The 57671-nt window shown below is 58.2% G+C and carries 50 protein-coding genes (1 of these 50 running past the window's edge); 27 read left to right on the forward strand and 23 right to left on the reverse strand.

From position 1 onward, the window contains the following. Positions 1-454: 454 nt before the first annotated feature. Positions 455-1654 (reverse strand): tyrosine--tRNA ligase, encoded by a 1200-nt coding sequence (tyrS, locus tag MEB48_RS12875; RefSeq protein ID WP_237884607.1) that lies wholly within the window; start codon positions 1652-1654, stop codon positions 455-457. Positions 1655-1863: 209 nt separating this feature from the next. Between tyrS and MEB48_RS12880 the strand changes: the two genes are divergently transcribed. Continuing rightward, positions 1864-3294 carry a peptidoglycan DD-metalloendopeptidase family protein gene (locus MEB48_RS12880; protein WP_030130033.1) on the forward strand — a complete coding sequence of 477 codons (1431 nt, stop codon included), beginning with the start codon at positions 1864-1866 and terminating at the stop codon, positions 3292-3294. Positions 3295-3297: 3 nt separating this feature from the next. Beyond that, entirely contained in the window at positions 3298-4389 is a 1092-nt protein-coding gene (locus tag MEB48_RS12885) for an anhydro-N-acetylmuramic acid kinase (protein ID WP_237884608.1), read from the forward strand. A gap of 74 nt (positions 4390-4463) precedes the next feature. Here MEB48_RS12885 and erpA read toward each other — a convergent pair whose 3' ends face one another. Next, positions 4464-4814 carry an iron-sulfur cluster insertion protein ErpA gene (gene erpA / locus MEB48_RS12890; protein WP_007906865.1) on the reverse strand — a complete coding sequence of 117 codons (351 nt, stop codon included), beginning with the start codon at positions 4812-4814 and terminating at the stop codon, positions 4464-4466. A 168-nt stretch (positions 4815-4982) separates the two neighbouring features. Next, positions 4983-6017 (reverse strand): N-acetyl-gamma-glutamyl-phosphate reductase, encoded by a 1035-nt coding sequence (argC, locus tag MEB48_RS12895; RefSeq protein ID WP_048397847.1) that lies wholly within the window; start codon positions 6015-6017, stop codon positions 4983-4985. A 134-nt stretch (positions 6018-6151) separates the two neighbouring features. On the opposite strand from argC, the gene hemJ reads away from it, so the two are divergent. From hemJ to coq7, 6 genes are all read left to right on the forward strand, one after another. Continuing rightward, positions 6152-6583, forward strand: a complete 432-nt coding sequence (hemJ, locus tag MEB48_RS12900) for a protoporphyrinogen oxidase HemJ (protein ID WP_095052695.1) — start codon at positions 6152-6154, stop codon at positions 6581-6583. 33 nt (positions 6584-6616) lie between these two features. Further along, on the forward strand, positions 6617-7585 hold the full coding sequence (locus tag MEB48_RS12905) for an NAD(P)H-dependent flavin oxidoreductase (protein WP_237884609.1): 969 nt from the start codon (positions 6617-6619) through the stop codon (positions 7583-7585). 84 nt (positions 7586-7669) lie between these two features. Continuing rightward, on the forward strand, positions 7670-8647 hold the full coding sequence (locus tag MEB48_RS12910; protein WP_237884610.1) for a DUF805 domain-containing protein: 978 nt from the start codon (positions 7670-7672) through the stop codon (positions 8645-8647). A gap of 62 nt (positions 8648-8709) precedes the next feature. Beyond that, positions 8710-9498: an SDR family NAD(P)-dependent oxidoreductase gene (locus tag MEB48_RS12915; protein WP_237884611.1), complete on the forward strand. Its 789-nt coding sequence runs from the start codon at positions 8710-8712 to the stop codon at positions 9496-9498. Between the two features lie 82 nt (positions 9499-9580). Continuing rightward, complete coding sequence (locus tag MEB48_RS12920) at positions 9581-9919, forward strand: histidine triad nucleotide-binding protein (protein WP_007906873.1); 339 nt, start codon at positions 9581-9583, stop codon at positions 9917-9919. 199 nt (positions 9920-10118) lie between these two features. Next, entirely contained in the window at positions 10119-10766 is a 648-nt protein-coding gene (gene coq7 / locus MEB48_RS12925; protein WP_237884612.1) for a 2-polyprenyl-3-methyl-6-methoxy-1,4-benzoquinone monooxygenase, read from the forward strand. 165 nt (positions 10767-10931) lie between these two features. Here the strand turns inward: coq7 and MEB48_RS12930 are convergent, their stop codons facing one another. Beyond that, complete coding sequence (locus MEB48_RS12930; RefSeq protein WP_008061600.1) at positions 10932-11354, reverse strand: OsmC family protein; 423 nt, start codon at positions 11352-11354, stop codon at positions 10932-10934. A 246-nt stretch (positions 11355-11600) separates the two neighbouring features. On the opposite strand from MEB48_RS12930, the gene crp reads away from it, so the two are divergent. After that, positions 11601-12245, forward strand: a complete 645-nt coding sequence (gene crp / locus MEB48_RS12935; RefSeq protein ID WP_237884613.1) for a cAMP-activated global transcriptional regulator CRP — start codon at positions 11601-11603, stop codon at positions 12243-12245. 10 nt (positions 12246-12255) lie between these two features. Here crp and MEB48_RS12940 read toward each other — a convergent pair whose 3' ends face one another. The 4 genes from MEB48_RS12940 to MEB48_RS12955 form a co-directional block, all read right to left on the reverse strand. Next, positions 12256-12957 carry a lipoate--protein ligase family protein gene (locus tag MEB48_RS12940; RefSeq protein WP_237884614.1) on the reverse strand — a complete coding sequence of 234 codons (702 nt, stop codon included), beginning with the start codon at positions 12955-12957 and terminating at the stop codon, positions 12256-12258. Between the two features lie 155 nt (positions 12958-13112). Continuing rightward, positions 13113-13949, reverse strand: coding sequence for an indole-3-glycerol phosphate synthase TrpC (gene trpC, locus MEB48_RS12945; protein WP_237884615.1), 837 nt, complete (start codon positions 13947-13949; stop codon positions 13113-13115). Next, complete coding sequence (trpD, locus tag MEB48_RS12950; protein ID WP_237884616.1) at positions 13946-14995, reverse strand: anthranilate phosphoribosyltransferase; 1050 nt, start codon at positions 14993-14995, stop codon at positions 13946-13948. The genes trpC and trpD overlap by 4 nt, the downstream gene beginning before the upstream one ends. Positions 14996-15004: 9 nt before the next feature. After that, positions 15005-15598, reverse strand: a complete 594-nt coding sequence (locus tag MEB48_RS12955; protein ID WP_019650349.1) for an aminodeoxychorismate/anthranilate synthase component II — start codon at positions 15596-15598, stop codon at positions 15005-15007. 411 nt (positions 15599-16009) lie between these two features. Here MEB48_RS12955 and estP point away from each other — a divergent pair, with 411 nt between their 5' ends. Beyond that, entirely contained in the window at positions 16010-17917 is a 1908-nt protein-coding gene (gene estP / locus MEB48_RS12960; RefSeq protein ID WP_237884617.1) for an esterase EstP, read from the forward strand. Positions 17918-18118: 201 nt separating this feature from the next. On the opposite strand, the gene trpE is transcribed toward estP, so the two are convergent. The 9 genes from trpE to MEB48_RS13005 form a co-directional block, all read right to left on the reverse strand. Next, the gene (trpE, locus tag MEB48_RS12965) at positions 18119-19600 is read right to left on the reverse strand and encodes an anthranilate synthase component I (protein WP_237884618.1); all 1482 of its coding nucleotides are present in this window, start codon (positions 19598-19600) and stop codon (positions 18119-18121) included. Positions 19601-19670: 70 nt separating this feature from the next. After that, the gene (locus MEB48_RS12970; protein WP_237884619.1) at positions 19671-20489 is read right to left on the reverse strand and encodes a phosphoglycolate phosphatase; all 819 of its coding nucleotides are present in this window, start codon (positions 20487-20489) and stop codon (positions 19671-19673) included. Further along, positions 20486-21160, reverse strand: coding sequence for a ribulose-phosphate 3-epimerase (gene rpe / locus MEB48_RS12975; protein WP_237884620.1), 675 nt, complete (start codon positions 21158-21160; stop codon positions 20486-20488). Before rpe ends, MEB48_RS12970 begins: the two co-directional genes overlap by 4 nt. 284 nt (positions 21161-21444) lie before the next feature. Further along, positions 21445-22269 (reverse strand): ABC transporter permease, encoded by an 825-nt coding sequence (locus MEB48_RS12980; protein WP_237884621.1) that lies wholly within the window; start codon positions 22267-22269, stop codon positions 21445-21447. 12 nt (positions 22270-22281) lie between these two features. Further along, positions 22282-23529: an ABC transporter permease gene (locus tag MEB48_RS12985; RefSeq protein WP_237884622.1), complete on the reverse strand. Its 1248-nt coding sequence runs from the start codon at positions 23527-23529 to the stop codon at positions 22282-22284. A 200-nt stretch (positions 23530-23729) separates the two neighbouring features. After that, positions 23730-24773 carry an ABC transporter substrate-binding protein gene (locus tag MEB48_RS12990; protein ID WP_237884623.1) on the reverse strand — a complete coding sequence of 348 codons (1044 nt, stop codon included), beginning with the start codon at positions 24771-24773 and terminating at the stop codon, positions 23730-23732. A gap of 46 nt (positions 24774-24819) precedes the next feature. After that, a complete protein-coding gene (locus tag MEB48_RS12995) occupies positions 24820-25944 on the reverse strand; it encodes an ABC transporter ATP-binding protein (RefSeq protein ID WP_237884624.1) in 1125 nt (374 codons plus the stop codon). Positions 25945-26331: 387 nt separating this feature from the next. Then, positions 26332-26961 (reverse strand): response regulator, encoded by a 630-nt coding sequence (locus MEB48_RS13000; RefSeq protein ID WP_007936601.1) that lies wholly within the window; start codon positions 26959-26961, stop codon positions 26332-26334. Positions 26962-27084: 123 nt separating this feature from the next. Further along, positions 27085-29481: a PAS domain-containing sensor histidine kinase gene (locus tag MEB48_RS13005; protein WP_237884625.1), complete on the reverse strand. Its 2397-nt coding sequence runs from the start codon at positions 29479-29481 to the stop codon at positions 27085-27087. Positions 29482-29554: 73 nt separating this feature from the next. On the opposite strand from MEB48_RS13005, the gene MEB48_RS13010 reads away from it, so the two are divergent. After that, positions 29555-30547 carry an alpha/beta hydrolase family protein gene (locus MEB48_RS13010; protein ID WP_237884626.1) on the forward strand — a complete coding sequence of 331 codons (993 nt, stop codon included), beginning with the start codon at positions 29555-29557 and terminating at the stop codon, positions 30545-30547. A 131-nt stretch (positions 30548-30678) separates the two neighbouring features. Here MEB48_RS13010 and MEB48_RS13015 read toward each other — a convergent pair whose 3' ends face one another. From MEB48_RS13015 to MEB48_RS13025, 3 genes are read right to left on the reverse strand one after another with little or no spacing between them, the layout of a single operon-like run. Further along, positions 30679-31446 carry a TerB family tellurite resistance protein gene (locus MEB48_RS13015; RefSeq protein WP_237884627.1) on the reverse strand — a complete coding sequence of 256 codons (768 nt, stop codon included), beginning with the start codon at positions 31444-31446 and terminating at the stop codon, positions 30679-30681. A 1-nt stretch (position 31447) separates the two neighbouring features. After that, a complete protein-coding gene (gene murU / locus MEB48_RS13020; protein ID WP_237884628.1) occupies positions 31448-32119 on the reverse strand; it encodes an N-acetylmuramate alpha-1-phosphate uridylyltransferase MurU in 672 nt (223 codons plus the stop codon). Continuing rightward, positions 32116-33135 (reverse strand): aminoglycoside phosphotransferase family protein, encoded by a 1020-nt coding sequence (locus tag MEB48_RS13025; RefSeq protein WP_237884629.1) that lies wholly within the window; start codon positions 33133-33135, stop codon positions 32116-32118. Before MEB48_RS13025 ends, murU begins: the two co-directional genes overlap by 4 nt. Before the next feature lie 1128 nt (positions 33136-34263). Between MEB48_RS13025 and ltrA the strand changes: the two genes are divergently transcribed. The 12 genes from ltrA to MEB48_RS13085 all read left to right on the forward strand — a co-directional run bounded on the left by ltrA (position 34264) and on the right by MEB48_RS13085 (position 50303). Beyond that, the gene (gene ltrA, locus MEB48_RS13030) at positions 34264-35961 is read left to right on the forward strand and encodes a group II intron reverse transcriptase/maturase (RefSeq protein ID WP_237884630.1); all 1698 of its coding nucleotides are present in this window, start codon (positions 34264-34266) and stop codon (positions 35959-35961) included. A gap of 156 nt (positions 35962-36117) precedes the next feature. Beyond that, positions 36118-38916, forward strand: a complete 2799-nt coding sequence (locus MEB48_RS13035) for an LPS-assembly protein LptD (RefSeq protein WP_237884631.1) — start codon at positions 36118-36120, stop codon at positions 38914-38916. Further along, positions 38897-40213, forward strand: a complete 1317-nt coding sequence (gene surA, locus MEB48_RS13040) for a peptidylprolyl isomerase SurA (RefSeq protein ID WP_237884632.1) — start codon at positions 38897-38899, stop codon at positions 40211-40213. The genes MEB48_RS13035 and surA overlap by 20 nt, the downstream gene beginning before the upstream one ends. Then, a complete protein-coding gene (gene pdxA / locus MEB48_RS13045) occupies positions 40210-41199 on the forward strand; it encodes a 4-hydroxythreonine-4-phosphate dehydrogenase PdxA (RefSeq protein ID WP_237884633.1) in 990 nt (329 codons plus the stop codon). Before surA ends, pdxA begins: the two co-directional genes overlap by 4 nt. Further along, positions 41196-42014, forward strand: coding sequence for a 16S rRNA (adenine(1518)-N(6)/adenine(1519)-N(6))-dimethyltransferase RsmA (rsmA, locus tag MEB48_RS13050; RefSeq protein ID WP_237884634.1), 819 nt, complete (start codon positions 41196-41198; stop codon positions 42012-42014). The genes pdxA and rsmA overlap by 4 nt, the downstream gene beginning before the upstream one ends. A gap of 115 nt (positions 42015-42129) precedes the next feature. After that, complete coding sequence (apaG, locus tag MEB48_RS13055; RefSeq protein WP_237884635.1) at positions 42130-42510, forward strand: Co2+/Mg2+ efflux protein ApaG; 381 nt, start codon at positions 42130-42132, stop codon at positions 42508-42510. Beyond that, positions 42510-43391, forward strand: a complete 882-nt coding sequence (locus tag MEB48_RS13060; RefSeq protein ID WP_237884636.1) for a symmetrical bis(5'-nucleosyl)-tetraphosphatase — start codon at positions 42510-42512, stop codon at positions 43389-43391. The genes apaG and MEB48_RS13060 overlap by 1 nt, the downstream gene beginning before the upstream one ends. Before the next feature lie 33 nt (positions 43392-43424). Then, positions 43425-43754, forward strand: coding sequence for a thiosulfate sulfurtransferase GlpE (gene glpE, locus MEB48_RS13065; protein WP_030130002.1), 330 nt, complete (start codon positions 43425-43427; stop codon positions 43752-43754). Positions 43755-44051: 297 nt separating this feature from the next. After that, positions 44052-45974, forward strand: coding sequence for a PrkA family serine protein kinase (locus MEB48_RS13070; protein WP_237884637.1), 1923 nt, complete (start codon positions 44052-44054; stop codon positions 45972-45974). Between the two features lie 204 nt (positions 45975-46178). Next, positions 46179-47450 (forward strand): YeaH/YhbH family protein, encoded by a 1272-nt coding sequence (locus tag MEB48_RS13075; protein WP_038981246.1) that lies wholly within the window; start codon positions 46179-46181, stop codon positions 47448-47450. Continuing rightward, entirely contained in the window at positions 47447-49009 is a 1563-nt protein-coding gene (locus MEB48_RS13080; RefSeq protein WP_237884638.1) for a SpoVR family protein, read from the forward strand. Before MEB48_RS13075 ends, MEB48_RS13080 begins: the two co-directional genes overlap by 4 nt. Before the next feature lie 64 nt (positions 49010-49073). Continuing rightward, positions 49074-50303, forward strand: coding sequence for a multifunctional CCA addition/repair protein (locus MEB48_RS13085; protein WP_237884639.1), 1230 nt, complete (start codon positions 49074-49076; stop codon positions 50301-50303). Between the two features lie 101 nt (positions 50304-50404). Here the strand turns inward: MEB48_RS13085 and folK are convergent, their stop codons facing one another. Together folK and folB are read right to left on the reverse strand one after the other, a co-directional pair. Beyond that, positions 50405-50923, reverse strand: a complete 519-nt coding sequence (gene folK / locus MEB48_RS13090; protein WP_237884640.1) for a 2-amino-4-hydroxy-6-hydroxymethyldihydropteridine diphosphokinase — start codon at positions 50921-50923, stop codon at positions 50405-50407. Further along, the gene (gene folB, locus MEB48_RS13095) at positions 50914-51270 is read right to left on the reverse strand and encodes a dihydroneopterin aldolase (RefSeq protein ID WP_237884641.1); all 357 of its coding nucleotides are present in this window, start codon (positions 51268-51270) and stop codon (positions 50914-50916) included. The genes folK and folB overlap by 10 nt, the downstream gene beginning before the upstream one ends. 74 nt (positions 51271-51344) lie before the next feature. Here folB and plsY point away from each other — a divergent pair, with 74 nt between their 5' ends. Further along, a complete protein-coding gene (plsY, locus tag MEB48_RS13100) occupies positions 51345-51914 on the forward strand; it encodes a glycerol-3-phosphate 1-O-acyltransferase PlsY (protein WP_237884642.1) in 570 nt (189 codons plus the stop codon). 23 nt (positions 51915-51937) lie between these two features. Here plsY and tsaD read toward each other — a convergent pair whose 3' ends face one another. Beyond that, positions 51938-52963: a tRNA (adenosine(37)-N6)-threonylcarbamoyltransferase complex transferase subunit TsaD gene (tsaD, locus tag MEB48_RS13105; protein ID WP_237884643.1), complete on the reverse strand. Its 1026-nt coding sequence runs from the start codon at positions 52961-52963 to the stop codon at positions 51938-51940. A 199-nt stretch (positions 52964-53162) separates the two neighbouring features. On the opposite strand from tsaD, the gene rpsU reads away from it, so the two are divergent. From rpsU to rpoD, 3 genes are all read left to right on the forward strand, one after another. After that, positions 53163-53378, forward strand: coding sequence for a 30S ribosomal protein S21 (gene rpsU / locus MEB48_RS13110; RefSeq protein WP_002551877.1), 216 nt, complete (start codon positions 53163-53165; stop codon positions 53376-53378). Between the two features lie 481 nt (positions 53379-53859). Continuing rightward, positions 53860-55827 (forward strand): DNA primase, encoded by a 1968-nt coding sequence (dnaG, locus tag MEB48_RS13115; RefSeq protein ID WP_237884644.1) that lies wholly within the window; start codon positions 53860-53862, stop codon positions 55825-55827. 67 nt (positions 55828-55894) lie between these two features. Next, on the forward strand, positions 55895-57671 hold the 5' portion of the coding sequence (gene rpoD / locus MEB48_RS13120; RefSeq protein ID WP_095052662.1) for an RNA polymerase sigma factor RpoD. The gene runs 71 nt beyond the window's last position; only the first 1777 of its 1848 coding nucleotides appear in the window; it begins with the start codon at positions 55895-55897; its stop codon lies beyond the right edge, outside the window.

Here is a 57671-nt window from a genome sequence, read left to right on the forward strand (position 1 = left end):
TTGACTATCAGTCTGACTCCACAAGCACCCACACGAATTGCTTGATTCAGTTGTTAAAGAGCGGTTGGTTAAGATCTTTCGTCTCAACCGAGGCGCGCATTCTACAGCAGCCTCTGTTGCTGTCAAGTGATTATTTTCAGAAGCTTTCGAAGAATTCTTCAACAACTTCAACCACTTGCGCTTTCGATCTCTCGTTAGCGGGAGGCGAATTCTACAGCGTTAGTCGCTGCTGTCAACACCTCTTTTTCTCCGCTTTCGACCGAGAGGATCGAACCGTCAATAAGGCGACAACACACTGCCCCACCAACTCCTTCTGGCTTCGATGAACTGAAGCGCAACCGCTGCCGAAAACTGCATAACTCTTTGTTTACCAAGGAGTTTTCCGTTTCGACTGCGCCGGAAGTGGGGCGAATTATAGGCTTTGAGAATCTGCCGTCAACCCCTGTTTTCAGCTTTATTCGGATTTGAGCGTAATACGCGCAAATGCCTTCTTCCCGGCCTGACAAACATGGGTCGCGCCCACTACGTACATAAAGGTGCGATCGACAATCTCACCATCTATACGCACACCACCAGAACCGAGAAGATCGCGCGCCATAGCGGAGTTCTTCACCAGACCCGCTTTATTAAGGACAGCAGCAATTGGCATATCCTCGACAGCAGTCAATTCGATCTCTGGCAGATCATCTGGCAGCTCACCGTCTTTCATACGGTTGCCCGCCGCACGGTGAGCATTGGCCGCTGCCTCTTCTCCATGGAAGCGCGCAACGATCTCCTCCGCCAGCTTGATCTTGATGTCACGCGGATTCGCACCCGCCTCAGCATCTGCCCGGAATGCATTGATCTCTTCCATGGAGCGGAAGCTGAGCAGTTCGAAGTAACGCCACATCAGCACATCAGGAATAGAAACCAGCTTGCCGTACATGACACCCGGCGCTTCCTGTATACCGACGTAGTTGCCCAGCGACTTGGACATCTTCTTCACGCCATCCAGGCCTTCGAGCAATGGCATAGTCAGAATGCATTGAGCCTCCTGACCATAACCACGCTGCAGTTCGCGCCCCATCAGCAAGTTGAACTTCTGATCGGTACCGCCCAGCTCGACATCCGCACGCAACGCGACCGAGTCGTAACCCTGAACCAGCGGATAAAGGAACTCGTGAATAGCGATTGGCTGATTGGTCGTGTAGCGCTTGTCGAAGTCGTCGCGCTCAAGCATGCGAGCCACGGTGTATTGCGAAGTCAGGCGAATGAAGTCGGCTGGCCCCATCTGATCCATCCAGGTGGAGTTGAACGCCACTTCGGTCCTGGCCGGATCAAGAATCTTGAAGACCTGAGTCTTGTAGGTCTCGGCATTCTCGAGAACCTGCTCACGGGTGAGCGGAGGACGTGTCGCGCTCTTGCCGCTTGGATCACCGATCATCCCGGTGAAGTCACCTATAAGGAAGATCACCTGGTGACCCAGTTCCTGGAACTGGCGCAGCTTATTAATAAGCACGGTGTGACCCAGGTGCAAATCCGGCGCGGTCGGATCGAAGCCTGCCTTAATACGCAGCGGCTGGCCGCGCTTGAGCTTCTCGATCAGCTCAGACTCGACCAACAGTTCTTCTGCACCACGTTTGATCAGCGCTAGCTGCTCTTCAACCGACTTCATAACAGACCCGCAGGCTCAGATTCAAAGGGGAACAACCATACAAGATCGCGCACCAAATACAAGTTTTGCCCGGCGCACGGACGCCAATCCACGGACAGAGCGTTCGCAGACTTGCTTCAGAGATGATTTGGTTATATTTTATACAGTTATTTCGTCTTCATCATGTCATTCATCTTTTCCAATTCATCTTTTCAAAGTCAAAACTACTTATGACCACAGAACCGTCTAAAGCGCCGCCGCTTTACCCGAAGACCCACCTGCTCGCAGCAAGTGGCATCGCTGCTCTTCTCAGCCTGGCGCTTCTGGTATTCCCTTCCAGTGATGTTGAAGCCAAAAAGACGACCCTGAGTCTTGAACTGGAAAGCCCTGCAGAACAACTGACACAAGACCAAGACGCCGCCGACGTCGTCCAAGCCACAAATGAGCCGGCAGCCTCCCCCTTCGCGCAGATCGAAAACAGCGCCGAAGACACTCAGCAAGCAGCCCAGGAAACCGCCCAGCCCGCCCCTGCGCCAGCCGTCGAAGAAAAGAAAGCTCCAGGCCATAAGGAAGTGATCGTTGCCAAAGGCGACACTCTCTCAACCTTGTTCGAGAAAGTCGGCCTTCCGGCCACTTCGGTGCATGAAGTACTGGCCAGCGACAAACAGGCCAAGCAATTCAGCCAACTCAAACATGGCCAGAAGCTTGAATTCGAACTGAGCCCGGATGGCCAACTGACCAATTTGCACAGCAAAGTCAGCGACACAGAAAGCATCAGCCTGACCAAGAACGACAAGGGTTTTGTATTCAACCGCATTACCGCCAAGCCCACTGTCCGCTCCGCCTACGTTCATGGCGTGATCAACAGTTCGCTGTCGCAATCCGCCGCCCGAGCCGGTTTGTCCCACAGCCTGACCATGGATATGGCCAGTGTGTTTGGCTATGACGTCGACTTCGCCCAGGATATTCGCCAAGGTGACGAGTTCGATGTCATCTATGAACAGAAGGTCGTCAACGGCAAAGCGGTCGGTAACGGCCCGATCCTCTCCGCACGCTTCACCAACCGCGGCAAGACGTACACCGCAGTGCGCTACACCAACAAACAAGGCAACAGCAGCTACTACACGGCTGACGGCAATAGCATGCGCAAGGCGTTTATCCGGACCCCGGTAGACTTCGCCCGCATCAGCTCGAAATTCTCCATGGGCCGCAAGCACCCGATCCTGAACAAGATTCGCGCCCACAAGGGTGTCGATTACGCAGCACCGCGCGGCACGCCGATCAAGGCTGCCGGTGACGGCAAAGTATTGTTGGCGGGGCGTCGCGGCGGTTACGGCAACACCGTGATCATCCAGCACGGTAATACCTACCGTACGCTATACGGTCATATGCAGGGCTTCGCCAAAGGCGTCAAGACCGGCGGCAGCGTCAAGCAAGGTCAGGTGATCGGCTACATCGGTACCACCGGTCTCTCCACCGGCCCGCACTTGCACTATGAGTTCCAGGTCAATGGCGTGCACGTTGACCCGCTGGGGCAGAAAGTCGCGATGGCCGATCCGATCTCCAAAGCCGAACGCTCACGTTTCCTCGCGCAAAGCCAACCGCTGATGGCGCGCATGGATCAAGAGAAAACCACCCAGTTGGCTTCGAGTAAACGCTAAGCCATGGCGCTCTATATAGGTGTAATGTCCGGGACCAGCCTTGATGGCCTGGACATTGCTTTGATCGAGCAAGCCCCGGCAATCAAGCTGATCGCCACCCATTACATCCCTATGCCTGATTCCCTGCGCGCCGAGCTGCTTGGCTTGTGCGCCAGCGGCCCGGACGAGATTGCCCGCTCCGCCATCGCCCAGCAGAACTGGGTGCAACTGGCCGCACAGGGCATTCACACCCTCCTCGACCAACAAAACCTTAAGCCTGACGACATTCGCGCGATTGGCAGCCACGGCCAGACCATTCGCCACGAGCCGGCGCGCGGGTTCACAGTGCAAATCGGCAACCCTGCCTTGCTCACCGAGCTGACCGGCATCACCGTCGTCAGCGATTTCCGCAGCCGCGATGTAGCCGCTGGCGGACAAGGCGCGCCACTGGTTCCAGCCTTTCACGAAGCCCTGTTTGAAGAACGGCCTGGCAACCGCGCGGTATTGAATGTCGGCGGGTTCAGCAACCTCAGCCTGATCGAACCCGGCAAGCCTGTTGCCGGATTCGACTGCGGTCCCGGGAATGTCCTGCTGGATGCATGGATTCACCAGCAACGCGGCGACAACTTTGATCGTGACGGCCATTGGGCTGCCAGCGGCAAAGTTAAACCTGTTCTGTTGAATGAGCTGCTCAGTGATCCGTTCTTTATGACTCAAGGCCCGAAAAGCACTGGCCGCGAAGTGTTCAATCTGCCGTGGCTGATGCAGCATCTATCACAGCTACAGAGCTTCGCTGCCGAAGACGTACAGGCCACGCTGCTTGAACTGACTGCGCTGACCATTGTCGAGTCATTGCAAAGCGCCCAATCGGATACTGAGGAGCTGCTTGTCTGTGGTGGCGGCGCACACAACGCCACGCTGATGAAGCGCCTGGCCAGCCTGTTGCCGAACGCGAAAGTCAGCAGCACCGCTGCGTATGGTGTAGACCCGGACTGGGTCGAAGCCATGGCTTTCGCCTGGCTGGCCCATTGCTGCCTGGAAGGTATCGCGGCCAACCGCCCGAGTGTCACCGGTGCCCGCGGCTTACGCATTCTCGGCGCCATCTACCCCGCCTGAACCTGAACCCCAAACAGCAAAACGCCGCAGAGTCCTGAGACTCTGCGGCGTTTGGTAATGCGGTGAGGGTGCGATCAGATCGAGAACGAAGAGCCGCAGCCACACGTGGTGGTAGCGTTCGGGTTCTTGATCACGAAACGCGAACCTTCCAAACCTTCCTGGTAATCCACTTCGGCACCTGCCAGGTACTGGAAGCTCATCGGATCGACCACCAGACTGACGCCTTCGCGCTCGACGATGGTGTCGTCATCGGCCACTTCTTCATCGAAGGTGAAGCCGTACTGAAACCCTGAACAACCGCCGCCCGTAACGAATACGCGCAGCTTCAAGCGATCATTCCCCTCTTCATCGACCAGGCTCTTCACCTTGTGCGCGGCACCGTGGGTGAATTGCAAAGCCGTGGGGGTGAAGGATTCGACGCTCATGCTGACTATCTCCCGGCGTTACGCCGCCATAATGCGTGATGACGCGCATTATCCGCTTCTCCCAGAAAATCGGTCAACTATTGTTACGGTATATCAATCAACCCAATTGCCAGACCACAATGCAAAAAGGCCCGTTCGACGGGCCTTTTTGCTGAGCGGGATAAAGCCTTACGGCAGCATGCCGGCATGGGACAGGCCCAGACGCTCATCCAGACCGAACAGGATATTCAGGTTCTGCACCGCCTGACCCGACGCGCCTTTGACCAGGTTGTCGATCACCGACAATACCACCACCAGATCACCATCCTGTGGACGATGCACGGCAATACGGCAAACGTTGGCACCGCGCACACTGCGGGTTTCCGGATGGCTGCCGGCAGGCATCACATCGACGAACGGTTCATTGGCATAGCGCTTTTCGAACAACGCTTGCAGATCCACCGAGCGATCCACGACAGTCGCATAGAGCGTCGAGTGAATACCGCGAATCATTGGCGTCAGGTGCGGAACGAAGGTCAGCCCCACGTCCTTGCCCGCTGCACGACGCAGGCCCTGGCGGATTTCCGGCAAGTGACGGTGCCCTTTGACGGCGTAAGCCTTCATGCTTTCCGACGTCTCGGCGTACAGCGAACCTACAGAAGCACCACGACCGGCGCCGCTGACACCGGATTTGCAGTCTGCGATCAAACGAGTGGTATCGGCCAGACCGGCTTCAAGCAATGGCAGGAATCCCAATTGCGTGGCCGTCGGGTAGCAACCCGGCACAGCAATCAGGCGCGCTTGTTTGATTTGCTCACGATTGACTTCCGGCAAGCCGTAGACAGCCTCCTCCAGCAGTTCCGGTGCGCCGTGCGGTTGGCCGTACCATTTTGCCCACTCATCGGCGTCTTGCAGACGGAAGTCTGCCGACAAGTCGATGACCTTCGTCCCGGCAGCCAGCAACTCACCCGCCAGCGCATGCGCAACACCGTGCGGCGTGGCGAAGAACACCACGTCGCAGGCCCCGAGGGTCTTGATGTCCGGAACGCTGAAAGCCAAGCCGTCGTAATGGCCTCGCAGGTTCGGGTACATATCGGCCACGGCCAGGCCGGCCTCGGATCGGGAAGTGATCACCACCACTTCAGCTTGCGGATGCTGTGCCAACAGACGCAGCAGTTCGACACCGGTGTAACCCGTGCCGCCGACGATACCGACCTTGACCATAAACCTGCCCTCAACGAACCCACTGGAAAGCCGTCGATAATAGGGCGCGCGCGGCCCTGCGACAACCGCCAAGGTGACGTGCGGACGCTCAAACCTCTACTATCCGGCTACCGTGAATTGGGGAATACCTGAAAATGCTTTATCTGTGGCTCAAAGCGCTTCATATCGTCAGCATGGTCTGCTGGTTTGCCGGCCTGTTTTACCTGCCGCGCCTGTTCGTCTATCACGCCCAAAGCGAAGACACCGTCAGCAAGGAACGCTTCAGTATCATGGAGCGCAAGCTGTACCGGGGCATCATGGGCCCGGCGATGATCGCCACCCTGGTGTTCGGCATCTGGCTGATCAGCCTCAACCCAAGCGCCTACTTCACCCAAGGTGCATGGATGCATGCCAAATTGACCCTGGTGGTGATCCTGATCGGCTACCACCACATGTGTGGCGCACAGGTAAAACGTTTTGCCCGTGGCGAAAACACCCGCAGCCATGTCTTTTATCGCTGGTTCAATGAGGTGCCGGTTCTGCTATTGCTGGCTATCGTAATTCTGGTCGTCGTTCGGCCGTTTTAATCCAACAGGCATCATTCACCCGGGGTACTTCCAATGTCGCTGCCCGCTTTGCTCGAACAACGCTTGCGTCTGCCCGTGGTGGTGGCGCCGATGTTCCTGATTTCCAACCCTGAACTGGTGCTCGCTTGCTGCCGCAATGGCGTGGTGGGCAGCTTTCCTGCGCTGAACCAGCGTGAGAGCAGCGGTTTCAAGGCCTGGCTGGAAGAAATCGAAGCAGGACTGGCGATACTGGAAAACCCCGCGCCTTACGCGGTGAATCTGATTGTCCACAACAGCAATCCGCGATTGCAGGCGGATCTGGCGATCTGCATCGAGCACAAAGTGCCGATCGTAATCACCAGCCTCGGCGCCGTGAAAGAACTGGTCGACGCGGTGCAGGGTTACGGAGGCCTGGTATTTCATGACGTGACGACGCGTCGTCATGCGGAAAAAGCGGCTGAAGCCGGCGTGGACGGTTTGATTGCCGTGGCTGCGGGCGCCGGTGGTCACGCCGGGACCTGGAGCCCGTTTTCGCTGATCGCCGAGATTCGCCAGTTTTTCGACAAGACTCTGCTGCTGGCCGGCTGCCTGAACCATGGCCATGAGATTCTTGCCGCGCAATTGCTCGGCGCGGATCTGGCCTACTTTGGTACGCGATTTATCGGCACCACGGAAAGTCATGCGCCTGACGCGTATAAGGAGATGCTCCTGACTTCCAAAGCCGCAGACATCGTCCATACTCCAGCGGTGTCGGGCGTACCGGCAAGCTTCATGCGTCGGAGCCTGGAAGCTGCCGGTTTCGACATGGCAGCCCTGCAAGGCAAGGGCGAGGTGAACTTCGGCTCCAAACTAAAGCCGTTGAGCGATGAAGCCAAAGCCTGGAAAACCGTATGGTCCGCAGGCCAGGGCGTCGGAGAGATCGAAGACCTGCCGAGTGTCGAACAATTGGTCGCACGTCTCGATGCCGAATATCGAAAAGCGCTGAAACTGGCGGCGACACTGCCCAAGCGCTGGCCGCGCTGACAGGAAAACTTGGCCAGCCCACCCCTACACTCCAAACTTGCAATAACGTCTATTACAAACTCTCGCGACAAGGATGCCTCGGCCATGAGCGAAAACCGTTTCAAGATCGTCTTCGAAGGGGCTCTGCTGCCAGGTGTTGACGCCACCACCGCGAAGCTCAATCTCGCCGAGCTGTTCAAAAGCGATGTCGCGGCCATCGAGCGCCTGTTCAGTGGACGCAAGGTTGCGCTCAAACGCGATCTGTCACACGCCGATGCGCAGACTTACCTTCAAGCGCTGACGAAAACCGGCATCGATGCGCGAATCGAACCCGAGCCCTCCATTGAACTGAACCTGTCCGACGTTCACGAACACGCTCCTGCCAACAATCAACCTGTCATCGCAGACCCCGATTCTCCCTATGCACCGCCCCGAGCCTCTGTCGGCGAAGCATTGCCGGAGTTTTCTGCACTCAAGGCATTCAGTTTCGTTGGTCGCATCGGTCGCTTGCGCTTTTTGGCCTGGACGATGGCGCTTACGCTGGTGACGCTTGCCGTCGGCGCCGTGCTGGCAATTTTCGGTTTCGCACTCATCAGCACGGACTCGACTGCTGGTTTGATTCTCGCTGGTCTGCTGGCCTTTATCCTGGTCGTGGTGCTTGCCTTCATCAGCATCCAGTTCAGTGTGCAGCGCCTGCACGATATCGGCTGGTCGGGCTGGCTCTGGCTGTTGAACCTTGTGCCGGTCGTGGGCAGCATTTTTCCGTTCGTGATAATGATCGTGCCGGGTAACAACACTGCCAATCGGTATGGCGCACCACCGCCGCCCAACAGCAACGCGGTCAGGGTGCTGGCTTCGCTATGGCTGGTGTTTATCGCACTCATGTTTGTCGGCGGGCTGACTGGAGGCCTCACCGCGATCCAGGATGAGTACGAAAGCGCCATCGATAGCACCTATCAAAGTAGCGCGGTGATCATCGACGAAATTGAAGTCGAGCCGGCCGAAGAGACCGAACAAGTGCCAAATTCAGCCGATGATGCAGCCGAAGCTGCCGAGCCCCCTGTAGACTCTGCAAAAGAATGAACAGCGCTCCCCGCCCGTGACACCTGCGTCGTCGGCGCGGAGCTGTTGCGATGGAGAACTGCATGACCCGTTACGCTCTGATCACTGGCGCTTCCAGCGGCATCGGCCTGGCAATGGCCGAAGCGCTGGCCCGGCGCGGCCGCAGCCTGATTCTGGTGGCCCGACAGCGTGATCAGCTGGAAAGCATTGCGATTGAACTGACTCAACGTTTTGGTGTGGAAGTGCTGTTTCGCGCCTGTGACCTGGGCGAGCCACTAAGGCTGTCCGGATTTTTGCTGGAGCTGGAGGAAGGCGAGCGGCAGATAGATTTGCTGGTCAACTGTGCCGGTATCGGTACCTGCGGCCCATTCCTGGCCCAGGACTGGATGACCGAGCAGGATCTGATCGAAGTGAATATCCTGGCCCTCACTCGGTTGTGTCATGCCATTGGCAACAGCATGGCTTTGCAGGGTGGCGGGCAGATTCTGAACGTTGCCTCGGTGGCGGCGTTCCATCCCGGTCCCTGGATGAGCACTTACTACGCCAGCAAGGCTTACGTACTGCATTTTTCCGAAGGTTTACGCGTCGAGCTGAAGAAATGCGCGGTCAAGGTGTCGGTGCTCTGCCCCGGCCCGACACGCACGGCGTTTTTTCGCACTGCGCAACTGGACACCGACAAACTGGTCGAGAGCAAACTGCTGATGAGCCCAGAAGAGGTCGCGCTCTATACCGTGCGCGCCCTGGAGAAAAATCGCGCCATTATCATCCCCGGCCGCCTGAATCGCTGGTTCGCATTCCTGCCGCGGCTCGGCTCGCGCTGGCTGACCCGGACAATCGCGGGCATGGTCAACAAAGCCTATTGCCCGCGCTGATCAAATCCTCAAGGCAAAAGACTGGGCTCTGACATCACCCATGGTTACACTCAGGCCAGCCCAAACAACGGAGAAAACAGCTGTGGATACTCTGTTCACCAAGATCATCAACCGGGAAATCCCGGCGAAGATCATTTACGAGGACGACCAGGTACTGGCCTTCCACGACATCGCGCCACAGGCCCCCGTGCACTTTTTGGTAGTCCCGAAGAAACCGGTGCGCACCCTTAACGACCTCACCGAGGACGACAAGGCTTTGGCCGGGCATATTCTGTTCACCGCACAGCGCTTGGCTCTGGAATTAGGTTGTGAAGAAGGTTTCCGGGTGGTCATGAACTGCAATGAATTGGGCGGGCAGACCGTTTATCACATTCATATGCATGTGCTGGGTCAGCGGCAGATGCACTGGCCGCCGGGCTGATTCACCATCCTTCCCCTGTAGGAGCGAGCGGTGCGGCGATCCGACTTGCCCGCGAAGCTTTTAGCGCACTTGAGGACGCCTTCGCGGGCAAGCCTCGCTCCTACAGAATTGGTGTCGTCCCACCGGAAATGACCCAACGCAAACCCTCCCCCGGCCGATTGGGTTAAACTGGCCGCCGAGATTCTTCCCGGAGGTCAGCATGACTACCCAACGTCACTACTCGCCGATTGACCGTCTTCTGCTGCAAGCCGATGCCGCGATGCGTACCTTGTTGCCCTTCAGTGGTCAGCCCTACCGTCCGTCGCCTGCCATCGTGCAGCCGGATGCGCAATTGAGCGACGAGGACACCCGACACGTCGCCGGTTTGATGCGCATCAACCATACCGGCGAAGTCTGCGCCCAGGCGCTGTATCAAGGTCAGGCCCTGACCGCCAAGCTGCCGAAAGTGCGCGCCGCCATGGAGCACGCCGCCGAAGAAGAAATCGACCATCTGGTCTGGTGCGAACAACGCATTCATCAGTTGGGCAGCCATACCAGCATCCTTAATCCGTTGTTCTACGGCATGTCATTCGGGATTGGCGCGGTCGCCGGGCTGATCAGCGACAAAGTCAGCCTGGGTTTCGTTGCTGCCACCGAGCATCAGGTCTGCAAACACCTGAACGAACACCTTGAGCAACTGCCCGCCGAGGACGAAAAATCCCGGGCGATTCTTGAGCAGATGCGCATCGATGAAGAGCATCATGCTGAAAGTGCGCTGGATGCGGGTGGATTTCGTTTTCCGGCACCGGTGAAGTTCGGGATGAGTTTGTTGGCCAAGGTGATGACCAAGAGTACTTATCGGATCTGAGGATCAGGTTGTTGAATAGGGCCTCTTCGCGGGCAAGTCGGATCGCCGCACCGCTCGCTCCTGCAAGGGTTCTGTATTCCAACAAATAAAAAAGGCGATTACCGCAAGGTAGTCGCCTTTTTTTGTACTCAAAAATTTAGCTCGGCATATTCCGCGAATGTCGATTCAACCGAGTTCGATGATTTCGTAGTCGTGGGTAATCTCCACGCCAGCCGCGCCGAGCATGATCGAGGCCGAGCAATACTTCTCGGCCGACAGCTCGATGGCGCGCTTGACCTGGGCTTCTTTCAGACCTCGGCCTTTGACCACGAAGTGCATATGGATCTTGGTGAAAACCTTCGGATCTTCGGTCGCACGCTCGGCTTCGAGGAAGGCTTCGCAGCTTTCGACGGCCTGACGGGATTTCTTGAGGATGCTGACCACATCGAAATTGCTGCAGCCGCCAACACCCAGCAAGAGCATTTCCATCGGCCGGACACCCAGGTTACGACCGCCGGCATCGGGCGGACCGTCCATGACCACAACATGACCGCTGCCGGATTCACCGAGGAACATGGCTTCGCCAGCCCATTGGATGCGTGCCTTCATCACCAAGACTCCACTGTATAAAAAAGGGTCGCCAGCTTAGCACGAGCCCTTGATTGGCAGCGCTCCGCTTTCCTAGGACATAAGCATCTGCGCCTGTAGGCAAATTCTCGAATCTTCCAGGAATGTGTCTGTTAAGCTGACGCCAATTCGATGGCGCATAGCCAGCTTTGTAGCGAATAAAAGATCGCAGGCTTCGCCAGCTCCTACGAAAAACAAACACACGTGCAGTCTTTTCGGGATACAACCATGGTTGCTATTGCCCCCACTCCCAAAATCAACAACCTCGACAAGCTATTGATGCACTGTCAGCGCCGTCGCTATGCCACCAAGAGCAACATCATTTGTGCTGGCGACCGCTCGGATACGCTGTTCTTCATCATCAAAGGTTCGGTAACCATCCTGATCGAGGATGACGACGGCCGTGAAATGATCATTGCCTACCTCAACTCCGGCGACTTTTTCGGCGAGCTGGGTCTGTTTGAGCAAGCCGGCCTGGAACAGGAACGCAGTGCCTGGGTACGTGCCAAGGTCGAATGTGAAGTCGCAGAAATCGGCTACGTGAAATTCCGCGAGCTGTCCCAACAAGATTCAGACATTCTTTACGTACTCAGCGGACAAATCGCACAACGCCTGCGCAATACCACGCGCAAGGTCGGCGACCTGGCGTTCTTCGACGTGACCGGTCGCGTTGCGCGCTGCCTGCTGGAGCTGTGCAAGCAGCCAGACGCCATGACCCACCCGGATGGCATGCAGATCAAGGTGACCCGTCAGGAGATCGGCCGGATTGTCGGTTGTTCCCGTGAGATGGTCGGCCGCGTGCTCAAGGATCTGGAAGAGCGCAACCTGGTCGACGTCAAAGGCAAGACCATGGTGGTCTTCGGTACGCGTTAAGTTCGAAAACTCAAGCCCCGAGCATCTGCGCCAGCATCTGTCGATACAGTTGATCGAGACGAGTCAGGGCATCCGGCGCCGCGAACTTCTCATGCAGGGCGATGTGGCTTTCAGCGCGAACCCGTTGCTCCAGGCCACAGGCTTCATTGAAGCGATTGACTGCCGCGACCATCGACTCTCGTTCGTTATCGATCAACATCGCCCCGTGTACCAGGCCGACCGGACGCTGACCGCCCTTGCTCTGGCGCCAACGCTGAGCGGTGCCGACCATCTTTCGACCATCGAGGTTGACGTTGAAACGACCATCGCAGAACGCACCCTCGATTTCGCCCAGGGACGAAGTGCCGCCCAGCTCGTCCAGTAACTGACAGATCGGATCGCACAGGCGCCGGTAGCCAGTTTCGATGCGGTTCAGATCACCTTCGCTGCGCGGTGGGGCATAAACCAGTGCGATGTTGATCGTCGAGGCCGATTGCGGCACTGGCTCGCCGCCGGTTTCGCGCAGCAGTACTGGCCAGCCGGCGGCAGCGGATATTTCGCACGCTACGTCGAACTGCGGCAGACGATTCAAGCGGCGGGGCATGACCAATGCCCGATCGCTTGGCTGCCAGAACAGCAGACCAGACTCCGAGTCACCGGCACAAACCGAGGCCAACAGATCCTGTTCGGCTTGCAGACCGGCTTCGATGGTCAGAGAGGTAGGTGAGGTCATAAGGTATCCATAGGACGGTCAGTCTGTGGTGCATCTTATGCCGCCTTCGCGAGCAAGCCCGCTCCCACACTTGATCACGTTGCCTGGATGAACGCGGATTAAGTGTGGGAGCGGGCTTGCTCGCGAAGGGAGCGCCACGATTTGTCTGCGTGTAATCAGTCGAGCGTAGAACCGCTCACTGGAACGCCGCGCTCGGGAAAGAACAGGCGCTGCAGTTCGGTACCCGGGCTTTCGGCGCGCATGAACGCTTCGCCAATCAGGAACGCATACACATCGCTGATTTCCATCAGCTCGACATCGGCCCGGTTGAGGATGCCACTCTCGGTGATCACCAGACGATCACGCGGAATACGCGGTAACAGGTCGAGGGTGGTTTCCAGATTGACCTCGAAGGTGTGCAGATTGCGGTTGTTCACGCCCACCAGCGGCGTGTCGAGGGTTTTCAAGGCCCGCTCCAACTCGTCGCCGTCGTGGACTTCCACCAGCACATCGAGACCGACGCTTTTCGCCACGGCCGCCAGCTCGGCCATTTTCACATCGTCCAGTGCGGAGACGATCAACAGCACGCAGTCAGCGCCCAGGGCACGGGATTCGACAATCTGGTACGGATCGATCATGAAGTCCTTGCGGATCACCGGCAATTGGCACGCCGCCCGGGCCTGTTGCAAATAAGCATCCGCTCCCTGGAAGTAGTCGATATCGGTGAGCACCGACAGGCAAGTCGCCCCGCCCTTTTCGTAACTCCTGGCAATGTCCGCAGGCACGAAGTTCTCGCGAATCACGCCTTTGCTCGGCGAAGCCTTCTTGATTTCAGCAATCACCGCCGGCTGTTTCTTCTTGGCCTGATCGATCAATGCCTTGGCAAAACCGCGGGGTGCATCGGCCGCCTTGGCCAGATTTTCCAGCTCTGCCAGGCTCACACGAGCGCTACGCTCGGCGACTTCCTGGACTTTGCGGGCCAGAATATTTTCCAGAACCGTCGGTACACTCATCCCTCATTCTCCACTTTGAATACCGCGGTAAATGCACCCAACTCCTCAAGTTTTTCCCGAGCGAGGCCTGTGTGCAGCGCATCGTGCGCCAGGGCAACGCCTTCTTTCAAACTGCTGGCATGGTCGGCGGCGTACAGCGCGGCACCGGCATTAAGCACGATCATCTCGGCGGCTTTCTGGCCGTTCTCAGTCTTGCGCTTGCCCAAGGCATCGCGAATCAGCTCAAGGGAGGCCGCCGGGCTTTCCACCGCCAGACCGTGCAGGCTCTGACTCTTCATCCCCAGGTCTTCGGGTTCGACCCAATACTCGGTGATCTGATCATTCTTAAGCTCAGCCACAAAGGTCGGCGCCGCCAGACTGAACTCATCCAGGCCATCCTTCGAATGCACCACCAGCACGTGTTTGCTGCCCAGACGTTGCAAAACTTCGGCCAATGGCCGGCACAACGCCTGACTGAACACACCCACCACCTGATGTTTCACACCGGCCGGATTCGTAAGCGGGCCGAGCATGTTGAACAAGGTGCGCAAGCCCAGCTCGCGGCGCGGGCCAGCGGCGTGCTTCATGGCACTGTGGTGGGTCTGGGCAAACATGAAACCGATGCCAACGTTGTCGATGCAGCGCGCCACTTGAACCGGCGTCAGGTTCAGGTAGATACCCGCCGCCTCAAGCAGATCAGCGCTGCCGCTTTTTCCCGACACTGCACGGTTACCGTGCTTGGCCACGGTGCAACCGGCCGCCGCGACCACGAACGAGGAGGCGGTCGAAACGTTGAAGATATTCGCGCCATCACCGCCGGTGCCGACCACATCGACCACGCCGTCGAGGGTGTTGAGTTCGACCTTGTCCGCCAACTCGCGCATTGCCGTCACGGCGCCGACGATCTCATCGATGCTTTCGCTCTTCATGCGCATGGCCATCATGAACGCGCCGATCTGCGCATCCGTGCATTGCCCGGTCATGATTTCGCGCATGACATCGCGCATCTCATCGGAACTGAGGTCGAGGTGGCCGACGATACGGCTCAGGGCTGTCTTGATATCCATGGAAAGTCCTTAGCGCGTGCCGCCGGTTTGTTTGAGGAAGTTGGCGAACAGCTCATGGCCCTGTTCGGTGAGGATAGACTCAGGGTGAAATTGCACACCCTCAATGTTCAGCGTCTTGTGGCGCAGGCCCATGATCTCGTCGACCGAGCCGTCTTCGAGCTGGGTCCAGGCCGTCAGTTCGAGGCAATCAGGCAGGGTTTCGCGCTTGACGATCAGCGAATGGTAGCGGGTGACCGTCAGCGGACGATTCAGGCCTTCGAACACGCCCTTGTCCTCGTGGAATACCGGACTAGTCTTACCATGCATGACCTGACGGGCACGGACCACATCGCCACCAAAGGCTTGGCCGATGGACTGGTGACCCAGGCAAACGCCGAGAATCGGCAGTTTGCCTGCGAAGTGCTTGATGGCCTCGATGGAAATACCGGCTTCGGTCGGGGTGCAAGGACCGGGAGACACGACAATGCGCTCAGGCTTGAGAGCTTCGATTTCGGCAATAGTGAGCTCATCGTTGCGCACGACTTTGACCTCGGAGCCCAGCTCGCCGAGGTATTGCACAACGTTGTAAGTAAAAGAGTCGTAGTTATCGATCATCAGCAACATGGCATTAAGAACCTCTTGAATTCACTGACTTTTAATACGGCCTTCAAATGATTTACCCGCAGTGCGCTGCGCTTTGACAGGTGCTGGAGTGGCGCCAGCAAAGCGGCATTTCATACAGGTAAAGAAGGCAAAGCGGTACAGGTCCGGCCAGGCCGGCAGAAAAGATTCAGGCGCGCCAACGCCAACGGGCATGTGCCTTGATGACTTGATCCAGAAGTTTGCTGACGATCAACACGGGGAAGGTCTCATTCATACGTCTCGGCACAGTAACTTAGCTGGGCGGAGCGTGCAATATGGCCGGGGCGACAGCTCAAGAAACAAGCGAAAGGGTTCGCGATAGATGGCAAAGGGCCGGAAGTTTTTGGTACTGTCGTTTCGTTTACAACAACAATAAATAAAACGGACTTGCTCATGATCAAACAAACATTGTTTGTACCGCTCGCCGGATGCTTGCTCGCCGCTGCCTGTGCCCAGGCGATTGCCGCGCCCAATCCTTATTCGAATTTCGTCGTCTTCGGCGACAGTCTCAACGATGCCGGACAGTTTACCGACACGGGTGGCCCTGCCGGCGCGACAGAGCGTTTTACCAACCGGACCGGGCCGGTCTACCTGGATGGCAGTGGTGAATTACGCTCATTGAACTCCACGCAATTGTTGGGTGGACGTCTCGGGTTTTCGCCTGATCAGACCGCCGCCTCGACCTCGGCCGTGCGCGCCAATCAAGGGCTGGCGGATGGCAATAACTGGGCTGTCGGCGGTTACCGTACCGACCAGATTCTGGAGTCGATCACCACCGAATCCGCCACGGGCGAACGCACCCGGGCAGGTTATCTGCCGACGAACAACTTCCGCGCCGATCCTAATGCGCTGTATTACATTTCCGGAGGCGGCAACGACTTCCTCCAGGGCCTCGTGCTTAATACCACCCAGGCCAACGCCGCGGCGGATCGCCTGGCCGACAGCGTGCAAACCCTGCAAAGCGCCGGCGCCAAATATATCGTGGTCTGGCTGCTACCGGACCTGGGCCTGGCGCCAGCCATTAACGGCAGCCCATTGCAGTCAGCGATTTCGCAACTGAGTACGGACTTCAACCAGCAGTTGGTCACCCGACTCGCGGGGATCAATGCCGAAATCATCCCGCTGAATATTCCATTGCTGTTGCAGGAAACCTTCGCCGACCCGGCGCGCTTCGGCCTCGCCACCGGTCAGAACCTGACGGCTACCTGCTTCAGCGGCAACGGTTGCACGGAAAATGCCGTGTATGGCATCAACAGCGCCACCCCGGACCCGAGCAAACTGATCTACAACGACTCGGTTCACCCCACTGAAGCCGGACAAAAACTGATAGCCGATTACGCCTATTCCTTGCTGGCGGCACCTTGGGAACTGACGCTGCTGCCGGAAATGGCCCACGCCACCTTACGCGCTCATCAGGATGAACTACGAAGCCAGTGGCAATCCGACTGGGAGAACTGGCAAGCCGTCGGCCAATGGCGCGCGATTGTCGCCGGCGGTGGTCAGCATCTGGATATCGACAACCAAAGCAGCGCCGCCAGTGCCGACGGCAGCGGCTACAACCTGAATATCGGCGGCAGCTATCGTCTCAATGAAGCCTGGCGCGTCGGTGTGGCAGCAGGCTTCTATCGTCAGAACCTGGACGCCGGGAGTAACGATTCGGACTACAAACTCAATAGCTATCTGGCGACGGCCTTCGCCCAGTTCCAACAGAATCGCTGGTGGGCCGATGCCGCATTGACCGGTGGCAAACTGGATTACGACAATCTCGAACGCAAATTCGACCAGGGTGTCAGCGAAGGCGCGGAAAAGGGTGATACCGATGGCTATCTCTGGGCCTTCAGCACTCGCCTTGGCTATGACATTGCTCAACCGGGCAGCGAATGGCACCTGTCACCGTTCATCAGCGCCGATTACGCCAAAGTGGAAGTCGACGGCTACTCGGAAAACAGCAACCGCGCCACGGCGCTGACTTTTGATGATCAAACCCGAGACTCGAAACGCCTGGGTGTCGGCTTACAAGGCAAATACAACTTCACCCGCCAGACCCAGGTGTTTGGGGAATATGCCTACGAGCGTGAATACGAAGATGACGTTCAGAAGGTAAATATCGCCCTTAACAGCCTGCCAGCGAACGACTTCACGCTGGAAGGTTATACGCCGCAGAGTCACTTGAACCGTGTGAGTCTGGGAGTCAGCCATAAATTGACCGCCGACTTGGCGTTGCGTGGTGGTTACACCTTCCGCAAGGATGATGACTTTACCCAGCAGGGCATCAATGTCGGGGTGACGCTGGATTTCTAAACCGCAGGCAATAAAAAACGCGGCGCCCTTACACAGGCGCCGCGTTTTTTATGGTGTATGCAAAATCCATGTGGGAGTGGCGGTGCGGCGATCCGACTTGCTCGCGAAGACGGCAGCACAGTCAACATTAATGTCGCCTGATACACCGCTTTCGCGAGCAAGTCAGATCGCCGGATCGCCGCTCCCACAGGTTTTGCGTACTTAGTTGTCCGGCGTCTGTTCGGCCAGGGCCACCGCGCGGAACATGGCGCGGCGCTTGTTCAGGGTTTCTTCCCATTCCAGCGCCGGCACCGAGTCGGCGACGATGCCGCCACCGGCCTGCACGTGCAGTTCGCCGTTCTTGATCACTGCGGTGCGGATCGCAATCGCGGTGTCCATGTTGCCGTTCCAGGCAAAATAACCGACCGCGCCGCCGTAGACGCCACGCTTGACCGGTTCCAGTTCGTCGATGATTTCCATCGCGCGAATCTTCGGCGCACCGGACAAGGTGCCCGCCGGCAGGATCGCCCGCAGTGCATCCATGGCCGTCAGCCCAGCCTTCAATTGACCGGTGACGTTGGACACGATGTGCATCACGTTGGAGTAACGCTCGATAACCATCTTCTCGGTGAGTTTCACCGAACCGATCTCCGAAACGCGACCGGTGTCATTGCGACCCAGATCGATCAGCATCAAGTGCTCGGCGATTTCCTTGTCGTCCGACAGCAGGTCTTTTTCCAGGGCCACGTCAGCCTCTTCATTGGCACCTCGCGGACGGGTGCCGGCGATCGGGCGCACGGTGATCAGGTTGTCTTCGACCCGTACCAGTACTTCCGGCGAACTACCGACGACGTGGAAGTCACCGAAGTTGAAAAAATACATATAAGGCGTCGGGTTGAAGCAGCGCAGCGCCCGGTACAGATCGATAGGCGCAGCCTTGAAGTCGATCGACATACGCTGGGACGGCACAACCTGCATGCAGTCACCGGCCAGGATGTACTCCTTGATGGTGTCGACGGCTTTTTCGTAATCGTTCTGGGTGAAGCTCGAGCGGAACACCGGATCAGCCGATTGCTGCTTGCTGAAATCCAGGCCACGGCGCGGGGTGATCGGCTGACGGAGTTGTTCCAGCAGCGCTTGCAAGCGCGCCTGACCTTGCTCGAAAGCGTCTTCCTGCGACGGATCAGCCAGGACGATCGCGTGCATTTTGCCGGCGAGGTTATCGAACACCACCACCGCGTCGGACACCATCAGCAGAATGTCTGGCACGCCCAATGGATCGGGGTTCGGGCATTTGCCCAGACGCTTCTCCACATAACGCACGCAGTCATAACCGAAGTAGCCCACCAGACCGCCATTGAAGCGCGGCAGACCGGCGATCGTCGGCACGTTGTAGCGCGCCTTGAAGGCTTCGACAAAGGCCAGCGGGTCTTCAACGTCGTGGGTTTCGATCTCGACGCCGTCATGGGTCACGCTGACGTGGTGATCATGAACCCGCAGCACGGTGCGGCACGGCAGGCCGATGATCGAATAACGGCCCCATTTCTCGCCGCCCTGCACCGACTCCAGCAGATAGGAGTTCGGCTCGTCGGCCAGCTTCAGGTAGATCGACAGCGGCGTGTCGAAGTCGGCCAGGGTTTCGCAGGCCAGGGGGATGCGGTTGTAGCCGGCAGCGGCCAAACGCAGGAATTCTTCGCGGATCATGAGGTGCCTCGTGGCTTGAGGGTCTAACGGTCAGGTGTGCAAACGCGCCGGTACGCCGGCCAGGAACAAGTCAGGCGCGCCAACGCCAGCGGGCCAGGGCCTTGATGACTTTCATCCAGAGTTTGCGAGTGACCACCACGATGGCGTTTCCAGGAGGGGGTTGAACAGCGTCGGGCAACGTTATCTCAGCGGCCGGATCCAGGCAACCGGGAATTAATTTGCGCAGATCATCGATCACCAGCGCCGGCGATTCTTCGGCAATCGGCCGACCGTGGTTATAGCCATAACTGAGGGCCACGCATTTGACCCCCGCCGCTTTCGCCGCCAGCACATCGCTGCGCGAGTCGCCGACGAACAACGATTGCGACGCCGGAATGTTGGCCATTTTCATCACGAAAAACAGCGCAGCCGGGTCAGGCTTTTTCTTCGGCAAAGTGTCGCCACCGATGATCCATTTGAAGTAGCGGCCGATCTTCATCTGATCCAGCAGCGGCGCGACGAAGCGCTCCGGCTTGTTGGTGATCAGCGCCATTTCGACGCCTTGTTTGTTCAGCCACTTGAGGGTGTCACGCACGCCGGGGTACACCACCGTCAGCTCGTGACCGTCCTCATAAAAGCCGTTGAACAACTCCAGGGCATGCTCGGCCTCGACCTCATCGACACCCTCGCCGTCGATGTGGTTGGCCAAGGCCCGGCGCACCAGCATGTGCACGCCGTTGCCAACCCACTCTCGCACCGGTTCGATACCGGCAGGTTGACGCCCGAGTTTGAGCAGCATGTTATCCACAGCCGCCGCGAGATCAGGGACCGAATCGACCAGCGTGCCATCCAGATCGAACATCACCAGCCGCGGCAGACGCCCGGGGAACAGCTGCTCAAAACCACTCATGGGCGAGCCAGCGCCAGTTCGGAGCGCATTTTTTCAATCACTTCCTGGTAGTTCGGCGCATTGAAGATCGCCGAGCCGGCCACGAAGGTATCGGCGCCAGCAGCAGCGATTTCGCGAATATTGTTCACGTTCACGCCACCATCGATTTCCAGGCGAATGTCACGTCCGGAAGCATCGATCAGCGCCCGCGCTTCACGCAGCTTGTCGAGGGTACCGGGAATGAACTTCTGCCCGCCGAAGCCTGGGTTGACGCTCATCAGCAACACCATGTCGACCTTGTCCATCACGTACTTGAGCACGTCCAGCGGGGTCGCCGGGTTGAACACCAGGCCGGCCTTGCAGCCGCCTTCGCGGATCAGTTGCAGGGAGCGGTCGACGTGCTGCGTGGCTTCCGGGTGGAAAGTAATGTAGGTCGCACCGGCCTCGATGAAGTCGCCGACGATGCGATCCACCGGGCTGACCATCAGGTGCGCGTCGATCGGCGCGGTCACGCCATACTTGCGCAGCGCAGAGCACACCATCGGGCCGATGGTCAGGTTGGGTACGTAGTGGTTGTCCATGACATCGAAGTGCACGAAGTCGGCGCCGGCGGCCAGGACGTTGTCCACTTCCTCGCCCAGGCGGGCGAAATCGGCGGAGAGAATCGACGGAGCAATGACGAAGGGCTGCATGACGCACCTTTTCTGAGCAGAATCACGATGGCGCGCATTGTATACCTCATGCTTTGACCCGCGCACCGTGCTGCGATGATTGGGACCGATCCTGATAGGCCGCTCGGTAGATCTTCTCGATATCGACGGCGCTCAGCAAGAATGACCGCCGATCCTGAAAACCACACAAAACACCTGTGGGAGCGGGCTTGCTCGCGAAAGCGGTGTGTCAGCCGACGTGTATGTCGAATGTTCCACCGCCTTCGCGAGCAAGCCCGCTCCCACATTTTGAGCGGTGTGTAATTTCAGACCTGCGCGGTACGCAGTTTTTCGCTGCGCCCGCGCAGCCATTCCAGGGTCAGCAACAGGATCACCGAGAACGCGATCAGCAGCGTCGCGGCAGCGGCGATCGTCGGGCTGAGGTTTTCGCGGATGCCGCTGAACATCTGCCGAGGCAAGGTCGCTTGTTCCGGACCTGCAAGGAACAGCGTCACTACTACTTCATCAAATGAGGTGGCAAAGGCAAACAGCGCACCGGAAATCACACCCGGCGCAATCAATGGCAATGTCACCCGACGAAACGCGGTCAGCGGCGAAGCCCCCAGGCTTGCAGCGGCCCGCACCAGATTCTGGTTAAAACCCTGCAAGGTCGCCGATACCGTGATGATCACAAACGGCACACCCAATACCGCATGCACCACGATCAGCGAGAAAAAGCTGTTGCCCAATCCCAATGGTGCAAAAAACAGATAACTGGCCACACCAATGATCACCACCGGCACCACCATCGGCGAAATCACCAGCGCCATGACTAGCGCCTTGCCCGGGAAATCGCCCCGGGTCAGGCCGATCGCCGCCAGCGTGCCGAAAATCATTGCCAACACGGTCGCTGCCGGGGCGACGATGAGGCTGTTCTTCAATGAACGCATCCATTCTGCCGAGGCAAAGAAATCCTGGTACCAGTGCAGCGAGAAACCTTGCAACGGATAGACCAAAAAACTCCCCGAATTGAACGACAGCGGAATGATCACCAGCACCGGCAGGATCAGGAACAACAGAATCAAGCCGCAGAGAATCCGCAAGCTGTAGAACCACACCCGTTCGATGGGCGACATATAAGGACTTAGCATTTCATTCTCCCCTTAGCTCAGGCGCAGGCGACTGGCGCCCACCAGCCAGCTGTAAATCAGATAAAGCACCACGGTCGCCAGCAGCAACAGCCCACCGAGTGCGGTCGCCATACCCCAGTTGATGCTGGTGTTGGTGTAGAAGGCGACGAAATAACTGACCATCTGATCGTTCGGACTGCCCAGCAACGCCGGGGTGATGTAGTAGCCGATGGCGAGGATGAACACCAACAGGCAACCGGCGCCGACACCGGCATAGGTTTGCGGGAAGTACACCCGCCAGAAACTGGCGAACGGGTGGCAGCCAAGGGAAATCGCTGCCCGCATGTAGGTCGGCGAAATGCCTTTCATCACGCTGTAGATCGGCAGAATCATGAACGGCAGCAGGATGTGCACCATCGAGATGTAGACCCCGGTGCGGTTGAACACCAGCTCCAGCGGCTTATCGATAATGCCCATGGCCATCAGGCCGCTGTTGATCAAGCCACCCGATTGCAGCAACACGATCCACGCGGCGACCCGCACCAGAATCGAGGTCCAGAACGGCAACAGCACCAGAATCATCAGCAGGTTGCTTTGCCGCGATGGCAGGTTCGCCAGCAGGTAGGCCAACGGATAAGCCAGTACCAGGCAGATCACGGTAATGATCAGGCCCATCCAGAAAGTCCGGGCGAAGATGTCGAGGTAAATCGCCTGATCGGGGGTGGCCGGAGCGATTTCGCCGAGGTCGTCAATGCGATGATCGACGGCCGCCAGCAGGTAATAAGGCGTCACGTTGCTGGTATTGCGGCGCACGACCTGCCAATAGGCCGGATCGCCCCAACGCTCGTCCAGCGCTTCCAGTGCTTCTTTATAAGAAGTCGGTTCAGTCGCGAACGGCAAGGCGCGGGCGGTTTTGGTCAGCAGGCTGCGGTAGCCGGCCAACTCCATGTTCAAGCGTTTGGACAAATCGCCCAAGGTCTGATTCTTGCGGGCTTCGGCGAGGTCTTCGCTGGCGGCCTTGTACACAGGCTCTGCCGGCAGGCCGCGGCCATCCCAACTGGCAATGGCCGCCACGGTGCGCGGCATCGCGCCGACCACTTCCGGGTTACCGACGCTTTTGTAGAGCAGCGCCACGATCGGCACCAGAAACACCAGCAACAGAAACAGCACCAATGGCGCGATCAAGGCTTGTGCTTTCCAGCGGTTGACCCGCTCGGCATGCTTGAGCCGCTGCTTCAGGGTGGGGTCGGTGCCCGCATTCACGGGAATGGCGATGGCCATGGCGTACTCCGGAAATCTTTGGTCATTGCAAAGGTGGCAAACGCCGCCTCGAACTTTTGGTGCTGATCGTTCCCACGCTCTGCGTGGGAACGCATCCAGTGACGCTCTGCGTCACAGGGACGCGGAGCGTCCCGGGCGGCATTCCCACGCAGAGCGTGGGAACGATCATCCGGTGAACCATCGTCCCGTGTGGCGTGGTCTTATTTTGCAGCCCAGGAATTGAAGCGCTGCTCCAGTTGCTCGCCGTTGTCAGCCCAGAAGCTGACGTCGATCTGCACCTGGTTGGCGATGTTTTCCGGGGTAGTCGGCATATCCTTCAGAACATCCTTGGACAGCAATGGCACGGCTTGGGTGTTGGCCGGGCCGTAGGCGATGTTTTCCGAGTAGGTCTTCTGCTGTTGTGGTTGCACAGTAAAGGCGATGAACTTTTTCGCCGCTTCGGCACGGGTCTTATCCAGACCTTTTGGTATCGCCCATGCGTCGAAGTCGTAGATACCGCCGTTCCACACCACTTTCAGGTTGCTTTCTTTCTGTACCGCCGCGATCCGGCCGTTGTAGGCCGAGCTCATGACCACGTCGCCGGAGGCGAGGTATTGCGGCGGTTGTGCGCCGGCTTCCCACCATTGGATGCTTGGTTTGAGCTCATCGAGTTTCTTGAACGCACGGTCCTGACCATCCTTGCCGGCCAGTACTTTGTAGACGTCTTTGGGCGCAACGCCGTCAGCCATCAGTGCGAATTCCAGGGTGTACTTGGCGCCTTTACGCAGGCCGCGCTTGCCCGGGAATTTCTTGGTGTCCCAGAAATCCACCCAGCTGGTCGGAGCGGAAGCCAGTTTGTCGGCGTTGTAGGCCAACACCGTCGACCACACGAAGAAGCCTACGCCGCACGGCTGGATAGCACCTTTGACGTAATCTTCGGTCTTGCCGAACAGCGCAGGATCGAGCTGCTCGAACATGTCTTCGTCGCAACCACGGGACAGCTCTGGCGATTCAACTTCCACCAGATCCCAAGACACACTCTTGGTGTCGACCATGGCTTTGACCTTGGCCATCTCGCCGTTGTATTCGCCAGCGATGATTTTGCCGTTGCCCGCCGCTTCCCACGGTGCGTAGAAGGCTTTGACCTGCGCCGCCTTGTTTGCCCCGCCAAAGGACACCACGGTCAGGTCCGGGCCCGCCGCCATCGCGTGCGCCGCACCCATCATGCCTACGACCAGGGCTGTGAATTTCAGGGATCTCAACATTTATTGTTCTCCAACTGCAGGGTTAGTGTTGGTGAAGCGGGGGCGATCAATGCGCCTCTAGAAGTGGGTCGAGCGCGCGAACGTGTTCGACCTGCCAGCCAAGCGGTACCACGTCGCCAACCGCCAGCGCGGGATCGAGCTCGGCAATCGGTTGTTTCACAAAGAAGTCGGTCTTGCCGCAGACTTCCAGGCGAACCCGGACGTGGTCGCCCAGATAGATGAATTCCGCCACCCGCCCTGAGAAGCGGTTGACGCAGGACTCGCTCGAGCCATTGAGGCTCACGCGCTCCGGACGAATCGACAGCGTGACGGGTTCGCCGGTCTTGCCGACGTTGACCGCCAGGGCTTCAACCTTTTCACCGCGACCGAGCTCAACCACGCAGCGATCGCCGGTGTGACTGTGCAAACGACCGTTGAGGCGATTGTTCTCGCCGATAAAGTTGGCGACGAAGGTGTTTTTCGGTTCTTCATAGAGGGAGCGCGGCGGCGCGATCTGCTGAATCTCACCCTGGTGGAACACCGCCACACGATCGGACATGGTCAGGGCTTCGCCCTGGTCGTGGGTCACGTAGACCACAGTCACGCCGAGGCGCTGGTGCAGGTGTTTGATTTCCATCTGCATGTGTTCGCGCAGTTGTTTGTCCAGTGCGCCGAGGGGTTCGTCCATCAGCACCAGCTGCGGTTCGAACACCAACGCACGGGCCAGGGCCACACGCTGCTGCTGACCGCCGGACAGTTGCGCCGGATAGCGCTGGGCGAAGGCGTCGAGCTGAACCATGCTCAAAACACGTTTGACCCGGTCACTGACATCACTCTTGTTCAAACCACGCACGGTCAGCGGGAACGCCAGGTTCTCGGCCACGGTCATGTGCGGGAACAACGCATAGTTCTGGAACACCATGCCGATGTCACGTTTATGCGGCGGCACGTTGTTGATGGAACGCCCAGCCAGTTGAATCTCCCCGGCAGTCGGCGTTTCGAAACCGGCGAGCATCATAAGACTGGTGGTCTTGCCGGAGCCGGACGGCCCGAGCAAGGTGAGGAATTCGCCTTTGCGAATATCCAGGTTGAGGTCTTTGACGATCAGGTTCTCGCCGTCGTAGCTCTTTTGCACTCCACGAAAGCTGACCAGAATATCGCTGGCCCCTGCGCTTGAATCAACCTGGCTCATACCCACACCTTTGTTATTGATGACTGCTGTGGACTAAGCCTAGTGGACGCTGGGAGCCACGCAAATCGGGGCACAGGAGAGAATCGCCTCAGCCGGATGGAAGGTTGTGGGTAGGGATTGCCCTACAAGGATGGCGGGGATGGATATGTAGACTCGGGATCGCGACAGGCGGTGAGCTGCAAGCCGCAAAAACAGGCAAAAAGCTATGCGTAAGGGGTGTCGTTATTGGATATGCCCACGATTGGATGTTCAAAGGAGATTCCCTGTGGGAGCGGGCTTGCTCGCGAAGGCGGTGTGTCATTCAACGCATGTATCGACAGGTAGCCCGCCTTCGCGAGCAAGCCCGCTCCCACATTGGATTGCAGTGAATCAGTGGGATTGGGTGTGTCAGAGGAGTTTGTGTTCCATCGCGTACTTCACCAGTTCGGCCAGGGAGGTGATGTTGAGTTTTTGCATCAGCCGTGCCTTGTGGGTACTGATGGTTTTGCTGCTCAGGGCCAGTTGCTGGGCGATGTCGTTGACGTTGGCGCCTTGGGCCAGCCGTTCAAACACTGAGAATTCACGCTCCGACAGCAACGAGTGCAACGGTCGCGCATCGGTCAGGCCAACCTCGAAGACCATGCGGTCGGCCAGGTCCGGATCGATGTATCGCCCGCCCGCCGCGACTTTGCGGATTGCCGTCAGCAGCAATGCCGGATCGCTGTCCTTGGTCGCATAGCCTGCAGCGCCGACCTTTAATGCCCGTGCGGCCATTTGCGCTTCGTCGTGCATCGACAACACCAGAATCGCCGGGGGATTGTTCAAGGCGCGAATCCGTGGAATCGCTTCCAGGCCGTTGACCCCGGGCATGGAGATATCCAGCAACACCACTTCGCACGGAACATGGCGCAAGGTGTCGAGTAACTGCTCGCCATTGCTCGCCTCCCCTACCACCAGCAAGTCCTTGGCCAGGCCGATCAATTGCTTGATGCCTTCGCGAACGATGGTGTGGTCTTCGGCTACCAGTACACGGATCACGTTCTTCTCCATTCTTCTTATGTCAGAGCCAAGATCTATCGCGAGCAAGCTCGCTCCATCTATGGTTACCCCTGTAGGAGCGGGCTTGCCCGCGAAGGCGCCAGCTCAAACAACACAAAACCATCAGGCCTCATCCAGCGGCACTCGCACACTCAGGGTCGTCCCCTCCCCCGGCTCACTCTCAAGCGACAACTGCCCGCCCATGATCAACACCCGCTCACGCATGCCAACCACGCCAAAGGATGTCGGCTTGCCAGGGGCAGCGACAAATCCTACGCCATCATCGCTGACAGTCAGACAGAGTTCACCGCCCTCAAGGGCCAGCGTCAGTTCAACAGTATGCGCCTGGGCGTGGCGCATGACATTGGTCAGCGCTTCCTGAAGAATCCGGAACAACCCGATGGCCTTGGCATCGCTGAGCACCGGCAGGTTATCCGGCACCTGCACCAGGCACGGGATCTGCGTGCGCGCCTCGAACCGCCGGGCCTGCCACTCAATGGCCGAAGCGATTCCGGCATCGAGAATCGGCGGCCGTAGCGCCGTGGCCACATCGCGCACCAGTTGAAACAGCTGAGCGATCAAACGCTTCATGCTGTTCAAACGCTCGTGCAGCCCCGGATCGAGCTGGGCATAAGCCAGCTCACACATGGATGTTTCCAGCTTGAGCACAGTCAACATCTGACCCAGTTCGTCATGAACTTCCCTGGCAATCCGGGCCTTTTCCTCTTCCCGCACGCTCTCCAGGTGCGCGGACAACTCACGCAATTGCTCGCGGGAGCTGGCCAGCTCCAGTTCGATGCGCTTGCTCTCGGTGATGTCCCAGACGATCCCGTCCCAGACATAGGCGCCGTCTTCGAGCCGGCGGGTGATGGCTTTGATCTCCGCCCAACGCTGTTCGCCCTGACGAGTCAGAATCCGTCCCTGCCACGACCAGTCACTGTCGGTATCCAGCGCATGATCCTGAGTCTGGTGATAACTGGCCTTGTCGTCCGGATGCACCAGACTGCGCAGGCCTTTGTCCCGATGGGCCAAAGTGGCCGGCGAGTACCCCACCAGGCTCTCGCTGCCTTCACTGATGTAGGCAAAGTCGATCTGCCCGGTCACCGGCGCACGCTCCAGACGAAAAACCAGGCCGGGGACGTTGGCCGCGATCCCTTGCAGCCTCGCCTCGCTTTCCTGCAATGCCGCCAGAGCGCGACGACGCTCGGTGACGTCATTGAGGTAAACCACCAGGTATTCGCCACCGCGAAACCGCAAGAAGCTCAACGAAACATCCGCCGGCAGAATACTGCCATCCGCTCGAACGCAATTGGTTTCGAAACTTTGCGGCCCTTCTTCACTGGCCCGGGCACGTTTCCACAGGCTCAGCCAGCGGTCCATGTGCAAACCGGGCTCGAAATCGATCAACGGCCGATCAATGATCCCGCCCTCCGGGTAGCCGAGCATGGTTTCGGCCGCGCGGTTGGCATAGCGCACATGGCTGTCCCAGTTGACCCAGAGGATGCCGACGGTGCTCTGATCGATGGAAAACTGCGTGAGACGCAAGGCCTCTTCGCTGGCCTCGCGCAGGGCAATGTCTTCGCGCGCCGCCAGCAAACGTTGCTCCAGACTGTGTTGCTGACGACGTTGCCAGAACACAATGGCCATGCTGCTCAGCAGCAACACCACCAAGAGCAGGCAGAGGTTCTGCCAGAAACCCGGCGACTCGGACAGTCGCGGATATTTGGGTTGCACCCATTGGTTGTGCAGTTGCTCCAGATCCTTGGCCGGGATCGCCCGCAGCGCGCTTTCGACGATGCCGGCCAACTCCGGCCAGTCCCGACGCGTGCCTACTCGCAATAATTGCGGGAAACCGATATCGCCTACCACTACCAACCCGGAAAACTCGGGCTCGACAGATAGACGCCCGAACTGCGCTTCATCGACCACGGCATAACCGGCCTGCTGACTCAACAACAGTTGCAGCGCCTGGCGCTCCAGAGGCACGCCTTGCAGGTTCAGATGAGGATAATTGCTGCGCAGATAATCGGCGGTGACACTGGGCATTCGCACGGCGACGCGGATCTGCCTGTCGAGTTTTTCCAGTTCGACCGCGCCGGTGCTCTTCTGGCCGCTGACCACCAGCTGCGGCACCCGCATGTAAGGGTCGGAAAATTGCCAGAGCCGCAAACCCGCGGGGGTTTGCGTCAGCCCCGGCGCAAGATCGATGTCGCCTTCACGTGCGGCGGCTTCCAGTTGCGCAAGATCAGGATAATTGCGCCAGCTCAGCTCGACCTTGAGCGCCTTGGCCAGCCACTTCATCAGCTCGACGTTAACCCCGGACAGGCGCTGCAAACGACGATCGTATTGAGCATAGGGTGTTTGCAAGACCACCCCGACCCGCAACTCGCCATGCTGCGCCAGCCATTGCTGTTGCACTGGCGACAGGTGCACGACGTGTGCCGGTGGCGCGGGCGCCGCCCAGCCCATCAAGGGAAACCACAAACAGCCGATAACCCACAGGCAGCGAAAACGTATCATCGAAAATCTCACACACTGACAAATACTGACCAACCCATTAGGCTGCCGGAAATCTTCTGGCCTGGAATATCCGATGCCCCCTGTCTACCGCCTGGCACTGCCAGCATTGTGCCTGTCGCTGATCCTGCCGTGCGCCTTTTCCGTCGAGGCGGCTGACCCGGCACCTGCCGCTGCGGAAAAAACCGCAGAAGAAAAACCGGCTGAACGTCAGCCGTTGCTTGAGCGTAGTCAGGAAGAAGCGGCAGCACTTGAGCGAAAAATCCCTGCGCAGGAACAGCAACGGCTGCAAGCGGGTGCCGACAGTTTTCTCGCCTTGTGGAAACCGGCCAATACCGCCGAAGCCAAAGGCGCGGTGATTATCATCCCCGGCGCCGGCGAAACCGCTGACTGGCCGCAAGCAATCGGCCCATTGCGCCACAAATTGCCAGACGCCGAGTGGAGCAGCCTGAGTATCACCTTGCCGGACCTGCAAAGCGAAGCCATTGCGCCACGGATCGTCGAAGTGGCGCCAGCGCCCAAAGCGCCTGATGCCGGCAGCAAAGACTCAACCACCGCTGCGCCCATCGAACAGGCGGCCGGCGGCGAAGCGGAAGTGACCGACAAGGCCATCGTCGAAACCACCGAAGAACAGGCTAAAGCCGATGCCGAACGAATCTTCGCCCGCATCGACGCCGCCATCGCCTACGCCGAACTGCAAAGCGTTCGCCGTATTGTCGTGCTGGGTCATGGTACCGGCGCTTACTGGGCCGCGCGTTATCTGAGTGAGAAGCAGCCATCGCAAGTCGAGAAGTTGGTGATGGTCGCCGCCCAGACGCCCGTTACGGCGAAGCCGGGGTTGGCTGAGCTCACATCCACCTTGAAGCTGCCTACCGCAGATATCTTCTATATGGATAAGCCGGCGGATCGTAACGCGGCGCTGGAACGTTTGCAGGCCAGCAAACGCTTGAAAACGTCGGGATTCAGTCAGGTTTCGCTCAAGGCGCTGCCGGGGAATGCCAAGGCGGAACAAGAGCAATTGGTCCGTCGGGTGCGGGGTTGGTTGAATCCTCAACCAGTGGCGGACTGATAGACCGAGTCGCCCCATTCGCGGGCAAGCCTCGCTCCTACGGATTTTGTGTCGTGTGCGGCGATCACATAATCTGTAGGAGCGAGGCTTGCCCGCGAAGGCGATAGCACTGGCGACACAAATCTTGCTTGTTAACGAAAATCCCGCCGTTCGCGAATCAACGTATAGGCAGTGTGCAACTCACGTGTCTTATCCGTGGCCTCACGAACCTGCAATGCCGTCGCACCGCTGCCGGCAATCTTGTCCGGGTGATGGCGACTGAGCAGCCGTCGATAGGCGCGCTTGATTTGCGCCGGCTCACTGGTCGCCGACACACCCAATAAGCGCAGTGCGTCCTGATAAGTCACGGCAACGCTGACCAATGGGCGTTTCTGCGGCTCATAGTCAGCCGCCAGGGCCTGCACCTGTTGCCGCGTCCATCCTAACCATTTGCCCCATTGGGTAAGCAGCTCGCGCTCACTGCGACCGGCGCGGCCGTCGGCCCAGACCATCCGCCAACAGGCACGCAACACACCTTCCGCCGCATGGGGTTGAGCACTCAGGCGTCGCAGATAACCGCGCAACCGGTCATGTCCCGACTTACCGCGATTGAACGCCGCAATCGCCCGACGTTGCGCCGATTCGTTCATCTCCAGCGAGCGCATTTCCTGCCGCGCCTGCTGGATGTGGCCATCCACTACCCGTCCATCACTCTTGGCCAAACGGCCCAGCAGCACGAACAGCAGTTCATCGTTGCGCAGCACCGAGCGACCACCGAATTTTTCCCATAAATGCGCCCAGCTTTGCAGGTGCAAGCGCCGGTCCAGCGCCTGTCCTAACAAAGCGCCGAGCATGGCCCCCGGAATGCTGGCTATGGCAAAGCCCGCTCCGGCTCCAATCAGAGTCCCTGGCCACAACATGTCAGCGTCTCGCTTCTATCAAAGTTTCTACTTCCGCCAGGCGCTCATGGGTACCGACATCCACCCAATGCCCATTCAGGCGTTCGCCGGTCACTAGCCCGTCGGCCATGGCTTTGCGCAACAGCGGCGCAAGCTTGAAGGCACCGGCCGAGCAACCGTCGAACAGCTGCGGGTGCAGCACAGCGATGCCGCTGTAGGTCAGGGTTGATGTATCCGGCCGGCCGTCCTGCACATGGCCATCGACCAACGTGAAATCTCCACTCGGGTGATGCGCCGGGTTGTCCGCCAGCACCAAATGAGCGAGCCCGGCGATGGGCTGATGCAACACGCTGAAGTCGTAGTCGGTCCAGATGTCACCGTTGACCACCACAAAAGCCTCGTCCCCCAGCAACGGCAACGCGCGGAAAATACCACCACCTGTTTCCAGCGGCTCACCTTCCGCCGAATACTGGATGCTCACGCCATACCGCGAGCCATCGCCCAGAAAATCTTCGATCTGCTGACCGAGCCAGGCATGGTTGATCACAATGTCGGTGAACCCTGCAGCCGCCAGGGCGCGCAGGTGATACTCGATCAAGGGCACTCCGCCGGCGCGAACCAGTGGTTTTGGCGTGGTCAGGGTCAGCGGACGCATGCGCTCGCCTTTACCCGCCGCCAGAATCATTGCCTTCATTCATTCGCTCCGGCACGCAGACTGGCCAGCAATTCACCCAGCTCCGCCAATTCAGGGCGACGGGCGATGACCGCGTCTATATAAGCAAAGAAGCGTGGCACATCGCCGAGGTAGCGTGGCTTGCCATCGCGATGGCAGATGCGGGCGAAAATACCGATGACTTTCAGGTGTCGCTGCACGCCCATCAGGTCGCTGGCACGCAGGAAGTCTTCAAAGTCTGGCTGAACCGGAATGTCGAGCGCGCCGGCTTGCTGCCAGTAATCCTCCAGCCAGCCACGCACGCGTTCTTCAGGCCAACTGAGGAAGGCGTCCTTGAACAGGCAGGTCACGTCGTAGGTCACAGGGCCGTAGACCGCGTCCTGGAAATCCAGCACACCGGGATTCGGTTCGCTGAGCATCAGGTTGCGCGGCATGTAGTCGCGATGCACCAGGACCTGAGGCTGAGCCAGAGCGCTATCGATCAGCAAGTCGCTGACCTGCTGCCAGAGCGTTTGCTGCGCCGAATCGAACTCAATGCCCAATTCGCGCTTCACGTACCACTCGGGAAACAATTCCAGCTCGCGACGCAGCAGAGCCACGTCATAACTCGGCAGCGGCGCCACCATCGGTAACTGTTGGAAAGCCAGCAGCGCTTGCAGGGCATCTTTGAACAAGTCATCGGCATTTTCGCTGTCGATCACGTCCAGATAAGTCTTGTTGCCCAGGTCATTGAGCAAAAGAAAACCACGATCGAGGTCTTCGGCATAAATTTTCGGCACGTTTATTCCGGATTTCGCCAGCAGAAACGCAATATCCACGAAGGGTTTGCAGTTTTCCTGGGGCGGTGGCGCGTCCATTACGATGAAGCTTCGGCCTGCGCCTTCCCAGCGAAAATAACGTCGAAAACTCGCGTCGCTACTGGCCGCGGTCAACGTGGCCGCGGGCACGGAGCCCCAGCCTTGTTCTGCAAAGAGGATAGCCAACTGTTCATCGAGCCAAACTTTCAGGTGTTGCAAGCGTACATCTTGATCAGGCATTGCAAGGGTCTCCGACGGCGCTAGCCGTCAAGCGGGTCATGCTTTATTATCCGACATCTTGTGCGACACGCGTGGCGTGTCTCCATACTTCGAGGTGTAAGGTCATCTTGAAGGGTTTTCGATGAAAACCGACAGCTTGGGTACCCAATCCCAAGAATCAAAACCGTCCCAGAAGTCCAATGTCTTCAAGGACTTGCCGCAGCGGCGGTGACATAATCCCAAGGTCGCTCAGCACGGTAGTGCGACCGCCGAATCGGTTCTCCCGGTTCTGGAGTGCACCTTATACATAAGCCCCCTGAGGGCTCAACCCACGCGGAAGACAATCCCCGCTGGGGTTATCTCCTGCACTAGAAACAGGAGGTAACAATCTCACAGAGCATGCTGCCCCGACAGTCCTTGCTCTCATCTCATCGGAGACATGAGCGAAAGCTCTGTCTGTCATTGTCCATCTATCTTGCTTGCAGGGTAGCAGCGGACTCGTTGTGCGACCAACGATAGCCTAGGAAGACATGCGTCACTGGTAACGGTGGGGTATGAAGCTCTTCCGACAACGTAGCCCCCAATTTTTGGGCGCATTTTCGCTGCGAAGCGTGATGTGGACACTCGGAGCAGAACCGGGTCGAGGCGCTAGGCTGGCTGGTAAGGGTAACGTAAGTGAATTGCTGATAAACACCGTAAGGATAACCATGCCAAAACTGCTGATAGGCATGAACCAAAAGGTATGGGGTCGGATATTCCTGTGGGATGTGGGAATACGTCGCTGCAACGCCCCCGGTGGAAAGGCAGACCCTAACCCAGTCGTGTGACAGGCAGGGAACGTGGTAAGCCCGTATGGCTGCCTTCGGGCAGGTGAACCGCAAGGGGAGCTGTTGGCTGTGCGGGTATGGGATCGCAGAGAAAGCGAACGCCGGGCTGTAATGGTCCGGATAGGGGTTGAGACATTACTCCACGGGAAACCGGGCAGACTTCTGCGTGGTCTTTCGTCGCATGAACTCTGACTGAACCTGTCTCAATGATCTTAGAGGCCAGCAGTATTGGCCTCCTATTAATCCAACCCTGACGGGAACGTCCATCCCCGTCAGGGGATGCGTACGTCTTCTGTTCGGGGAAACTTGAGAGGACGGCAGCATGATAGAACACAGCCTAAAGGCCGTGTCTGCGCCCTCCGACATTCCGCAACAGTGGCATGACATTGATTGGTGTCGTGTTCAGCGGAACGTTCGGGCAATGCAGCTACGGATTGCGAAGGCTTGTCGGGAAGGCCGATGGCGCAGGGTGAAAGCCTTGCAACGGATGCTGACCCGCTCTCGTTCGGCCAGATACTTGGCTGTACGGCGAGTCACTGAAAACCAGGGCAAGCGCACGGCGGGAGTCGACCGCGTGCTTTGGGATACACCCGATGCCAAATGGAAAGCGGCTAATGGGTTGAAGCGCCACGGATACAAGCCACGGCCTTTACGGCGTGTCTTCATTCCGAAGTCAAATGGGACGGAGCGTCCACTGGGCATCCCGACCATGACTGACAGGGCTATGCAGGCGCTTTATCTGCTGGCTCTGGCGCCCATTGCGGAAACCACCGGTGATCCGAACAGCTACGGCTTTCGGATCGAACGCTCAACGGCGGATGCGATGGGTCAGTTGTTCGTCTGTTTATCCAAGAGGGTTTCGGCCCAATGGGTATTGGAGGCGGATATCAAAGGTTGCTTTGATCACATCAACCACGACTGGTTGATCACCCACGTCCCTATGGACAAGGCGATTCTTCAGAAATGGTTAAAGGCTGGCGTGATTCATAAGGGCCAGCTACAGGCAACGGATGCCGGGACGCCACAGGGCGGGATTATTTCGCCCACCTTGGCAAACATGGTGCTGGATGGTCTGGAAACACAGCTCAAGCAACATCTGGGCGTGACGAAGGCCAAGAAGCTGAAGATCAATGTGGTGCGATATGCGGATGATTTTGTGATCACTGGTAGCTCGAAAGAGATATTGGAAAACGAGATCAAACCTTGGGTGGAGCAGTTCCTTTCAGTACGGGGACTGCAGCTTTCACTCGAGAAAACCCGGGTCGTCCACATAGATGAGGGTTTCGACTTTCTGGGATGGAATTTCCGCAAATACAAAGGGAAGCTCCTGATCAAGCCAAGCAAAAAGAACGTGAAAGCGTTCTACCGCAAGGTAAAGGAAGTCATCAGCGCTAATAAGGCGGTGAAACAGGAGAATCTGATTCGCCTGTTGAATCCCGTACTGCGAGGCTGGGCGCTGTATCACCAGCCCGTGGTAGCCAAGAAAGCGTACAGTCGCATGGATTACCAGATATTCAAGGCGCTTTGGCATTGGGCAAAACGGCGACACCCGAATAAAAGTCTCGATTGGATCAAGAAGAAATATTTCAAACCTATCGAAGGGCGAAGCTGGGTGTTCTGTACCACGTCACTGATAGAGGCTGAAGTCAAAGAGGAGATCAGGCTATACACCCTGGAGGCTACGCCGATCGAGAGACACAGAAAAATCAGCGGGGAATACAACCCGTTCGACCCCGCGATGGAGGAAATGGGCGAGAAACTGCGGATGTCCCGGATGCTCGGGAAACTGAAATATCGCAGGCAAGTATCAAGCTTGTTTCAATCACAAAAAGGTCTGTGTCTACTATGCAAAAACCCCATAACTAAGGAGACAGGGTGGCATGACCACCACATCATTTATCGCTCACAAGGCGGTGGTGACTCGCTAAGCAACCGGGTACTATTGCATCCCATTTGCCACCAGCAGCTTCATGCTCGTGGGTTAACAGTGAACAAACCGGCTCCCGATTACGGGGGTTAGGTAAAAGACTTGAGCCGTATGCGCTGAAAGGCGCACGTACGGTTTTTAGGGGGGAGCAGGCCAGAAATGGTCTGTTCCTACCCAACTTTCAGACCATCGAGAGGCGTGCGGCCCACACCGCGGGCAGATGGCACGCAGGAAGCCCGGACTAATAAGATGGCATTGAAATCCCCCGCGTTTCGTAAAAAATTTCCGTTGTTGGTCACCGGCAGTCTGCTGGCCCTGCAACCCCTGGCCACGTCGTTCGTGGTCGCCGCGGAACAGTATGACTGCTCAGTCTCTGCTTCGGGTGCCTGGGACTGTGCGCCAAAGGCGCCGGCTGCGGCATTGCCGCCCCGTCCCGTCCATGACGGCAGCGCAGTTTCCTCCACCGGTGAAGCCCCGGCAGATGCCGGTTCCAGCGCAGACACCGGCGCCAAACCTGTGCTGGTTACCGAGTCCAAGGGCCGCGGCCTGAAGTCGCGTAGTGAAGACTACAGCCACCTCGACTGGGTTCCACGCGAGAAGCTCACCGCAGCGCAGTTGGCAGAAACCGGTCCTTATTGCTCTGGTTCCTATATCGAACCGATTCGTCCTGGCATGAATGACAAGACGAATAAAAGTGACGCTCCGACCTTTCTCGGAGCCAAAGCCTCTCGCTATAAGCAGGATGAGCAGGTCGCTACCCTGGCCGGTGACGTGGTCATGCGTCAGGGCAGCATGCAGGTCGAAGCCGACGAAGCGAACCTGTATCAGGCCGAGAGCCGTGGCGAACTGAGCGGCAACGTCCGTGTTCGCGACAACGGCGCCCTGATCGTGGGCGACCACGCCGACGTGCAGCTCGACACCGGTGAGGCCAAGGTCGACAACGCCGAATACGTGATGCACAAATCGCGTATCCGCGGTAACGCGCTGTACGCCAAACGTGCCGAGAACGCGATCATCCGCCTCAAGGATGGTACGTACACCACGTGCGAACCGGACAGCAATGCCTGGCAGCTCAAGGGCAACAACATCACCTTGAACCCGGCCACCGGTTTCGGTACCGCGACCAACGTGACACTGCGGGTCAAGGACATTCCGGTTCTGTATACGCCGTACATCTATTTCCCGATCGATGACCGTCGCCAGTCCGGCTTCCTGCCGCCGACCATCGGCACCGGCAGCGATACCGGCTTCCTGCTGGTCACCCCGTATTACTTCAACCTGGCACCGAACTACGATGCCACGTTGTACCCGCGCTACATGAGCAAGCGTGGCCTGTTGATGGAAGGCGAATTCCGCTACCTGACCCAGTCCAGCGAAGGTCAGTTCGGCGCCGCGTACCTCAACGACGAGAACGACGATCGCAAGCTGCAGAGTGAATACGAAAAAACCCGCTACATGTACAACTGGCAGCACAAGGGTGGCCTCGACTCACGCGTCTTTACACAAGTTGACTACACCAAGATCAGCGATCCGTATTACTTCCAGGATCTGCAGACCGACCAGATTGGCGTGAAAAGTTCCGACTACGTGAACCAGCAGGGCTCGGTCAGCTATCGTGGCGACAGCTATACCGCTCGTTTGAACGCCCAGGCTTATCAACTGGCGACCGTTTCGAACATCACGCCGTATGATCGTTTACCGCAGATAACCTTCAATGGTCAGCTGCCCTATCATCCGCAAGGGCTGAATTTCGATTACGAGACAGAGCTGGTGCGGTTTGAGCGTGACCTGCTCGATGGGAACTACGTAAACGAAGACGGCACGGTCGAACCGCGTCTTGATAACAACATACAAGGCTTGGCACGAGCCAACGGCAACCGCTTGAACCTCAAGCCGGGTGTCAGCCTGCCGCTGGACTGGACTTATGGTTTCTTGAAACCATCCTTGAAGTACCAGTACACACAATACGATCTGGATCTGGATGGCACCGGCAAGAGCCAGATTGCTGCGCAAAATGCAGAGGCGGACCGACTCAACGGCACCTACAGTCGTAACCAGAACCGTGGGGTGCCAATCGCGAGCATCGACAGCGGCCTGTACTTCGATCGCAACACTCAATGGTTCGGCAAAAACTATCGCCAAACCCTCGAGCCGCGCTTGTTCTATCTCTACGTCCCAGAGACTGATCAGGAAGACATTCCGGTATTCGACACCAGCGAATACACCTTCAACTACGCCTCGCTATTCCGCGACAACCGCTTCTCCGGCTCCGACCGCGTCGGTGACGAGAACAAGCTGTCGCTCGGCGTGACCAACCGCTGGATCGAAGAAAACGGCTTCGAACGTCAACGCATCAGCGTCGGCCAGGCCTTGTACTTCAAGGACCGCGAAGTCCAGTTGCCCGGTATCGATGCAAAAACCCGCGACGATGCCCAAGCCAGTGTTTCGCCATACGCACTTGAATACGAATACCGCTGGAACCGCGACTGGCGCACTACCGCCGACTACAACTGGGACCCGGACAGCCGCAGCCCTCGCTCGGGCAGCGCGATGTTCCACTACCAGCCTGAAGACAACCCGAACAAGGTCATCAACGCCGGTTATCGCTATCGCAATGACCAGGTCCGTTATGACCAGAACACCGGTAAATGGTCGGTGGGCGGCGGTGACTACGGTACCCCGGGTACTCCCGGCTACGTGAAGGACTACTACAAGATCGAGCAGCACGACTTCTCCGTGATCTGGCCGATTGTGCCGCAGTGGAATGCTATCAGCCGCTGGCAGTATGACTACAACCGCAACCGTACTCTGGAAGCCTTCGGTGGTTTCGAATACGACAACTGCTGCTGGAAATTGCGCCTGATCAACCGTTACTGGGTCGACTATGAAGAGTTCAGTCAGAACGCCCCGGAAAACGAAAAAGGCGACCACGGCGTCTTCCTCCAAATTGTTCTGAAGGGACTCGGCGGCCTCACTGGCGCCAAGGTAGAGAGCTTCCTCGACAAAGGCATCCAAGGTTATCGTGAACGTGAAGACCAAGCTTTCTGATTGTCTGCGCCCGCTGATGCTGGGCGCGCTGTTCCTGGGTACCGCGGCCAACGCCGCGGTACAGTCCATCGACAAAGTGGTGGCCATCGTCGACAACGACGTGGTCATGCAAAGCCAACTGGACCAGCGCGTCCATGAAGTTCAGCAAACCATCGCCAAACGCGGTGCTGCCGTACCGCCTGCAGGTGTACTGGATCAGCAAGTGCTCGAGCGTCTGATCGTCGAGAACCTGCAACTGCAGATCGGCGAACGCTCCGGCATCCGCATCACCGATGAAGAACTGAACCAGGCAGTCGGCACCATTGCCCAGCGCAATAACATGTCGATCGAACAATTCCGCGCCGCCCTGGCTCGCGATGGCCTGTCTTATGACGACGCTCGTGACCAGATCCGCCGCGAAATGATCATCAGCCGTGTGCGTCAGCGCCGTGTAGCGGAACGCATCCAGGTGTCCGAGCAGGAAGTGAAGAACTTCCTGGCGTCCGACCTGGGCAAGATGCAGCTGTCCGAAGAGTTCCGTCTGGCCAACATCCTGATTCCTACGCCGGAAAGCGCCAACTCCGACGCGATTCAGAATGCAGCCAGGCAAGCCGACGCGGTTTACCAGCAACTCAAGCAAGGCGCTGACTTCGGTCAGTTGGCAATCGCCAAATCCGCCAGCGAAACCGCGCTGGAAGGCGGCGACATGGGCTGGCGTAAAGCCGCTCAACTGCCACCTCCGTTCGATCGCCTGCTGAGCACCATGGCGGTGGGTGACGTGACCCAGCCAATGCGTACACCGGGCGGCTTCATCATCCTGAAGATCCTCGACAAGCGTGGCGGCGAAGCCCAGGTGCGTGACGAAGTGCATGTGCGTCACATCCTGGTCAAACCAAGCCCGATCCGCGACGAAGAAAAAACCAAAGCCCTGGCTCAATCGCTCTACTCCCGTATCGAAGCGGGCGAAGATTTCGGCGAACTGGCGAAAAGCTTCTCGGAAGACCCGGGCTCGGCCCTCAACGGCGGTGACCTGAACTGGATCGACCCGAATGCGCTGGTGCCTGAATTCCGCGAAGTGATGGCCAAGACCCCACAAGGTCAGCTGTCCAAGCCGTTTCAGACCCAATATGGCTGGCACGTTCTGGAAGTCCTTGGCCGTCGCGCCACTGACAGCACTACCCAGGCCCGTGAACAGCAAGCGATGACCGTACTGCGTAACCGCAAATACGATGAAGAGCTGCAAACCTGGCTGCGTCAGATCCGTGACGAAGCGTATGTAGAAATCAAGCTCCCTGGTGCAGACCAGGCAACACAGTGAAACCCAAGCGTTTCGCGTTGACCCCCGGCGAACCGGCCGGCATAGGTCCCGACCTGTGCCTGCTGCTCGCCTCGCAAGCCCAGCCATACCCTCTGATTGCCATTACCAGCCGCGACCTGCTCATCGAGCGGGCCGCGCAGCTGGGCGTGGTGGTCGATCTGCTGCCGGTAACGCCGGACAGCTGGCCGGATGCTCCCGCCCCGGCCAACAGCCTGTATGTGTGGGATACGCCACTTAATGCCAAGGTCACCGCCGGGCAACTGGACAAAGCCAATGCAGCTTTCGTTCTGGAAACCCTGACCCGCGCTGGCCAGGGCTGCCTGGACGGACATTTCGCTGGCATGATCACTGCCCCGGTGCACAAAGGCGTGATCAATGAATCCGGCATCGCCTTTTCCGGGCACACGGAATTTCTTGCGGACCTGACCCATACCGCGCAAGTGGTGATGATGCTCGCCACCCGCGGTTTGCGCGTGGCACTGGTCACCACTCACCTGCCCCTTCGCGAGATTGCCGATGCAATCACGCCGCAGCGGCTGGAGCGGGTCACGCGGATTCTGCACGCCGACCTGCAAGAAAAGTTCGGCATCGCCCAGCCTCGCATCCTGGTTTGCGGACTTAACCCGCACGCCGGTGAAGGCGGTCATCTGGGCCATGAAGAAATCGACATCATCGAACCTACATTAGAGCGCCTGCGCGGCGAGGGCATGGACCTTCGCGGTCCCCTGCCCGCCGACACTCTGTTTACCCCCAAATATCTGGAGCACTGCGATGCAGTGCTGGCGATGTACCACGACCAGGGCCTGCCCGTGCTGAAATACAAAGGCTTCGGCGCGGCAGTCAACGTGACCCTCGGCTTGCCGATCATCCGCACCTCAGTCGACCATGGCACCGCCCTGGATCTGGCCGGCAGCGGCAAAATCGACACCGGCAGCCTGCAAGTCGCCCTGGAAACCGCCTACCAGATGGCCGAGACCCGTTTATGACCGAGCATTACCAACACAAGGCGCGCAAGCGCTTCGGCCAGAATTTCCTGCACGATGCCGGCGTTATCGACCGCATCCTGCGCTCCATTCACGCCAAACCCGAAGACCGCCTGCTGGAAATCGGCCCGGGCCAGGGTGCATTGACCGCAGGCCTGCTCAACAGTGGCGCCCAGCTGGACGTGGTGGAATTGGACAAGGACCTGATCCCGATCCTCAATCAGCAGTTCGCCGGCAGGAGCAATTTCAACCTGCACCAGGGTGATGCCCTGAAGTTCGACTTCACCAGTCTGAACGCAGCACCGGGCAGTCTTCGGGTAGTCGGCAACCTGCCGTACAACATCTCTACGCCGCTGATTTTCCACCTGCTGCATAACGCCAGCCTGATTCGCGACATGCATTTCATGCTGCAAAAGGAAGTGGTCGAGCGCCTGGCGGCAGGTCCTGGCGGCGGTGACTGGGGTCGCCTGTCGATCATGGTTCAGTATCACTGCCGGGTCGAACACCTGTTCAACGTTGGCCCGGGCGCGTTCAATCCGCCGCCGAAAGTCGATTCGGCCATCGTGCGTCTGGTGCCTCACGCAGTACTCCCACATCCAGCCAAAGATCACAAACTGCTGGAGCGCGTCGTGCGCGAAGCCTTCAACCAGCGTCGCAAAACATTGCGCAACACTCTCAAATTGTTGCTGAGCAACGCTGAAATCGAAGCCGCTGGCGTCGATGGCAGCCTGCGTCCCGAGCAGCTCGATCTGGCTGCCTTCGTGCGCCTGGCCGACAAGCTCAGCGAACAAGTCCTACAAAAGCCTGCCAACGACTGACAGGCGATGAGCGCTATCGGGTAGGACGCCACTCTGGTTTACTACCCGATACTTGGCCTAGACTGACTTCTATCAGCTACGCCCCGCGTCCCGCTTCGTTTCTAAGGCCTTTTGCATGTCCGATCCTCGTTATCAGGTCGACGTCAGCGTCGTCACCCGCTATCTGGCAGAACAATCGCAACCCGAGCACAACCGCTTTGCCTTTGCCTACACCATCACCGTGCAAAACAATGGCCTGCTACCCGCCAAACTGCTTTCACGGCATTGGGTGATCACCGACGGTGACGGGCATGTCGAGGAGGTTCGCGGTGCGGGCGTCGTCGGCCAACAGCCGTTGATCGACGTGGGCAAAAGCCATACTTACAGCAGTGGCACAGTGATGACGTCCAAGGTCGGCACTATGCAGGGCACTTATGAAATGGTCGCCGAGGATGGTAAACACTTCGATGCCATCATCGCACCGTTCCGTCTGGCGGTACCCGGAGCGCTGCACTGATGACGACGTATGCCGTCGGCGATTTGCAAGGCTGCCTTGAACCTCTGCAGTGCCTGCTAAAACAAGTCGCTTTCGACCCTGCAAAAGATCGCTTGTGGCTGGTGGGCGATCTGATCAATCGTGGCCCACAGTCGCTGGAAACCTTGCGTTTCCTCTATAGCATCCGCGAGTCGCTGATCTGCGTACTGGGTAACCATGACCTGCACTTGCTGGCCGTCGGGCAGAACATCGAACGCCTGAAGAAAGCCGACACTCTGCGCGAGATCCTTGAAGCACCCGATTGCGCGGAGCTGCTGGAGTGGGTTCGGCAGCAAAAGCTCATGCATTACGACGAACAGCGCGATATCGCCCTGGTCCATGCCGGCATCCCGCCACAATGGTCGCTGCGCAAAGCCTTGAAGTGCGCCGCCGAAGTCGAAGAAGCCCTCCACGACGACAACCGCTTCGCGCCTTACCTCGACGGTATGTACGGCAATGAACCGGTGAAATGGGACAACGACCTCAAAGGCGCAGCGCGCTTGCGAGTCATCACCAACTATTTCACCCGGATGCGCTTCTGCACCAGCGACGGCAAACTCGACCTCAAGGGCAAGGAAGGCATCGACACCGCACCGCCGGGTTATGCGCCGTGGTTCACCCACAAGGAGCGCAAGACCAAAGGCCTGAAGATCATCTTCGGCCATTGGGCGGCACTCGAAGGCCAGTGCAACGAGCCAGGTCTGTTTGCCCTCGATACCGGTTGCGTCTGGGGTGGCGCCATGACCCTGATGAACGTCGACACCTTTGAGCGCCTGCAATGTAAATGCGATGCCCATGGCCACACTCGGCCGGCTGGCGCCGCCTCTATTCCCGAACAAACGTCAGCCAGCGCACCGCGCTAGACTGCGCTTTCAGCCGAGCCACAGGAGCCCGCCATGAGCGAATTCAAACGTATCCCCCCAGAACAGGCCCAAGCCCTGCGCGAACAAGGCGCGGTGGTGGTCGATGTCCGCGATCCGGCAACTTTTGCTGCGCTGCACATCGCCGGTTCGAAGCATCTGGACAATCATTCCCTGCACGCTTTCATTCAGGGCGCTGACCTGGATGCGCCGACGGTAGTGGTCTGCTATCACGGCAATTCCAGCCAGGGCGCGGCTGCTTATCTGATCAGCCAGGGCTTCTCCGACGTCTACAGCATGGACGGCGGTTTTGAGCTGTGGCGTACGACCTATCCTTCGGAAACGGCGCAAGGCACTTCCGAATAATTTTTTTCAAGGCGCGCAAGGCCCGGCCCCCGTGGGCTCGCGCGCTGACTGACGAACGGTCTGCCACAACTAATTACTTATTGCGCCTTTACCTTCAAGATTCCGAACTATCCTTAAGCGCAGGCCATCCAAAACAGGGGAGAGCCGGTACACCGGCGCGCGGGTCATCGGGAGTAGCTTTCGGGGTTGATACCCTGAAGGTGTTCTGGGGGGTAAACAGCAACTGCATATTCAGTTGCTTGCCAGCATCGACTGACTGATCCGGCGTCGGCTCCACGTATCGAGCGAGGTGACGTCATGAGTATCTTTAGCCACTTCCAACAACGCTTCGAGTCCACGCGCCAGGAAGAACTCACTCTGCAAGAGTACCTGGAGCTGTGCAAAAAGGACCGCAGCGCCTACGTTTCCGCAGCTGAGCGTCTTTTGCTGGCCATCGGCGAACCGGAACTGCTCGACACCTCGACCAACTCGAGGCTGTCGCGAATCTTTTCCAACAAGGTGATCCGTCGCTATCCGGCCTTTGAAGACTTCCATGGGATGGAAGAATGCATTGACCAGATCGTGTCGTATTTCCGCCATGCCGCTCAGGGCCTGGAAGAAAAGAAACAGATCCTGTACCTGCTTGGCCCTGTCGGTGGCGGTAAATCGTCCCTGGCCGAGAAACTCAAACAACTGATCGAGAAAGTGCCCTTCTACGCGATCAAGGGTTCACCGGTTTTCGAGTCGCCTCTGGGTCTGTTCAACGCCACCGAAGATGGCGCGATCCTCGAGGAAGACTTTGGCATTCCCCGGCGCTATCTCAATACCATCATGTCGCCATGGGCCACCAAGCGCCTGGCCGAATTCGGCGGCGACATCAGCCAGTTCCGTGTGGTGAAACTCTATCCGTCGATCCTCAACCAGATTGCGGTCGCGAAAACCGAGCCGGGCGATGAAAACAACCAGGACATCTCGGCACTGGTGGGCAAGGTCGATATTCGCAAGCTGGAAGAGTTCCCGCAGAACGACGCCGATGCCTACAGCTATTCGGGGGCACTGTGCCGGGCCAACCAGGGCCTGATGGAGTTCGTCGAAATGTTCAAGGCACCGATCAAGGTGCTGCACCCATTGCTGACCGCTACCCAGGAAGGCAACTACAACAGTACCGAAGGTCTGGGGGCGATTCCGTTTACCGGGATCCTGCTGGCCCACTCCAACGAATCGGAATGGCACACCTTCCGTAACAACAAGAACAACGAAGCCTTCATCGACCGGATCTATATCGTCAAAGTACCGTACTGCCTGCGCGTCAGCGATGAAGTGAAGATCTACGACAAGCTCCTGTTCAACAGCTCGTTGGCCAAGGCCCATTGCGCGCCCGACACCCTGAAAATGCTCGCTCAGTTCACCGTGCTCTCGCGCCTCAAAGAGCCGGAAAACTCCAACATCTACTCCAAGATGCGCGTGTATGACGGCGAAAACCTCAAGGACACCGATCCGAAGGCCAAGTCGATCCAGGAATATCGCGACGCAGCGGGAGTCGATGAAGGCATGAACGGTCTGTCGACCCGCTTCGCCTTCAAGATTCTGTCGAAGGTCTTCAACTTCGATCCGCACGAAATCGCCGCCAACCCGGTGCATCTGCTCTATGTGCTGGAACAGCAGATCGAACAGGAACAATTCCAGGCAGAGACCCGCGAACGCTATCTGCGCTTCCTGAAAGAGTACCTGGCGCCGCGTTATATCGAATTCATCGGCAAGGAGATCCAGACTGCCTACCTCGAGTCTTACAGCGAGTACGGCCAGAACATCTTCGATCGCTACGTGCTGTACGCCGACTTCTGGATTCAGGATCAGGAATACCGCGATCCGGAAACCGGCGAGATCCTCAACCGCGTTGCCCTGAACGAAGAACTGGAGAAGATTGAAAAACCGGCGGGCATCAGCAATCCGAAGGATTTCCGCAACGAAATCGTCAACTTCGTACTGCGCGCCCGAGCCAACAATAACGGCAAGAACCCGACCTGGCTCAGCTACGAAAAACTGCGGGTGGTTATCGAGAAGAAAATGTTCTCCAACACCGAGGATCTACTGCCGGTCATCAGCTTCAACGCCAAGGCCAGCAAAGAGGACCAGCAGAAGCACAACGACTTCGTCACACGGATGGTCGAGCGGGGCTACACCGACAAACAGGTACGACTGCTGTCCGAGTGGTACTTGCGGGTCAGAAAATCACAGTAACCCGCTGCCGGTCAGACCGGTTGTCGTTAGCCCGAGGCCTGTTTACGCTTTTTCTGTTACACAGGCCTCTGGAGGTGTCCGAAATGCGGTAGCGAGATTCAGGCAGCATCAAAGCGCTTGGAGGGAGCGTGAATGCCCCCAGGCTCCGGCTTGATATGCTGCATTAACGCTCGCCCCTTTCAGGACAGCTTCTAAGGAGCAGTCATGAGCTATGTGATCGACCGACGTCTCAATGGCAAGAACAAGAGCACGGTAAACCGTCAGCGGTTTCTGCGGCGCTACCGTGATCACATCAAAAAGGCCGTCGAAGAGGCGGTCGGGCGGCGCTCCATTACGGATATGGAACACGGCGAGCAGATCAGTATTCCCGGCCGCGACATCGATGAGCCAGTGCTTCACCACGGTCGTGGCGGCAAGCAAACCATCGTGCACCCGGGCAACAAGGAATTCACCAGCGGCGAGCACATTGCCCGTCCGCCCGGAGGTGGCGGCGGCAGAGGTCCCGGCAAGGCCGGTAACACGGGTGAAGGGATGGACGAGTTCGTCTTCCAGATTACCCAGGAGGAATTCCTTGAATTCATGTTCGAGGATCTTGAATTGCCAAACCTGGTCAAACGCCACCTGACCGGCACCGACACCTTCAAGACCGTACGCGCAGGCATCAGCAATGAGGGCAACCCGTCACGGATCAACATTATCCGCACGCTGCGTTCGGCCCATGCCCGGCGCATTGCCTTGTCTGGCAGCAGCCGGGCGAAATTGCGCGAAGTCAAAGAGGAACTGCTGCGGCTTAAACGGGAGGAACCGGACAACTTCGGCGACATTCAGGAACTCGAAGCAGAAATCGAGAAACTCAGCGCGCGCATTCACCGAGTGCCATTTCTCGACACCTTTGACCTCAAGTACAACCTGCTGATCAAGCAGCCGAACCCCAGCTCCAAAGCAGTGATGTTCTGCCTGATGGACGTGTCCGGCTCCATGACCCAGGCGACCAAGGACATCGCCAAACGCTTCTTCATCCTGCTGTACCTGTTTCTCAAGCGGAACTACGACAAAATCGACGTCGTGTTCATCCGCCACCACACCAGCGCCCGTGAAGTGGATGAGGAGGAATTTTTCTATTCCCGGGAAACCGGCGGCACCATCGTCTCCAGCGCCCTGAAACTGATGCAGGAGATCATGGCCGAGCGTTATCCGAGCAATGAATGGAACATCTATGCCGCCCAGGCGTCCGACGGCGACAACTGGAACGACGATTCGCCGATCTGCCGCGACATCCTGATCAACCAGATCATGCCGTTCGTGCAGTACTACACTTATGTTGAGATTACCCCGCGTGAACATCAGGCCCTGTGGTTCGAGTATGAACGCATCGCCGAAGCCTTCTCTGACACTTTTGCCCAGCAGCAACTGGTCTCGGCCGGGGATATTTATCCGGTCTTTCGTGAACTCTTCCAGCGCAGGTTAGTAACATGACCGCCAAAGAGCAGAAGCGCCAACCCATTTCCACCGGCTCCGAATGGACATTCGAGCTGATCCAGGCCTACGACCGCGAAATCAGTCGTCTCGCGGCCCGCTACGCGCTGGATACTTATCCCAACCAGATCGAAGTGATTACCGCCGAGCAGATGATGGATGCCTACGCCTCTGTCGGCATGCCCTTGGGTTATCACCATTGGTCCTATGGCAAACACTTCCTCAGCACCGAAAAATCCTACAGTCGTGGTCAGATGGGTCTGGCCTACGAGATTGTGATCAACTCGGACCCCTGCATTGCCTATCTGATGGAAGAAAACACCATCTGCATGCAGGCGCTGGTGGTGGCTCATGCCTGCTACGGCCATAACAGCTTCTTCAAAGGCAATTACCTGTTCCGCACCTGGACTGATGCCAGCTCGATCATCGATTATCTGGTGTTCGCCAAGCAGTACATCATGCAGTGCGAAGAACGCCACGGGATCGACGCGGTAGAGGACTTGCTCGATTCCTGCCATGCGCTGATGAATTACGGGGTCGACCGTTACAAACGCCCTTATCCGATTTCCGCCGAAGAAGAACGCCGTCGGCAGAAGGATCGGGAAGAGCATTTGCAAAAGCAGATCAATGATCTGTGGCGGACCATTCCAAAAGGCGCGGATAAGTACAGCGACAAGGACAACGCGCGCTTCCCCGCCGAACCTCAGGAAAATATCCTGTACTTCATTGAAAAACACGCCCCGTTGCTGGAGCCCTGGCAGCGCGAAATCGTGCGAATCGTGCGTAAGATCGCCCAGTATTTTTATCCACAACGCCAGACCCAGGTGATGAACGAAGGCTGGGCCACGTTCTGGCACTACACCTTGATGAACGATTTGTATGACGAAGGCCTGGTCACCGACGGCTTCATGATGGAGTTCCTGACTTCCCATACCAGTGTGGTCTTTCAACCCGGCTTCGACAGTCCCTACTACAACGGCATCAACCCCTACACCCTGGGTTTTGCCATGTATCGCGATATTCGCCGGATATGCGAACAGCCCACCGAAGAGGACTACCGCTGGTTCCCGGAAATCGCCGGCACCGACTGGCTGTCCAGCATCAAATTCGCCATGAGCAGCTTCAAGGACGAGAGTTTCATCCTGCAGTACCTGTCACCCAAGGTGATACGCGACCTCAAGCTGTTCAGCATCCTCGACGACGATCAGAAGGACGATCTGCTGGTTCCGGCGATACATGACGAAGAAGGTTATCGAACCATTCGTGAAACCCTGGCGGCGCAATACAACCTGGGCAATCGCGAACCCAACATACAGATCTACAGCATTGACCGACGTGGCGACCGCTCCCTGACCTTGCGTCACCAGCAACACGACCGCAAACCGCTGGGCGATTCCACCGACGAAGTGCTCAAGCACCTGCACCGCCTCTGGGGCTTCGACATTCACCTGGAAACCCTGCAAGGAGATCAGGTAATGAAAACCCATCATGTTCCGCCCCGAAGCGAACATGGCGAGGGGGATTATGGTCGGCTGGACTTGGCAGTCATTCACCTCTGACCCTTTTTTCTGCCTCCGGAAGTTCGACGCAAAGGTTATTCTGTCGGGCTAACGGAGGTTTTTTATGCAGATTTATAAAGTCGGTGGAGCGGTCCGCGATCGCCTGCTGGGCAAACCTGTTACCGATATCGACTGGGTCGTTGTGGGCGCCACCACCGAAGAAATGCTCGCCAAGGGTTTTCGTCCGGTGGGCGCGGACTTCCCGGTATTTCTTCACCCAAAAACCGGTGAGGAATACGCCCTCGCTCGCACCGAACGCAAAAACGGGCGCGGCTACGGCGGCTTCATCTTTCACGCCAGCCCCGACGTCACGCTCGAAGAAGATCTGATTCGTCGCGACCTGACGATCAACGCCATGGCCGAAGACGATCAGCAGAACCTGATCGATCCTTACCACGGCCAATGGGATCTCGAGGCGCGCCTGCTTCGTCACGTTTCTCCCGCGTTCGCCGAAGATCCTCTCCGTGTTTTGCGTGTTGCCCGCTTCGCCGCGCGTTACGCGGAACTGGGTTTCACCGTCGCCCCCGAGACATTGGAGCTGATGCGTCAACTCAGCGAATCAGGTGAACTGGAGGCATTGACTCCCGAACGCAGCTGGAAAGAAATCGCCCGCGCGCTAATGGAAGACCAACCCCAGGTGTTCATCGCGGTGCTGCGCGAGTGCGGTGCTCTCAAGGTACTGATGCCGGAAGTCGACGCACTGTTCGGCGTACCGCAACCCGAAGCCCATCACCCGGAAATCGACACTGGCGTGCATACCCTGAGCGTGCTGGAGCAAGCGGCGCTGCACAAACAACCGCTGACCGTGCGCTGGGCCTGCTTGCTGCATGACCTGGGCAAAGGCTTGACGCCCGAGGAAGAATGGCCCCGCCATATCGCCCACGAGCACAACGGTCTGAAGCTGATCAAAGCGGTCAACGAGCGTTTCAAGGCACCGAAGGACTGTCAGGAACTGGCGCTGCTGGTGGGCAAGTATCACACCCATGGCCATCGTGCTCTGGAGCTGAAAGCATCGACCTTGCTTGAGTTGCTGCAGAGTTTCGACGTCTATCGTCGACCTCAACGCTTTGAGGAATTTATCGCGGCGTGCGAAATGGATGCTCGGGGGCGTAAAGGCCTGGAGCAGAGAAGTTATCCACAGGCGGATTATTTACGTGGCGCAGCAACTGCTGCGCGAAGTGTTGCTGTTCAGCCGTTGCTGGAGAAGGGATTCAAGGGACCGGAGTTGGGCGAGGCGATCAAGCGCGAGCGGCTCAAGGCGTTGAAGGCTTACAAAGCGGCGGCGTCAGTCTGAAAAGCTTCGCGGGCAAGCCTCGCGCCTACAGGTTGGTGCCATTCACATGATCGGCGCTAACCTTGTAGGAGCGAGGCTTGCCCGCGAAGGCGTCATCTGCTTCACAGCAAATTCAAAGGGGTCAACTGCTGGCCGCGCCACTCAAAAGCCACCGGCGCCAACACCTGATCGATCTGCGCTTCGTCCCACAAAGTCGCAAAGCTCTTGCCTACGCCCAGATGCAAACGATCCGGCGCAATCAGCGACAACGGCCACAGCACGAAGGCATTTTTCAGAATCTCTGCCCTCGGCAAGATCAAGCCATCGAAGTTGCCCACCAGGTCGCCGAACAGCAGCACGTCGATATCCAGCGGCAAGCCCTTGCGGTCCGGTGCGTAACGGCCGTTATCCGCTTCGATGAATTTCAACCGTCGATCCAGTTCCATCAACGGCAGATCGGTGAAGGCCGAAACCACAAAGTTGAAAAACGGCCCGCTCTTGATCCCCACCGGCTGGCTTTCAAATACCGCCGAGCAGCGCATATCCACCAGGAAACCCGCCAGGGCGTCCAGGCCTGCCTGCAAATGGGATTCGCGCTCGATATTGCTACCGAGCCCGAGGTACACCTGAGTCAGCGACATCCGCGCTCGATCTCCACGCCCACACCACCCGTGGCAGCCGGGATGGCACCTGGCTTGGTCAGTTTGAGGCGCATCCAGGTGATCTTGAATTCTCTCATCAGCACCTCCGCCAGACGCTCGGCAAAGGTCTCGACCAGCTGAAATTGCGCCTGCTCGGCAAACGCCTGAATGCGCGACGAAACGCTCGCGTAGTCGAGCGCCAAGGTCAGGTCATCACCGGCAGCAGCCGGACGATTGTCCCAGGCGAAGCTCAGATCAAGTCGAAGACATTGTCGGATGCCTCGTTCCCAGTCGTAGGCACCAATCACAGTGTCGACTTCCAGGCCCTCGATAAACACTCTGTCCACGCACTTCTCTCCACTGCACGACAAGGGCGCAATGCGCCGTTAGAATCAGGGCGTCCTCGCCCGGAATAGTTAGCATGTTTTGGTTACTGGCGATCCTCGCCTACCTGCTCGGCTCTCTGTCCTTCGCCATTTTGCTCAGCCGCCTGACCGGTAACCCCGATCCGCGAATGAGTGGCTCGGGCAATGCCGGTGCCACCAACATGTTGCGTCTGGCCGGCAAGAAACTCGCCATCCTGACCCTGCTCGGCGACCTCTGCAAAGGGCTATTGCCCGTACTGATCGCCGGCGTTGCAGGCCTTTCGCTGCAAGAACAGGCCTGGATCGGCGTCTATGCCGTTATCGGCCATCTATTTCCACTGTACTTTCGCTTTCGCGGTGGCAAGGGTGTCGCCACCGCGGCTGGCATGCTGCTGGGGCTCTATCCGCCCGCCGCGCTGCTGGCAATTTGCGCCTGGCTACTGACGTTCTACCTGACCCGCACCAGCTCACTCGCCGCCCTGATTGCCACACCACTGACCCTGCCGTTGCTTGCCTGGCAGGAACCGGCGGCATTGCTGCCCATGAGCGCGCTCACGGGCCTGATCGTCTGGCGTCATCGCGGCAATCTACGCGACCTGTTTGCCGGGCGCGAACGGCATTTTTAAATACCGCACGTGAACACCGCTCATCACAGCGCCGACAATTGCTCCATCGGCCAGCGCGCCTGCACGCTGATCGCCAGGCTTTCGTGCTGACCGGCCTGCAAGCGCTGGCAGCCGGCAAAAGCAATCATCGCGCCATTATCGGTGCAGAACTCTGGACGGGCATAAAATACATCGCCCTTCATGTCGCCGAGCATTTTCTCCAGAGAAGCCCGCAGCGCTTTATTGGCACTGACGCCCCCTGCGATCACCAGACGCTTGAGCCCCGCCTGTTTAAGGGCGCGCTTGCACTTGATGGTCAAAGTCTCCACCACGGCCTGCTGGAACGCCAGCGAGATGTCGCAACGGGCTTGCTCGCTGTCGTCCCCGGCGCTGACGCTCTGCTGCCAAGTGTTCAGAGCAAAGGTTTTCAGGCCGCTGAAACTGAAAGCCAAGCCTGGGCGATCACACATCGGACGCGGAAAAGTGAAACGTCCTGCAACGCCCTGCTCCGCCAGACGAGCGATCTCCGGGCCGCCCGGATAATTCAGGCCCATCATTTTCGCAGTCTTGTCGAACGCTTCGCCGGCAGCATCGTCGAGGGTCTCGCCCAAAAGCGTGTATTGACCGATTCCGTCGACCTGAACCAGCTGCGTATGACCGCCTGACACCAACAAAGCGACGAACGGGAACTCCGGAGGTTGCGACTCCAGCATCGGCGCCAGCAAGTGACCTTCCATGTGGTGCACGCCCAAGGCCGGAATGCCCCAGGCAAAGGCCAGCGCCTGGGCGCAGGAAGCCCCCACCAGCAAGGCTCCGACCAAGCCAGGACCCGCGGTATAAGCGATGGCGTCGATCTCGGTCGGCACACAATCGGCCTCGGCCAGGACCTGACGAATCAAGGGCAGCATGCGCTTGACGTGATCGCGCGAAGCCAGCTCCGGCACCACGCCGCCATAGGCACGATGCAGATCGATCTGACTGAACAGCGCGTCGGCCAACAGCCCGCGTTCACTGTCGTAAAGTGCGACACCGGTTTCGTCGCAAGAGGTTTCTAATCCCAGTACTAGCATGGGTTTGCGCCTTGTAGAGGCTGAATTCGAAGGCGCGCATAATAGTCGTCGCGTGATGCCCCGACCAGCGGTTTTCGATCAGAGGCTTTGCATTCCGAGCGATGAGGGGTTAACATCCGCAACCCTTAAAAACCGACGTCTTCAAGTGCTCTTTTGCCGCGAGGATGTTGACCCCGGTAATGAATGAAGGTAGCTCTGGATGCCAGCCGTCAAAGTAAAAGAGAACGAACCCTTCGACGTAGCTCTGCGTCGTTTCAAGCGCTCCTGCGAAAAAGCCGGTGTACTGGCTGAAGTTCGTAGCCGCGAATTTTACGAGAAGCCAACTTCTGAGCGTAAGCGCAAAGCAGCAGCCGCTGTTAAGCGTCACGCCAAGAAAGTTCAGCGCGAACAGCGCCGCGCCGTTCGTCTGTACTAATACACAGACGATCGTAGCAAGCTTCTGCCAAGCCCGGCCCTCAGCCGGGCTTATGGCATTTGCGTAAAACGCTTGATGCTTCACCGTCAAAGCCGCAGACGCGACCGAGACAAATCTGCTTCATCGCGTCAGACCTGGCTCTTTTGCCAGCGGTGCACGTCTTTTCTGACGAGCCTTTCAAGGCTACTGACGAGCACACCCACTGATTCCTCTCACGACGATCAGCCCAAGGCACCTTCTTGCGTGCCCGCTTATGAGCTATCCGAGGCCAATGACTGGCTGTTGCCGGATTCAGCGAAACACTTTCAAATAGTCGAATACTGATTGGTACTCATGTCAGTGGATTTTCGGCAGATACACTTCCCGACAGCGATACGCAGACGACACCGGTCGAGCCGCATACCCTGCGCGCCTCAAACAACGACCCGCATTCGGCCGCCCTTCGTTTTGGGTCCATTTCAGCGCAGATGACGAGAACGCCATGGCCGGGCTAATTCCCCAGAGCTTCATTGACGACCTTCTGAACCGCACCGACATCGTCGACGTGGTCAGCTCGCGCCTGCAAATGAAAAAAGCCGGCAAGAACTACACGGCCTGCTGTCCGTTTCACAAAGAGAAAACCCCTTCCTTTAGCGTCAGCCCCGACAAACAGTTCTATTACTGCTTCGGCTGCGGCGCTGGCGGTAACGCCCTCGGCTTCATGATGGACCATGACAACCTGGATTTCGTCCAGGCTGTCGAAGAACTGGCCAAAGCCGCCGGCATGGAAATTCCCCGCGAAGAAAGTGGCCGACCGCACAAACCGCGGCAACCCACCGATTCGCCGCTGTATCCGCTGCTCACCGCCGCCGCCGATTTTTATCGTCAGGCCCTCAAAAGCCATCCGTCGCGCAAAGCCGCCGTGGATTACTTGAAGGGTCGTGGACTAACGGGAGAAATCGCCCGGGACTTCGGGCTCGGGTTTGCCCCGCCCGGCTGGGACAACCTGTTCAAGCACCTGAGCAGCGACACCTTGCAGCAAAAAGCCATGATCGATGCCGGCCTGCTGATCGAGAACGCCGAAACCGGCAAGCGCTATGACCGCTTCCGCGATCGCGTGATGTTCCCCATCCGCGACAGTCGCGGGCGCATCATCGCCTTCGGTGGCCGGGTCCTCGGCGACGATAAGCCGAAATACCTCAACTCACCGGAAACCCCGGTTTTCCATAAAGGCCAGGAACTCTATGGCCTTTATGAAGCACGCAAGAACAACCGCAACCTCGACGAAATCATCGTCGTCGAAGGCTATATGGACGTTATCGCCCTCGCTCAGCAAGGCCTGCGCAATGCCGTCGCCACCCTGGGCACCGCCACCAGCGAAGAGCACTTGAAGCGCCTGTTTCGCGTCGTGCCCAACGTGCTGTTCTGTTTCGACGGCGATCAGGCAGGCCGAAATGCCGCCTGGCGAGCATTGGAAGCCACCCTGCCGAGCTTGCAGGACGGGCGTCGGGCGCGCTTTCTGTTCTTGCCCGAGGGTGAGGACCCGGACACCTTGGTCCGCTCCGAGGGCACTGACGCCTTCCGTGCGCGAATCAATCAGCACGCCCAGCCATTGGCCGATTACTTTTTTCAACAGTTGACCGAGGAATCGGACCCGCGCTCCCTCGAAGGCAAGGCCCACATGGCCACCCTCGCCGCACCGTTGATCGACAAAGTCCCGGGCGCCAACCTGCGCATCTTGATGCGCCAGCGCCTGAGCGAAATTACCGGGCTTAGCGGTGAAGCCGTGAGCCAACTGGTGCAAAGCGCACCTCAGGAAGCGCCACCGACTTACGATCCGGGCATCGATTACGACGCCATGCCCGATTACAGCGACTACCATCAGCCGCAGGCACAAGAGATGTACGTGCCGCAGCAGGAGTGGACGCCGAAAAAGCCTGGCGCAGGCGGCAAGAAATGGGACAAGAAACCGTGGGACAAGAACGGCAAGCGTGGCGGCGATCGCGATCAACCGCGCGCGCCACGGGTACCGGCCGCTGTAGAGCCGCCTACTCTGGCAGCCTTGCGCACGCTACTGCATCACCCGCAACTGGCTGAGAAAGTCGAGGACGCCGGGCACTTCGCTGCCGAGGACCATACCAACACGCAACTATTGGTCGCCCTGCTCGAAGCCGTACAGAAGAATCCCAAGCTAAACTCATTTCAACTGATTGCGCGCTGGCACGGCACCGAACAAGGCCGACTGCTCAAAGCGCTGGCAGAAAAGGAATGGCTGATTGATGGAGATAACCTTGAACAACAGTTTTTCGACACCATTACTAGCTTGTCAGCCCGCCAACGCGAGCGAAACCTGGAACAACTTCTTCGAAAAGCACGTCAAAGTGAATTGAGCACCGAAGAGAAAAATCAACTGCGCGACCTTTTAAGTCGCAATGTTTCCGCATCAAGCCCGACCTCAACTGGCGCGTGAGGTCATAGCTCAGGTATAATCCTCGGCTTGTTTTTTGCCCGCCAAGACCTTCAGTGGATAGGGTGTTATGTCCGGAAAAGCGCAACAGCAGTCTCGTATCAAAGAGTTGATCACACTTGGTCGTGAGCAGGGCTACCTGACTTACGCGGAGGTCAACGACCACCTGCCGGAGGATATTTCAGATCCGGAACAGGTGGAAGACATCATCCGCATGATCAATGACATGGGGATCAACGTATTCGAGGTTGCGCCAGATAAGGATTCCCTTATGCTGGCCGACGCCGATACCGACGAAGCCGCGGCCGAAGAGGCAGCAGCAGCGTTGGCAGCGGTCGAGACCGACATTGGTCGCACCACCGACCCAGTGCGCATGTACATGCGTGAAATGGGTACGGTAGAGCTCCTCACGCGTGAAGGCGAAATCGAAATCGCCAAACGTATTGAAGAGGGCATCCGCGAAGTGATGGGCGCAATTGCGCACTTCCCTGGCACGGTTGACCATATTCTCTCCGAATACACTCGCGTCACCACCGAAGGTGGCCGCCTGTCCGACGTCCTGAGCGGTTATATCGACCCGGACGACGGCATTGCGCCGCCTGCAGCCGAAGTGCCACCGCCTGTCGACCCGAAAGCCGCTCCAGCTGCCGACGACACCGACGACGATGACGCCGAAGCAAGTGATGACGAAGAAGAAGCCGAAAGCGGTCCGGATCCGGTCATCGCCGCACAGCGTTTTGGCGCTGTCGCCGATCAGATGGAAATCACCCGCAAGGCCCTGAAAAAGCACGGTCGTGGCAATAAGCTGGCAATCGCCGAGCTGATCGCCCTGGCTGAGCTGTTCATGCCGATCAAACTGGTGCCGAAGCAATTCGAAGGCCTGGTCGAGCGTGTTCGCAGTGCCCTGGATCGTCTGCGTCAGCAAGAGCGCGCGATCATGCAATTGTGCGTTCGTGATGCCCGCATGCCGCGTGCCGACTTCCTGCGCCAGTTCCCGGGCAACGAAGTCGACGAAAGCTGGAGCGATGCACTGGCCAAAGGCAAAAGCAAATACGCTGAAGCCATTGGTCGCCTGCAACCGGACATCATTCGTTGCCAGCAGAAGCTGACTGCGCTGGAAACCGAAACCGGTTTGACGATCGCCGAGATCAAGGACATCAACCGTCGCATGTCGATCGGTGAGGCCAAGGCCCGCCGCGCGAAGAAAGAGATGGTCGAAGCGAACTTGCGTCTGGTGATCTCCATCGCCAAGAAGTACACCAACCGTGGCCTGCAGTTCCTCGACCTGATCCAGGAAGGCAACATCGGCCTGATGAAAGCGGTAGACAAGTTCGAATACCGCCGCGGCTACAAATTCTCGACTTATGCCACCTGGTGGATCCGTCAGGCGATCACTCGCTCGATCGCCGACCAGGCCCGCACCATCCGTATTCCGGTGCACATGATCGAGACGATCAACAAACTCAACCGTATTTCCCGGCAGATGTTGCAGGAAATGGGTCGCGAACCGACCCCGGAAGAGCTGGGCGAACGCATGGAAATGCCTGAGGACAAGATCCGCAAGGTATTGAAGATCGCTAAAGAGCCGATCTCCATGGAAACCCCGATCGGTGATGACGAAGACTCCCATCTGGGTGACTTCATCGAAGACTCGACCATGCAGTCGCCAATCGATGTCGCCACTGTTGAGAGCCTTAAAGAAGCGACTCGCGAAGTCCTGTCCGGCCTCACTGCCCGTGAAGCCAAGGTTCTGCGCATGCGCTTCGGTATCGACATGAATACCGACCACACCCTCGAGGAGGTTGGTAAGCAGTTCGACGTGACCCGTGAACGGATTCGTCAGATCG

The organism is Pseudomonas sp. PGPR40 (assembly GCF_022014505.1).
Lineage (GTDB): Bacteria > Pseudomonadota > Gammaproteobacteria > Pseudomonadales > Pseudomonadaceae > Aquipseudomonas.

Coding starts and splice junctions, on each gene's coding strand:
- tyrS (WP_237884607.1), bottom strand. CDS start 1,654: ATGAAGTCGGTTGAAGAGCAGCTAGCGCTGATCAAACGTGGTGCAGAA.
- MEB48_RS12880 (WP_030130033.1), top strand. CDS start 1,864: ATGACCACAGAACCGTCTAAAGCGCCGCCGCTTTACCCGAAGACCCAC.
- MEB48_RS12885 (WP_237884608.1), top strand. CDS start 3,298: ATGGCGCTCTATATAGGTGTAATGTCCGGGACCAGCCTTGATGGCCTG.
- erpA (WP_007906865.1), bottom strand. CDS start 4,814: ATGAGCGTCGAATCCTTCACCCCCACGGCTTTGCAATTCACCCACGGT.
- argC (WP_048397847.1), bottom strand. CDS start 6,017: ATGGTCAAGGTCGGTATCGTCGGCGGCACGGGTTACACCGGTGTCGAA.
- hemJ (WP_095052695.1), top strand. CDS start 6,152: ATGCTTTATCTGTGGCTCAAAGCGCTTCATATCGTCAGCATGGTCTGC.
- MEB48_RS12905 (WP_237884609.1), top strand. CDS start 6,617: ATGTCGCTGCCCGCTTTGCTCGAACAACGCTTGCGTCTGCCCGTGGTG.
- MEB48_RS12910 (WP_237884610.1), top strand. CDS start 7,670: ATGAGCGAAAACCGTTTCAAGATCGTCTTCGAAGGGGCTCTGCTGCCA.
- MEB48_RS12915 (WP_237884611.1), top strand. CDS start 8,710: ATGACCCGTTACGCTCTGATCACTGGCGCTTCCAGCGGCATCGGCCTG.
- coq7 (WP_237884612.1), top strand. CDS start 10,119: ATGACTACCCAACGTCACTACTCGCCGATTGACCGTCTTCTGCTGCAA.
- MEB48_RS12930 (WP_008061600.1), bottom strand. CDS start 11,354: ATGAAGGCACGCATCCAATGGGCTGGCGAAGCCATGTTCCTCGGTGAA.
- crp (WP_237884613.1), top strand. CDS start 11,601: ATGGTTGCTATTGCCCCCACTCCCAAAATCAACAACCTCGACAAGCTA.
- MEB48_RS12940 (WP_237884614.1), bottom strand. CDS start 12,957: ATGACCTCACCTACCTCTCTGACCATCGAAGCCGGTCTGCAAGCCGAA.
- trpC (WP_237884615.1), bottom strand. CDS start 13,949: ATGAGTGTACCGACGGTTCTGGAAAATATTCTGGCCCGCAAAGTCCAG.
- trpD (WP_237884616.1), bottom strand. CDS start 14,995: ATGGATATCAAGACAGCCCTGAGCCGTATCGTCGGCCACCTCGACCTC.
- MEB48_RS12955 (WP_019650349.1), bottom strand. CDS start 15,598: ATGTTGCTGATGATCGATAACTACGACTCTTTTACTTACAACGTTGTG.
- estP (WP_237884617.1), top strand. CDS start 16,010: ATGATCAAACAAACATTGTTTGTACCGCTCGCCGGATGCTTGCTCGCC.
- trpE (WP_237884618.1), bottom strand. CDS start 19,600: ATGATCCGCGAAGAATTCCTGCGTTTGGCCGCTGCCGGCTACAACCGC.
- MEB48_RS12970 (WP_237884619.1), bottom strand. CDS start 20,489: ATGAGTGGTTTTGAGCAGCTGTTCCCCGGGCGTCTGCCGCGGCTGGTG.
- rpe (WP_237884620.1), bottom strand. CDS start 21,160: ATGCAGCCCTTCGTCATTGCTCCGTCGATTCTCTCCGCCGATTTCGCC.
- MEB48_RS12980 (WP_237884621.1), bottom strand. CDS start 22,269: ATGCTAAGTCCTTATATGTCGCCCATCGAACGGGTGTGGTTCTACAGC.
- MEB48_RS12985 (WP_237884622.1), bottom strand. CDS start 23,529: ATGGCCATCGCCATTCCCGTGAATGCGGGCACCGACCCCACCCTGAAG.
- MEB48_RS12990 (WP_237884623.1), bottom strand. CDS start 24,773: ATGTTGAGATCCCTGAAATTCACAGCCCTGGTCGTAGGCATGATGGGT.
- MEB48_RS12995 (WP_237884624.1), bottom strand. CDS start 25,944: ATGAGCCAGGTTGATTCAAGCGCAGGGGCCAGCGATATTCTGGTCAGC.
- MEB48_RS13005 (WP_237884625.1), bottom strand. CDS start 29,481: ATGATACGTTTTCGCTGCCTGTGGGTTATCGGCTGTTTGTGGTTTCCC.
- MEB48_RS13010 (WP_237884626.1), top strand. CDS start 29,555: ATGCCCCCTGTCTACCGCCTGGCACTGCCAGCATTGTGCCTGTCGCTG.
- MEB48_RS13015 (WP_237884627.1), bottom strand. CDS start 31,446: ATGTTGTGGCCAGGGACTCTGATTGGAGCCGGAGCGGGCTTTGCCATA.
- murU (WP_237884628.1), bottom strand. CDS start 32,119: ATGAAGGCAATGATTCTGGCGGCGGGTAAAGGCGAGCGCATGCGTCCG.
- MEB48_RS13025 (WP_237884629.1), bottom strand. CDS start 33,135: ATGCCTGATCAAGATGTACGCTTGCAACACCTGAAAGTTTGGCTCGAT.
- ltrA (WP_237884630.1), top strand. CDS start 34,264: ATGATAGAACACAGCCTAAAGGCCGTGTCTGCGCCCTCCGACATTCCG.
- MEB48_RS13035 (WP_237884631.1), top strand. CDS start 36,118: ATGGCATTGAAATCCCCCGCGTTTCGTAAAAAATTTCCGTTGTTGGTC.
- rsmA (WP_237884634.1), top strand. CDS start 41,196: ATGACCGAGCATTACCAACACAAGGCGCGCAAGCGCTTCGGCCAGAAT.
- apaG (WP_237884635.1), top strand. CDS start 42,130: ATGTCCGATCCTCGTTATCAGGTCGACGTCAGCGTCGTCACCCGCTAT.
- MEB48_RS13060 (WP_237884636.1), top strand. CDS start 42,510: ATGACGACGTATGCCGTCGGCGATTTGCAAGGCTGCCTTGAACCTCTG.
- glpE (WP_030130002.1), top strand. CDS start 43,425: ATGAGCGAATTCAAACGTATCCCCCCAGAACAGGCCCAAGCCCTGCGC.
- MEB48_RS13070 (WP_237884637.1), top strand. CDS start 44,052: ATGAGTATCTTTAGCCACTTCCAACAACGCTTCGAGTCCACGCGCCAG.
- MEB48_RS13075 (WP_038981246.1), top strand. CDS start 46,179: ATGAGCTATGTGATCGACCGACGTCTCAATGGCAAGAACAAGAGCACG.
- MEB48_RS13080 (WP_237884638.1), top strand. CDS start 47,447: ATGACCGCCAAAGAGCAGAAGCGCCAACCCATTTCCACCGGCTCCGAA.
- MEB48_RS13085 (WP_237884639.1), top strand. CDS start 49,074: ATGCAGATTTATAAAGTCGGTGGAGCGGTCCGCGATCGCCTGCTGGGC.
- folK (WP_237884640.1), bottom strand. CDS start 50,923: ATGTCGCTGACTCAGGTGTACCTCGGGCTCGGTAGCAATATCGAGCGC.
- plsY (WP_237884642.1), top strand. CDS start 51,345: ATGTTTTGGTTACTGGCGATCCTCGCCTACCTGCTCGGCTCTCTGTCC.
- tsaD (WP_237884643.1), bottom strand. CDS start 52,963: ATGCTAGTACTGGGATTAGAAACCTCTTGCGACGAAACCGGTGTCGCA.
- rpsU (WP_002551877.1), top strand. CDS start 53,163: ATGCCAGCCGTCAAAGTAAAAGAGAACGAACCCTTCGACGTAGCTCTG.
- dnaG (WP_237884644.1), top strand. CDS start 53,860: ATGGCCGGGCTAATTCCCCAGAGCTTCATTGACGACCTTCTGAACCGC.